The organism is Deinococcus budaensis (genome assembly GCF_014201885.1).
Lineage (GTDB): Bacteria > Deinococcota > Deinococci > Deinococcales > Deinococcaceae > Deinococcus > Deinococcus budaensis.
On record NZ_JACHFN010000008.1, the window covers coordinates 53,648 to 108,358 of the forward strand.

General features: G+C 71.7%; 53 protein-coding genes, 4 tRNA genes and 1 other RNA gene (2 of these 58 only partly in view). 29 read left to right on the top strand and 29 right to left on the bottom strand.

All coding sequences use genetic code 11. The features are described 5' to 3' along the window. Positions 1-949 carry the 3' portion of a serine hydrolase gene (locus tag HNQ09_RS11530; RefSeq protein ID WP_184029380.1) on the top strand. The gene continues 632 nt to the left of window position 1, outside the view, so the window shows 949 of its 1,581 coding nt (coding positions 633-1,581); the start codon falls outside the window, past its left edge; it ends in the stop codon at positions 947-949. A 218-nt stretch (positions 950-1,167) separates the two neighbouring features. Here HNQ09_RS11530 and HNQ09_RS11535 read toward each other — a convergent pair whose 3' ends face one another. The 9 genes from HNQ09_RS11535 to HNQ09_RS11575 all read right to left on the bottom strand — a co-directional run bounded on the left by HNQ09_RS11535 (position 1,168) and on the right by HNQ09_RS11575 (position 8,466). Then, entirely contained in the window at positions 1,168-2,124 is a 957-nt protein-coding gene (locus HNQ09_RS11535; RefSeq protein ID WP_184029382.1) for a branched-chain amino acid ABC transporter permease, read from the bottom strand. Beyond that, positions 2,121-3,011, bottom strand: a complete 891-nt coding sequence (locus HNQ09_RS11540; protein ID WP_184029385.1) for a branched-chain amino acid ABC transporter permease — start codon at positions 3,009-3,011, stop codon at positions 2,121-2,123. Before HNQ09_RS11540 ends, HNQ09_RS11535 begins: the two co-directional genes overlap by 4 nt. Positions 3,012-3,147: 136 nt before the next feature. Then, positions 3,148-4,371, bottom strand: a complete 1,224-nt coding sequence (locus HNQ09_RS11545) for an ABC transporter substrate-binding protein (protein WP_184029387.1) — start codon at positions 4,369-4,371, stop codon at positions 3,148-3,150. Between the two features lie 43 nt (positions 4,372-4,414). Further along, the gene (locus HNQ09_RS11550) at positions 4,415-5,155 is read right to left on the bottom strand and encodes an ABC transporter ATP-binding protein (RefSeq protein ID WP_184029389.1); all 741 of its coding nucleotides are present in this window, start codon (positions 5,153-5,155) and stop codon (positions 4,415-4,417) included. Beyond that, positions 5,152-5,958, bottom strand: coding sequence for an ABC transporter ATP-binding protein (locus HNQ09_RS11555; RefSeq protein WP_184029391.1), 807 nt, complete (start codon positions 5,956-5,958; stop codon positions 5,152-5,154). Before HNQ09_RS11555 ends, HNQ09_RS11550 begins: the two co-directional genes overlap by 4 nt. Positions 5,959-6,073: 115 nt before the next feature. Further along, a complete protein-coding gene (locus HNQ09_RS11560; RefSeq protein ID WP_343057764.1) occupies positions 6,074-6,694 on the bottom strand; it encodes a 1-acyl-sn-glycerol-3-phosphate acyltransferase in 621 nt (206 codons plus the stop codon). Positions 6,695-6,760: 66 nt separating this feature from the next. Next, complete coding sequence (gene thyX / locus HNQ09_RS11565) at positions 6,761-7,465, bottom strand: FAD-dependent thymidylate synthase (protein WP_184029393.1); 705 nt, start codon at positions 7,463-7,465, stop codon at positions 6,761-6,763. A 25-nt stretch (positions 7,466-7,490) separates the two neighbouring features. Next, on the bottom strand, positions 7,491-7,991 hold the full coding sequence (locus tag HNQ09_RS11570) for a GNAT family N-acetyltransferase (protein WP_184029395.1): 501 nt from the start codon (positions 7,989-7,991) through the stop codon (positions 7,491-7,493). Beyond that, a complete protein-coding gene (locus tag HNQ09_RS11575) occupies positions 7,975-8,466 on the bottom strand; it encodes an EVE domain-containing protein (protein WP_184029398.1) in 492 nt (163 codons plus the stop codon). The genes HNQ09_RS11570 and HNQ09_RS11575 overlap by 17 nt, the downstream gene beginning before the upstream one ends. 82 nt (positions 8,467-8,548) lie before the next feature. Between HNQ09_RS11575 and HNQ09_RS11580 the strand changes: the two genes are divergently transcribed. Continuing rightward, positions 8,549-9,637, top strand: a complete 1,089-nt coding sequence (locus HNQ09_RS11580) for a trypsin-like peptidase domain-containing protein (RefSeq protein WP_184029400.1) — start codon at positions 8,549-8,551, stop codon at positions 9,635-9,637. 48 nt (positions 9,638-9,685) lie between these two features. Beyond that, on the top strand, positions 9,686-9,904 hold the full coding sequence (locus tag HNQ09_RS11585; protein ID WP_184029402.1) for a hypothetical protein: 219 nt from the start codon (positions 9,686-9,688) through the stop codon (positions 9,902-9,904). A 115-nt stretch (positions 9,905-10,019) separates the two neighbouring features. Here the strand turns inward: HNQ09_RS11585 and HNQ09_RS11590 are convergent, their stop codons facing one another. The 3 genes from HNQ09_RS11590 to HNQ09_RS11600 all read right to left on the bottom strand — a co-directional run bounded on the left by HNQ09_RS11590 (position 10,020) and on the right by HNQ09_RS11600 (position 12,173). Further along, positions 10,020-10,928: an aldose epimerase family protein gene (locus HNQ09_RS11590; protein WP_184029404.1), complete on the bottom strand. Its 909-nt coding sequence runs from the start codon at positions 10,926-10,928 to the stop codon at positions 10,020-10,022. Continuing rightward, positions 10,925-11,641 (bottom strand): 23S rRNA (guanosine(2251)-2'-O)-methyltransferase RlmB, encoded by a 717-nt coding sequence (rlmB, locus tag HNQ09_RS11595; RefSeq protein WP_184029406.1) that lies wholly within the window; start codon positions 11,639-11,641, stop codon positions 10,925-10,927. The genes HNQ09_RS11590 and rlmB overlap by 4 nt, the downstream gene beginning before the upstream one ends. Before the next feature lie 94 nt (positions 11,642-11,735). Then, complete coding sequence (locus HNQ09_RS11600; RefSeq protein ID WP_184029409.1) at positions 11,736-12,173, bottom strand: DUF3197 domain-containing protein; 438 nt, start codon at positions 12,171-12,173, stop codon at positions 11,736-11,738. Between the two features lie 75 nt (positions 12,174-12,248). Between HNQ09_RS11600 and HNQ09_RS11605 the strand changes: the two genes are divergently transcribed. The 3 genes from HNQ09_RS11605 to zapE are packed head-to-tail and all read left to right on the top strand — an operon-like array spanning position 12,249 to position 14,953. Continuing rightward, entirely contained in the window at positions 12,249-12,950 is a 702-nt protein-coding gene (locus HNQ09_RS11605) for a S4 domain-containing protein (RefSeq protein WP_184029411.1), read from the top strand. Beyond that, on the top strand, positions 12,951-13,949 hold the full coding sequence (gene pip / locus HNQ09_RS11610) for a prolyl aminopeptidase (protein ID WP_184029413.1): 999 nt from the start codon (positions 12,951-12,953) through the stop codon (positions 13,947-13,949). Beyond that, positions 13,946-14,953 carry a cell division protein ZapE gene (zapE, locus tag HNQ09_RS11615; RefSeq protein WP_184029415.1) on the top strand — a complete coding sequence of 336 codons (1,008 nt, stop codon included), beginning with the start codon at positions 13,946-13,948 and terminating at the stop codon, positions 14,951-14,953. The genes pip and zapE overlap by 4 nt, the downstream gene beginning before the upstream one ends. A gap of 15 nt (positions 14,954-14,968) precedes the next feature. On the opposite strand, the gene HNQ09_RS11620 is transcribed toward zapE, so the two are convergent. From HNQ09_RS11620 to plsY, 7 genes are all read right to left on the bottom strand, one after another. After that, entirely contained in the window at positions 14,969-15,298 is a 330-nt protein-coding gene (locus HNQ09_RS11620) for a DNA-binding protein (protein ID WP_184029417.1), read from the bottom strand. A gap of 111 nt (positions 15,299-15,409) precedes the next feature. After that, positions 15,410-15,494: transfer RNA gene (locus tag HNQ09_RS11625), tRNA-Leu, on the bottom strand. A 67-nt stretch (positions 15,495-15,561) separates the two neighbouring features. After that, positions 15,562-15,909, bottom strand: a transfer-messenger RNA (tmRNA) gene (ssrA, locus tag HNQ09_RS11630). A gap of 339 nt (positions 15,910-16,248) precedes the next feature. After that, complete coding sequence (rfbD, locus tag HNQ09_RS11635) at positions 16,249-18,423, bottom strand: dTDP-4-dehydrorhamnose reductase (RefSeq protein ID WP_184029419.1); 2,175 nt, start codon at positions 18,421-18,423, stop codon at positions 16,249-16,251. Positions 18,424-18,787: 364 nt separating this feature from the next. Then, positions 18,788-19,636 (bottom strand): endonuclease/exonuclease/phosphatase family protein, encoded by an 849-nt coding sequence (locus HNQ09_RS11640; protein WP_343057766.1) that lies wholly within the window; start codon positions 19,634-19,636, stop codon positions 18,788-18,790. A 247-nt stretch (positions 19,637-19,883) separates the two neighbouring features. Beyond that, a complete protein-coding gene (locus tag HNQ09_RS11645; RefSeq protein WP_184029421.1) occupies positions 19,884-20,183 on the bottom strand; it encodes a hypothetical protein in 300 nt (99 codons plus the stop codon). 115 nt (positions 20,184-20,298) lie between these two features. Continuing rightward, positions 20,299-20,892 (bottom strand): glycerol-3-phosphate 1-O-acyltransferase PlsY, encoded by a 594-nt coding sequence (plsY, locus tag HNQ09_RS11650; RefSeq protein ID WP_184029423.1) that lies wholly within the window; start codon positions 20,890-20,892, stop codon positions 20,299-20,301. 117 nt (positions 20,893-21,009) lie between these two features. Here plsY and HNQ09_RS11655 point away from each other — a divergent pair, with 117 nt between their 5' ends. From HNQ09_RS11655 to HNQ09_RS11670, 4 genes are all read left to right on the top strand, one after another. Next, a complete protein-coding gene (locus HNQ09_RS11655; RefSeq protein WP_184029426.1) occupies positions 21,010-21,456 on the top strand; it encodes a VOC family protein in 447 nt (148 codons plus the stop codon). 74 nt (positions 21,457-21,530) lie between these two features. Continuing rightward, positions 21,531-21,857: a VanZ family protein gene (locus tag HNQ09_RS11660; RefSeq protein ID WP_184029428.1), complete on the top strand. Its 327-nt coding sequence runs from the start codon at positions 21,531-21,533 to the stop codon at positions 21,855-21,857. 10 nt (positions 21,858-21,867) lie between these two features. Next, complete coding sequence (locus HNQ09_RS11665; RefSeq protein ID WP_184029430.1) at positions 21,868-22,818, top strand: AAA family ATPase; 951 nt, start codon at positions 21,868-21,870, stop codon at positions 22,816-22,818. Positions 22,819-22,822: 4 nt separating this feature from the next. Further along, a complete protein-coding gene (locus HNQ09_RS11670; protein ID WP_343057769.1) occupies positions 22,823-25,738 on the top strand; it encodes a transglutaminaseTgpA domain-containing protein in 2,916 nt (971 codons plus the stop codon). A gap of 71 nt (positions 25,739-25,809) precedes the next feature. Here the strand turns inward: HNQ09_RS11670 and HNQ09_RS11675 are convergent, their stop codons facing one another. Then, positions 25,810-27,291 (bottom strand): ATP cone domain-containing protein, encoded by a 1,482-nt coding sequence (locus HNQ09_RS11675; protein ID WP_184029432.1) that lies wholly within the window; start codon positions 27,289-27,291, stop codon positions 25,810-25,812. Between the two features lie 98 nt (positions 27,292-27,389). Next, positions 27,390-28,022, bottom strand: coding sequence for a TetR/AcrR family transcriptional regulator (locus HNQ09_RS11680; protein ID WP_184029434.1), 633 nt, complete (start codon positions 28,020-28,022; stop codon positions 27,390-27,392). A 140-nt stretch (positions 28,023-28,162) separates the two neighbouring features. On the opposite strand from HNQ09_RS11680, the gene HNQ09_RS11685 reads away from it, so the two are divergent. After that, positions 28,163-28,513, top strand: coding sequence for a hypothetical protein (locus tag HNQ09_RS11685; protein WP_184029436.1), 351 nt, complete (start codon positions 28,163-28,165; stop codon positions 28,511-28,513). Positions 28,514-28,527: 14 nt separating this feature from the next. Here the strand turns inward: HNQ09_RS11685 and HNQ09_RS11690 are convergent, their stop codons facing one another. Both HNQ09_RS11690 and moaA read right to left on the bottom strand, forming a co-directional pair. Next, positions 28,528-29,220 (bottom strand): GntR family transcriptional regulator, encoded by a 693-nt coding sequence (locus tag HNQ09_RS11690; protein WP_184029438.1) that lies wholly within the window; start codon positions 29,218-29,220, stop codon positions 28,528-28,530. A 218-nt stretch (positions 29,221-29,438) separates the two neighbouring features. Further along, positions 29,439-30,458 (bottom strand): GTP 3',8-cyclase MoaA, encoded by a 1,020-nt coding sequence (gene moaA, locus HNQ09_RS11695; RefSeq protein ID WP_184029440.1) that lies wholly within the window; start codon positions 30,456-30,458, stop codon positions 29,439-29,441. A gap of 259 nt (positions 30,459-30,717) precedes the next feature. On the opposite strand from moaA, the gene HNQ09_RS11700 reads away from it, so the two are divergent. From HNQ09_RS11700 to acs, 3 genes are all read left to right on the top strand, one after another. Further along, on the top strand, positions 30,718-31,017 hold the full coding sequence (locus HNQ09_RS11700) for a DUF485 domain-containing protein (RefSeq protein WP_184029442.1): 300 nt from the start codon (positions 30,718-30,720) through the stop codon (positions 31,015-31,017). After that, complete coding sequence (locus HNQ09_RS11705) at positions 31,014-32,606, top strand: sodium:solute symporter family transporter (RefSeq protein WP_184029445.1); 1,593 nt, start codon at positions 31,014-31,016, stop codon at positions 32,604-32,606. The genes HNQ09_RS11700 and HNQ09_RS11705 overlap by 4 nt, the downstream gene beginning before the upstream one ends. A gap of 208 nt (positions 32,607-32,814) precedes the next feature. After that, a complete protein-coding gene (gene acs, locus HNQ09_RS11710) occupies positions 32,815-34,767 on the top strand; it encodes an acetate--CoA ligase (protein WP_184029447.1) in 1,953 nt (650 codons plus the stop codon). A gap of 116 nt (positions 34,768-34,883) precedes the next feature. Here acs and HNQ09_RS11715 read toward each other — a convergent pair. The 4 genes from HNQ09_RS11715 to HNQ09_RS11730 form a co-directional block, all read right to left on the bottom strand. Continuing rightward, a tRNA-Asn gene (locus HNQ09_RS11715) sits at positions 34,884-34,958 on the bottom strand. A gap of 81 nt (positions 34,959-35,039) precedes the next feature. Further along, positions 35,040-35,576, bottom strand: a complete 537-nt coding sequence (locus HNQ09_RS11720; protein ID WP_184029449.1) for a YqgE/AlgH family protein — start codon at positions 35,574-35,576, stop codon at positions 35,040-35,042. 144 nt (positions 35,577-35,720) lie between these two features. Next, on the bottom strand, positions 35,721-38,189 hold the full coding sequence (lon, locus tag HNQ09_RS11725) for an endopeptidase La (protein WP_184029451.1): 2,469 nt from the start codon (positions 38,187-38,189) through the stop codon (positions 35,721-35,723). A gap of 228 nt (positions 38,190-38,417) precedes the next feature. Beyond that, the gene (locus HNQ09_RS11730; protein WP_184029453.1) at positions 38,418-39,560 is read right to left on the bottom strand and encodes an acyl-CoA dehydrogenase family protein; all 1,143 of its coding nucleotides are present in this window, start codon (positions 39,558-39,560) and stop codon (positions 38,418-38,420) included. A 177-nt stretch (positions 39,561-39,737) separates the two neighbouring features. Between HNQ09_RS11730 and HNQ09_RS11735 the strand changes: the two genes are divergently transcribed. The 10 genes from HNQ09_RS11735 to ppk1 all read left to right on the top strand — a co-directional run bounded on the left by HNQ09_RS11735 (position 39,738) and on the right by ppk1 (position 49,435). Further along, a tRNA-His gene (locus tag HNQ09_RS11735) sits at positions 39,738-39,814 on the top strand. A gap of 54 nt (positions 39,815-39,868) precedes the next feature. Next, a tRNA-Leu gene (locus HNQ09_RS11740) sits at positions 39,869-39,954 on the top strand. Between the two features lie 236 nt (positions 39,955-40,190). Next, entirely contained in the window at positions 40,191-41,582 is a 1,392-nt protein-coding gene (tig, locus tag HNQ09_RS11745) for a trigger factor (protein WP_184029455.1), read from the top strand. Between the two features lie 119 nt (positions 41,583-41,701). After that, positions 41,702-42,466, top strand: a complete 765-nt coding sequence (locus HNQ09_RS11750) for a hypothetical protein (RefSeq protein ID WP_184029457.1) — start codon at positions 41,702-41,704, stop codon at positions 42,464-42,466. A gap of 62 nt (positions 42,467-42,528) precedes the next feature. Next, positions 42,529-43,572, top strand: a complete 1,044-nt coding sequence (locus tag HNQ09_RS11755) for a beta-ketoacyl-ACP synthase III (RefSeq protein ID WP_184029459.1) — start codon at positions 42,529-42,531, stop codon at positions 43,570-43,572. After that, on the top strand, positions 43,569-44,516 hold the full coding sequence (gene fabD / locus HNQ09_RS11760; protein WP_184029461.1) for an ACP S-malonyltransferase: 948 nt from the start codon (positions 43,569-43,571) through the stop codon (positions 44,514-44,516). Before HNQ09_RS11755 ends, fabD begins: the two co-directional genes overlap by 4 nt. Before the next feature lie 58 nt (positions 44,517-44,574). Next, a complete protein-coding gene (fabG, locus tag HNQ09_RS11765) occupies positions 44,575-45,333 on the top strand; it encodes a 3-oxoacyl-[acyl-carrier-protein] reductase (protein ID WP_184029464.1) in 759 nt (252 codons plus the stop codon). 115 nt (positions 45,334-45,448) lie between these two features. Further along, the gene (gene acpP, locus HNQ09_RS11770; RefSeq protein ID WP_184029466.1) at positions 45,449-45,679 is read left to right on the top strand and encodes an acyl carrier protein; all 231 of its coding nucleotides are present in this window, start codon (positions 45,449-45,451) and stop codon (positions 45,677-45,679) included. 150 nt (positions 45,680-45,829) lie between these two features. After that, positions 45,830-47,074: a beta-ketoacyl-ACP synthase II gene (gene fabF / locus HNQ09_RS11775; protein WP_184029468.1), complete on the top strand. Its 1,245-nt coding sequence runs from the start codon at positions 45,830-45,832 to the stop codon at positions 47,072-47,074. A gap of 339 nt (positions 47,075-47,413) precedes the next feature. Then, positions 47,414-49,435, top strand: a complete 2,022-nt coding sequence (gene ppk1, locus HNQ09_RS11780) for a polyphosphate kinase 1 (protein ID WP_184029640.1) — start codon at positions 47,414-47,416, stop codon at positions 49,433-49,435. A 76-nt stretch (positions 49,436-49,511) separates the two neighbouring features. On the opposite strand, the gene HNQ09_RS19175 is transcribed toward ppk1, so the two are convergent. Next, positions 49,512-49,646: a hypothetical protein gene (locus HNQ09_RS19175; protein ID WP_281378319.1), complete on the bottom strand. Its 135-nt coding sequence runs from the start codon at positions 49,644-49,646 to the stop codon at positions 49,512-49,514. Between the two features lie 186 nt (positions 49,647-49,832). Here HNQ09_RS19175 and HNQ09_RS11785 point away from each other — a divergent pair, with 186 nt between their 5' ends. After that, positions 49,833-51,557, top strand: coding sequence for an AfsR/SARP family transcriptional regulator (locus tag HNQ09_RS11785; RefSeq protein ID WP_246363317.1), 1,725 nt, complete (start codon positions 49,833-49,835; stop codon positions 51,555-51,557). Between the two features lie 18 nt (positions 51,558-51,575). Continuing rightward, positions 51,576-51,881: a hypothetical protein gene (locus HNQ09_RS11790; RefSeq protein WP_184029472.1), complete on the top strand. Its 306-nt coding sequence runs from the start codon at positions 51,576-51,578 to the stop codon at positions 51,879-51,881. An 18-nt stretch (positions 51,882-51,899) separates the two neighbouring features. Here HNQ09_RS11790 and HNQ09_RS11795 read toward each other — a convergent pair whose 3' ends face one another. After that, on the bottom strand, positions 51,900-52,595 hold the full coding sequence (locus HNQ09_RS11795) for a pyroglutamyl-peptidase I (RefSeq protein WP_184029474.1): 696 nt from the start codon (positions 52,593-52,595) through the stop codon (positions 51,900-51,902). 65 nt (positions 52,596-52,660) lie between these two features. Here HNQ09_RS11795 and HNQ09_RS11800 point away from each other — a divergent pair, with 65 nt between their 5' ends. From HNQ09_RS11800 to HNQ09_RS11810, 3 genes are all read left to right on the top strand, one after another. Next, positions 52,661-53,500 carry a DNA-formamidopyrimidine glycosylase gene (locus HNQ09_RS11800; protein WP_184029476.1) on the top strand — a complete coding sequence of 280 codons (840 nt, stop codon included), beginning with the start codon at positions 52,661-52,663 and terminating at the stop codon, positions 53,498-53,500. After that, positions 53,497-54,147 (top strand): pyridoxamine 5'-phosphate oxidase, encoded by a 651-nt coding sequence (pdxH, locus tag HNQ09_RS11805; protein ID WP_184029480.1) that lies wholly within the window; start codon positions 53,497-53,499, stop codon positions 54,145-54,147. Before HNQ09_RS11800 ends, pdxH begins: the two co-directional genes overlap by 4 nt. 69 nt (positions 54,148-54,216) lie before the next feature. Beyond that, positions 54,217-54,711, top strand: the 5' portion of a protein-coding gene (locus HNQ09_RS11810; protein ID WP_184029483.1) for an NfeD family protein. 15 nt of this gene lie beyond the right edge of the window; only the first 495 of its 510 coding nucleotides appear in the window; its start codon is at positions 54,217-54,219; its stop codon lies beyond the right edge, outside the window.

Below are 54,711 nucleotides of genomic sequence, written 5' to 3' on the forward strand. Positions count from 1 at the left end.
GAACATCACGCAGTTTGCCCTGGACGCGCAGGGGCGGATCGCGGCGCTGGTGTTCGCGCCCGTCACGCCGCAGGTCACCTTCACCTCGCTGGAGGAGGCGCAGGCCGCCTTCGCCGCGCTGCCGGGACAGGTCAGCCTGCTGGTGCGCGAGGTCGGGCCGGTGCAGACGGGGCCAGCCGCCATGCCGCCGCGCACGCTCGCCGCGCTGAATCCGGGGCGGTTGCTGGCCGTCGGCTCGACCTTCAAATTGGCGGTCCTGAGCGAGTTGCAGGCCCAGGTCACCCGGGGCGAGCGAGGCTGGACCGACGAGGTGGCCCTGACGGACGCGGACCGGAGCCTGCCCAGCGGCACCCTGCAAGACGCGCCGCTGGGCAGCCGCTTTGCGCTGCGCGACCTCGCCGCGCGGATGATCGCCCAGAGCGACAACACCGCCACCGACCTGCTGCTGCGGGTGGTCGGGCGCGCGGGGGTGGAAGCGCGGCTGGGCCAGACGGCCATGCCGAGTACCCGCGAGGCTTTCGCGCTGAAAAACCCTGCCAACCTGGCGCTGCTGCGCGCTTACCGCGCGGCGGGCCTGAACCGCGACGCCCGCCGCGCGGTGCTGGCGCAGGCGGCGACGGCGCCGCTGCCGGGCGTGAACGTGTTTCTGGCTGGCCCGGTCGCGCGCGACGTGGAGTGGTTCGCCAGCACCGAGCGGCTCTGCACCCTGATGGCCGATGTGGCGGCCCTGCCCGAGACGACCCTCAACCCCGGCGTGGCCGACCCCGCCGACTTCGCGCGGGTCAGCTACAAGGGCGGCAGCGAGGGCGGCGTGCTGAACCTCACCACCCAGGTCACCACCCAGGCGGGGCGTAACCTCTGTGTCAGCGCCACCTGGAACGATGCCCGCACGCTCAACGACGCGCAGTTCGTCGCCCTGTACAGCGGCCTGCTGAAGCTGCTGCGCTAGGGAGCCTGCCCTGCCCCGTTCCGGAAACCGGGCACTTTGTCGGGTGCCCGGCTCCGGCGGCCCGGGGGCTGACCGGCTGAAGGGGGGCAGAGTCGCCCCTGGGTCGGGCGGCCTGGACGCGGCGGCAGCGGCCCGCCCTGGCTCCCCGGCTCCCCGCGCGGGAGGCCGCGCGCAAAGGGACAGCAAAATCCCCCGCACGCGGCGGGGGAGAGGGGCGCCTACTTCCGCCGCTGCCAGTGCTGCAAGGTGCCCACCACGCCCCGGCGGAAGAACAGCACGACCAGGACGAACACCAGCCCCGTCACGATGCCGACCGGCAGGTTGGCGGTGGTCAGCACGTCGCGCAGCAGCAGCACGATCCCCGCGCCGATCACCGGGCCGAAAAGGGTGGTCGTGCCGCCCAGCAGGGTCATCATCACGACCTCGCCGGAAGTGCGCCAGTTCAGCACGTCGAGGCTGACCACCCCATGCCCGAAGGTGAACATGCTGCCCGCCAGCCCCGCCAGCCCCGCGCTGATCAGAAAGGCCGTGAACTTGAAGCGGGCCGGGTTGTAGCCGATGCTCTGCGCCCGCTGCTCGTTGTCGCGCACTGCCTGCTGCGCCTGCCCGAAGGGGCTGCGAACGGTGCGGTAGGCGACGTAAAACCCGAGGGCGAAAACGACGAGGCAGAAGTAGTAACGGGTCAGCGAGTCGCTGAAGTCCAGCCCCAGGAAGCCGGGCCGCGCGAAGCCCTGGAGGCCGTTTTCGCCTCCCGTCACGTCGGTCCATTGCAGCGCCAGGAAGGAGAGCATCTGCGCGAAGGCCAGCGTGATCATCGAGAAGTAGATGCCGACCGAGCGCACGCTCAGAAAGCCGATGGGCAGGGCGATCAAAAGGGCCGCCCCCGTGCCCCCCAGCATGGCGACCGGGACGCTCTGCCCGTGCGTGAGCAGGAACGCGGTGACGTAGGCGCTCGTTCCCCAGAAGGCCGCGTGCCCGAAACTCAGCAGGCCGGAAAAGCCGAACAGCAGGTCGAAGGCGACCGCGAACAGGCCCCAGGCCAGGATGTCGAGCGCGAGCACCGGGTAGATCAGCCTGGGCAGAACCAGCAGCACCACGCCGAGGCCGATCAGCCACGCCGCGCGGGTCATCCGCTCGCGGTCGGTGCGGGCCGCCGTGCGCGGAATGACCGTCATCTGGCTCCCTCCGGCAGCCCGAACAGCCCGCTGGGGCGCACCAGCAGCACCAGGGCCATCAGGATAAAGACCAGGGTGTTGGCGATGGGCGGGTAGAAAAAGGCCCCGATGGCCGCGAGCACGCCCACCGCGAAGCCGGTGATCACGCTGCCCAGAATGCTGCCCATGCCGCCGATCACCACCACCGCGAAGGTCGTGATGATCAGTTCGGCGCCCATGTACGGCTCGACCGAGTAGATCGGCGCGGCGAGCACCCCGGCCAGCCCCGCCAGCCCCACGCCGACGCCGAACACCCCCGTGACCCACTTGCCCACGTCGATGCCGAAGGCGCGCGTCACCCCCGGGTTCTCGGTACTCGCGCGGATGATCGCGCCCACCCGCGTCTTCTCGATCACGAACCAGGTGATCAGGCAGATCAGGAGGCTCAGCCCGATCACGAACAGGCGGTACTTGGGAAACACCACGAAGCCCAGGTTCACCACGCCCGAGAGCACGGCGGGCGGCGTGTAAGGCGCGCTCGAGACCGCGTACTGCGAGAGCATGACCTGTTTCACCAGGTCCTGGGTCAGCAGGGTCAGCCCGAAGGTCAGCAGCAGGTTGTAGCTCGGCTCCAGCCCGTACAGGCGCGAGAGCAAGCCGCGTTCCAGCACCATGCCGATCCCCGCCACGATCAGCGGCGCCAGCAGCAGCGAGGGCCAGAAGCCCAGCCCGAACGCCTGCCCCAGCGCGAAGGCCGTGAAGGCGCCCAGCATGTACAGCGCCCCGTGCATGAAGTTGACGATCCGGAGCATCCCGAAAATCACCGCGAGGCCCAGGGAGAGCAGCGCGTAAAAGGCGCCGCTCACCAGCCCGTTGAATACCTGAATCAGGAGGAGTTGTGTGTTCATGACCTGCTTTCAGAGAACGGTGTCGCTGCCAGGGCGGCCCCTCCGCCTCCGGGAAAGGGCTGATGGAGCGCCGCCCTTTCCCTCCGGCTCCGTGGCCTTGCTCTTTGCCTATTCGCTCTGCTCACGGGAGGCATTCTCAAAACTTGCACTTGCTTTCCGACAGCGGCTGAAAGGCCCGCGCGGCGGGGATGGTCGAGACCTTGGTGAAGATGTCGCCAGCCTCCTTGGCCTGCGACCTCGGCTTGACCTGCACGGTGTACACGTCGAGGATCACCCGGTGGTCCTGCGGGCGGATGTAGGCGCTGCGGGCGTAGAAGTCGCTGAAGCGGTGGCCTTCGAGCGCCTTCACGACCGCGTCGCCGCCGTCGGACTTGGCGCGGGCGACCGCGTTGAGGTAGGTCATGGTGGCCGAGTACACGCCCGCCTGCGCCCAGGTGGGCTTCTTGCCGAAGGATTTCTCGAACTTGGCGGCCCAGGTGCGGCTGCGCTGGTCGAGGTTCCAGTACCACGGCACGGTGGCGAGCGCGCCCGCGAAGGCGTCCTGGCCCAGCGCGGCCACGTCGGTCTCGAACAGCAGGCCGATCCCCAGGCCGATGCCCTGCTGGCGCAGCCCGAACTCGTTGTACTGCTTGACCACGTTCACCAGATCGGCGCCCGCCTGCATGGTGCCGAACACCTTGGGCCTCAGGCCCTGGGCCTTGAGCAGGTAGCTCGAAAAGTCGGTGTTGGGAAAGGGTGTGGCGTCGCTCTGGGTCACCATCCGGCCCTTGTTCTCGGTGACGGCGGCCATCATCTGCCGGTTGAGGTCCTGCCCGAACGCGTAGTTGGGGTAGATGATGTACCAGGAGTTGCCGCCGCGTTTGGTCACGGCCGTGCCCGTGCCGTTGGCGAGCATGTAGTTGTCGTAGGCGTAGTGGAAGGTGTACTTGTTGCACTTCTCGTTGGTGAGCGCGGTGGTGCCGCCCGTCACGACCATCACGGGAATCTTCTTGCTTTTGGCGACCTCGGAAGCGGCGAGCGCCGCGCTGCTGGTCGGCAGATCGACGAGCATGTCCACGTTCTGGCGGTCGATCATCTCGGCGGCCTTGTTGCTGGCCACGTCGGCCTTGTTCTGGTGGTCCACGCCCACGACCTGCACCTTGCCCCGGTAGCTGGGATTGGCGGCCATGAAGTCCTGGGCGGCGAGCTGCGCGGCCCGCACGCTGCCCTGCCCCGACAGCTCGGAATACACGCCCGAGAGGTCGGTCAGGACGCCCACGCGCACCGTGTTGTCGCTGAGCCGGGCGCTTTGCGCGAGGGCCACCGTGACGGCGGCGCAGAAGGCGGTGGAGACGAGGGCGGTCAGGGTCTTCTTGTGCATGGGGATTCCTCCGGGGAAAGGGGGGAGCGAGAGAACAGGGGCGTCAGACGCTGAGGTACCGCAGCAGGTCCGCGCGGCGGGACTCGACCTCGTGGGCAAGGACCTCGTCCACGACCTGACCGTCCACGAAGACGTAGTGGCGGTCGGCCAGGCGCGTGGCGAACTTGAGGTTCTGCTCGACCAGCAGCACGCTGAGGCCCTCCTGGCGCAGCTCTTGCAGCATGGCGCCGATGCGCTGCACGATCACGGGCGCGAGGCCCTCGCTGGGTTCGTCGAGCAGCAGCAGGCGGGGGCCGCTGCGCAGCACCCGCACGATGGCGAGCATCTGCTGTTCGCCGCCCGAGAGCTTGGAGCCGGGGTGGTGGCCGCGCTCGCGCAGCACCGGAAAGGCCTCGAAGGCGCGCTCGGTGCTCCAGCCACCGGGCCGCGCGGGGGGCAACTCCAGGTTCTCGTGCACGCTGAGGCTGCCCAGGATCGCGCGTTCCTCGGGCACCCAGGCCACGCCGCGCGCCGCGACCCGGTGGCTGGGCAGCCGGGTGAGGTCGTGGCCATCGAAGCGGATCTGTCCGCTGCGGCTTCTGAGCACGCCCATGATCGACTTGAGGGTGGTCGTCTTGCCCGCCCCGTTGCGGCCAATCAGGCTGACGACCTCGCCGGGGTTCACGTGCAGGTTGACCCCGTGCAGGACGTGGCTCTGGCCGTAGTAGGCGTGCAGGTCCCGCACCTCCAGCAGCGGCGCCGTGCCTGACAGGGCGGAGGAGGGGAGGGGAGCGCTGAGCGTCATCCGTGCGCCTCCTCGCCCAGGTAGGCCTCGATCACGCGCGGATCGCGCCGCACGTCGTCGTAGCGCCCGCTGGCGATCACGCCGCCGTATTGCAGCACCGTGATGCGGTCGGCGAGCTGCGCCACCACGCTCATGTTGTGCTCGACCAGCACGACCGTGCGCCCGCGCGCCACCTGCCGCACCAGCGCGATCACCCGGGCGATGCCCTCGGACCCCATGCCGGAAGTCGGCTCGTCCAGCAGCAGCACCCGGGGGTCCTGGGTCAGCGAGATGCCGATTTCCAGCTGCCGCTTCTCGCCGTGGCTGAGGTCGGCGGCGGGCCGATTGGGGGCGTCCCCCAGGCCCACGCTCGCCAGAATCGCGTCGGCACGCGGCCCCAGGGCCTCCAGCCGCGAGAGCGGCGTCCAGAATTGCCCCGGCAGCGGCGTCGGGGATTGCAGCGCGACCAGCACGTTCTCGCGCACGGTCATCGTGGGAAAGACCGAGCTGATCTGAAAGGAACGGCTGAGGCCCCGCCGCACGATTTGATGCGGCGGCAGGGTGTCGATGCGTTCCCCGAAGAGGCGGACCTCGCCGCTCGTGGGGCGCAGGAACCCCGAGAGCAGGTTAAAGAGCGTGGTCTTGCCCGCCCCGTTCGGCCCGATGATCGCGTGAATCTCGCCCCCGTGAATCTGGAGCGTCACGTCGTTGGTGGCCCGGAAGCCCCGGAACTCCTTGACGAGGTGCCGGGCTTCCAGGGCGACGCCCGGACTCGGGTCGGGCAGGTTGCCGGGCACCTGGGCCGCGGCGGACGCCGCCGTCATGGCGTGAGGCCGGATGCGAATGTGGGCATCTTCTTCCCCCTTCCTGAACTGGAGTGCGGTACAGGAAAGAGGGTAGGGAGCCGCCGTTACGCTGCGGTTACACCCGGACCGGGGGTCAGCCCTGGCCCGCCCCGGCCCCGGCACGCGGGCGCGGGATCACGGGCGTCTCGTGGGCGGGGGTGTGGCCGCGCACGCCTCCCAGCAGGGCGCGCATCCGGGCGAAGTCGGCCTCAATGTCCCCGGTGGGGGTCAGGTAGCCGATCACGCCGACCCTTTTGCGGCCCCAGTCGAACACCGTGACGCCGATGGGCACCCCGGCTTCCAGCGCCATGTAGTAAAAGCCGGTCTTCCAGCCCTCGGCGCGGCGGCGGGTGCCCTCGGGCGCGACGGCGAGCACGATTTCCGGTTCGCGGCGGATGATCTCCACGACCCCGCCCACGAAGTTGCCTCCAGCGCGGCGGCGGTCGACCGGCAGGCCCCCCCAGGCGCGCAGGACCACCCCGACTGGAAAGGCGAAGAGTTCGCGCTTGGCGACCCAGTGTGCCGGGGCGCCCGTGGCCCAGCGCCAGCCGATGCCGACCCAGAAGTCCGCGTTGGAGGTATGCGGCGCGACCGCCGCCACGAACTTCGGACCCGGTGGGGGCGCCAGCACCGCCTCCCAGCCGAAGAGGCGCAGGAAAAAGGTGGCGAGGCGCGACCCCGGGGTGGGCGGGCGGTTCATCCAGGTGACAGGCACCCGGGGAGTCTACGGTTCCGCCCCGGCCCGCCCCCGGCTGTGGGACCCGGTGCAGGCGCGCGGCGTTCAGTGGGCCGCGTGCAGCAGGCGCCATTCCCGGAAGGTGACCGGAAAGAGCGGCTCGGCCAGCTCGGCCATCGCCCGCGCGAAGAGGCGCGTCTCGTACTGCGCTCCCTCGTGGTCGCGCAGGCCCAGAAAATGCAGCAGCGACCGGACATTGAAGGTGTAATACGACTCGGTATACAGCGAGAGCGGCAGCACGCCGCGCGCCTGCTCGCGCGTCACGCCCAGGCCCAGCAGGTCCTGATAGGCGCCGAAGGCCCCCCGCCACGCCTCCTGCCACACCTGTGCGGCCCGCGCCTGATCGAGCGTGCCGTCGTCCTCCACACTGGCCTGCCGGTTGCTGGGCGCCTGCTTGCGAAACCGGGGGGGCGTGAAGTTGCGCTCCTGCACTTCCACGTATCGGGCCGACACTTCATTTTTTGAGACCCCGACACGGTGCCGCACCAGCTGGCGGTCCACGAAGATCGGGCAGACAATCTTGAAAGTGATCAGATTGTGTTCAAACGGGCTGCCGTGCTGGTGCCGCAGCAGGTAGCGAATCAGCTTCTCGTCGCGGTCGTTGAGGGGCGCGTCCGAGTCGCCGCCGAAGCTGATTCGGGCGGCGTTCACCACGCTTTTGTCGTCCCCGACGTGCTGCACGAGCGACACCGAGCCGGTGCCGTCGCCCAGCGGGAAGAGGGTGGGGGAGGGGGCAGGGGTGGCAGTCATCGGAGGTCAGCTTAACGCCAGCGGTTCACGGTACGTCCAGCCCCATCAGCAGCACCTCGCCCCAGGGGGTCTCCAGCGCCGTCAGCGGCACGAAGCCCACCCGAGCATAGGCCCGCACCGCCCGGACATTGGCGGGGCTGGGGTCGATCAACACGCGCCGCAGCCGGGGCCGCTCGGCCCGCAGCGCCTCCAGAAAGGCGCGGATCACCGCTGGCCCCAGCCCCTGCCCCGTCAAGTCCGGCTCTCCGATCAGGAGGTCCACCCCCCACGTCTCGCCCTCCGGCGCAGCCCAGGGCCAGAACTCGTTCTCCTCAGTGATCCGCTCGCGCTGGATGAAGCCCGCCGCCCGCTCCTCCACCCGGAAGACGAAGCCGGGTTCTTCCTCCCCGTCTTCGAGGTAGCTGGCCCGCACCGCCGCCTCGTCGCGCTCGCCGTCGTCCCAGAAGGCCCGGACGTGGGGCGCTTGCAGCCAGCGCGTCAGCAGCGGCAGGTGCTCCTCCTGGAGCCGCTCAAAGGAGATCGTCATGGCCCTCCACTCCCGCCGCCCGCAGCGCCGCGCGGAACTGCTCCTTTGTGACCGGCAGCACGCTCAGGCGGCTGCCCCGGCGGGTCAGCGGCGAATCCTGCCACTCGGGCAGGGCGCGCAGGGTGTCCAGCGGCACGAGCGCCGCAAAAGCCAGCACGGGTTCGACCTCCACCATGCTCCAGCGCGGCTGGTCCGGGGTGGAGCGGGGGTCGTGGAAGTCGCTCGCCGGGTCGAATTGCAGGTCGTCAGGCCTCGCCTCGCCGCAGACCCGCGCCACGCCCGCCACGCCCGCCGGTTTCGCGTTCGAGTGGTAGAAGAGGCAGGGGTCGCCCGCCCGCATCTCGCGCAGGAAGTTGCGGGCCTGGTAGTTGCGCACGCCGTTCCAGGGTTCGCGTCCCACCCGTACCAGGTCCGCGTAACTGAACACGTCGGGTTCGGACTTGAGCAGCCAGCACTGTGGGCGGGCGGTGGGCATGAGCAAGAGGGTAACGCCCCGGCCCCGGCTCTCCGTGCCTTCCGGCACCGTGGCGCGCTCCGGGCCGCTCTAGACTGCCCCTGTGCGTCCCCTGCCCTGGCTTCCCGTGCTGCTGCTGCTCGCGCTGGCGGCCTACCTGCTGCCGGAACGGCTGAGTGTGCCGGGGGGCGTCCCGGCCGAGGTGACGGCGCCGCCCGCCGTGACCCGGACGCTGCCGGGCGAGCTGCCGCAGGACACCCGCGAGCTGTTCGAGCAGTCGCGTCCGGCGGTCGTGCGGGTGGAGAGCCTCAACCCGGCCACCCGCGAGGCGGGGATCGGCACCGGGTTTTTCATCTCGGAAGACGGGCAGGTGCTCACCGCCTACCACGTGGTCGCCAGCGGGCAGCTGTTTCAGATTCGCACCCTGTCGGGCCGCACCCTGCGCGCCCGGGTGACCGCCTACGATGCGGGCGCGGACGTGGCGCTTCTCCAGGTGCAGGGGCGGGGACCTTTTCCGGTGCTGAACCTTGCCGCCCGGCCGCCGCGCGTGGGCGAGACGGTGCTCGCCATCGGCAACAGCGGGGGCGACTTCCTGCAACCGCGCCGCGGGCAGCTGCTGCGGCTGGGCGCCGAGGCGGGCGACCCCACCTTCCCCCAGGGCACCCTGGAGATGACGGCGCCGCTCGCGCCCGGCGACAGCGGCGGCCCGATTATCGGCGGCAACGGGGAGGTCATCGGGGTGGTCAGTTTTATCCGGGTGGACACCAGCAACCAGACCCGCGCCTCCTACGCGGTGCCCGTCACCGAGGGAAGCGACCTGGTCGCGGCCCTGCGGCGCGGGGAGCAGCGCGACGTGCCGGTGGTCGGGCTGGTGCTCGACGTGATTCACAGCGGCGCCCAGGGGCTGCCCGGGGCCGTGATCCGGCGGGTGGCCGAGGACAGCCCCGCCGAGCGTGCCGGGCTGCGCGGCGCGACCTTCGACCAAGACGGCAACCTCACGGCCATCGGGGACGTGGTGGTCAGCGTCAACGGCCAGCCCACCCGCGACGCCGCTGCGTTCATCACCGAAGTCCGCCGCGCGCAGGTGGGCGACACCGTCACGGTGGGCTACCTGCGCGGCGGCGAGGGCCAGCCGCTCGAAGCCCGCATCGAGCTGGTGGGCAAGCGCAGCGTGACGGACCTGAACGAATAACCATCCGCTTGCGGGTCCGGCCTCACCTCCGGCCGCCAGACTGGGAGGATGTCACGCGCCTTCGTGAAAGAGGACGGCGGCGAACGCTGGATGCCGCCCAGCGCCCCCACCCGCTACCGCCTGCTGTGGCAGGGTCCCGGCGGCACCGAAACCGTGTACCAGACCGACGACCTGCTGGGCGCCCTGCGCTGGCTCGCGGGGCGCGACCGCCCCGGCTTCGAGCTGCGCGACCAGGACGGCACGCTGCTGGCAACGCTGGCGGCGTAGGCCGCGTGGCCTGCGGCTTGCCCCCTGGAGAACAGGAACGGCGGGGACGGGAGACGGGTCGCTGCGTCTCCCTGCTCTTCTGCACGACCCACGGGCCACACGCTCCAGGCCCGGCCTACAGGCCGCTTTCCCAGTCCCCCTCCAGCGTCAGCCGCACCGTGCCCGCCAGGGTCTGGCCCGGCTCCAGCGTCCGCAGGTCCACGCCGCCCACCCCGCGCGCGGCGAGGTTAAAGGCGTCGGTGGCGTGCGAGACGGGTTCAAGGGCCAGGCTGCCGTCCGGCGCCGCAAACACGACCAGATGCGAATACACGTTGTCGGCGGTCAGCACCAGCGAGCGCCCCCCCCAGTCCAGCCGGGCGAGGCCGTCCCAGGCGGTGTAGACCCGGTCCACCGGCCTTGCTCCGACCGGCTGCGGGGTGCGGTGGTCCTCTTCGGGATGCACCGGCCGCGCGCCCCCGGTGGGCAGGCTGCGTTCGTCGGTGTCGTAGGTCAGGGCGGCGCCGAAGCTCAGGGCAGGGTCCACGCCACCGTGCAGGCGGGCGAAGTAGGGGTGCAGGCCCAGACCGGCGGGCATGGTGGAGGCGTCCGCGTTCGTCAGGCTGACGGTGGTGTCGAGGTGCGGGCCGTGCAGGCGGTACTCCACCCGCGCGGTGAAGGCCCAGGGCCAGTTCATGTCCCCGAACTCCCGGCTGTCGAAGTCGCCGGCGAGGTGGGTGTCCGAGACGCGCGTCACCCGCCAGGGCCGGTTTCTCACGTCGCCGTGCTGGGCGAGGCCGCCCCCGGTGGTGGGCCGAAGCTGCACCTCTCGCCCGCCGAACGGGAAGCGGGCACCGGCGATGCGGTTGGAATACGGCAGCAGCGTGAAGCTCGCGCACTGGCTGCTGGTCTCCACCGCCGCCGGGTCCACCGCCCGCAGCACCGGACGCCCCGACGCCGCGCGCAGGTTCAGCACGCTGGCCCCGAGGGCGGGCAGCACCTCCAGCGTCAGGCGCTCGCTGACGATGGCCTCCACCCGGCGGGTCACCTGGGTCCCCGCGCCCGCGCCGCCTCGTACAGCAGGATGCCCGCCGCGACCGAGGCGTTGAGGCTCTGGACCTGGCCGCGGGTGGGAATGCGGACCAAGCCGTCACACTTCTCGCGCACCAGGCGCCGCAGGCCCTCGCCCTCGGCCCCGATCACCAGCGCGACCTTGCCGCTCAGGTCGGTGCGGCCCACGTCCTGCGCGGCCTCGCCCGCCGCCCCGTAAACCCACACGCCCGCCTCCTTGAGCTGGTCGATGAGGCGCGGCAGGTTCTTGGTCTGGGCGACCGGCAGGTAACTCGTCGCGCCCGCCGCCGTCTTGGCGACGACTGGCGAGAGCGGCGCGCTGCGGCGTTCCTCCACGACCACCCCGTGCGCGCCCAGCACCTCCGCCGAGCGGATGATCGCCCCGAAGTTGCGCGGATCGGTGACGCCGTCGAGCAGCACGACCAGCAGGTCCTCGCCCCGCGCCTCCGCCCGGTCGAGGATGTCGTCCACGCTGGCCCAGGCGAGGTCCTCGACCTCCGCGATCACGCCCTGGTGCCCGGTGGTGCCCGCGATCTGGTCGAGTTCGATGCGGGGCGAGAACTTCAGGCGCACGTCAAACGTTTTCAGCTCCTGCACGAACGCCTCCTCGACCCCGCGCGCGACCAGCAGTTCCGTCACGCGCCCGTCCTTGAGGGCTTCGAGCACCGGGTTCCGTCCGTACAGCAACATGCGGCCAGTCTAAAGGGCGGCCAGTGCAAGGGGCGGGCCGTCTCCGTCTGGGGGGTGTTCCGTCCGGCAGGGCGTGGGGACCCTGGCCCAATGCCTAGTCCTCCCAGGCGTCCTCGCGGGGCTTGACCTTCGGCTGCGCGGTGTAGATGGCGGGGTCGCTGGGGTTGCTCGCGGCGATCAATCGGGCGATCTCGGCGGCGTCCGGTTCGGCCAGCACCCGCACGAAGTCCGACGGGTTGAGGACCGTCTCGCGCAGCGGCCAGCCGCGCGCCTGCGCCAGCCGGGCGAGGTCGGCCAGCGCCTGACGGCCCGCCTCGCCGTAGGCCGGACCGAAGGCCGCCGCCGTGAGCAGCGCCTCGTCGCCGCGCGTGACCAGCGCCGCGTAGCGGGCCGCCGTGCGGACCCCCTGGCCGTCGGTGATCAGGGTCAGGGTGCCGCCCCCGGCGCGGGCCTCGGCGCCGAGGTGGGCGAGCAGGTCGCGCTGCGTTTCCAGCGGGGCGCCGGGCAGCCCGAGCGGGTCCAGGATGTGCATGGGGGGCAGTCTAGAGCAGCCTGCCTGCCCCCGGGCGCGCCCCCACTTTCCCGGCGCGGCGCTATCCTGCCGGGCATGAAGCAAAAGCTCAGTGCCCTGGTGGCGCAGGCGCGCGGCGGGCGCGTGGTGCGCACCCCCTTCGTGGAGGGCGACGACATCGACCGCCGGGTGCTGCAAGACGACGAGGTGCGCTTCGTGATCGCGGGCGGGTTTCCCGACGCCCGCCGGGTGATCCTGACCCTGCACCCCGCCCATATCCCCGAGGTGGACAGCGGCGTGACCGTGCTGCGCGTGACCCCCGAACCCGGCGGCCCCGGCTGGGACGTGCAGGATTTCGCGGTGCAGCTGCGCCGTCTGGAGCTGTCCGAAGACCAGCTCGGGGACCTGCGCGAAGACCGGGGCGGGGCCTTTCTGGTCGCCGCGACGGGCAAGGCCGCGCAGACGCTGGAGACCCTGACCGAGCTGGGAGGCCGCCCGGTGGCGGTCGAGGAGGTCGGGGAGACGGCGGGCCGGGGCAGCAAGACCCGTGAGGTCGTGGTGCCCTCCATGCGGGTGGACGTGGTGGGCGCCAAGGGCTTCGGCGTGAGCCGCGCCTACTTCCAGCAGGGCATCGACGGCGGCAAGGTGCGGCTCAACGGCGCGCCTGCCCGCGCCAGCAGCGAGATCCGCGAGGGCGACAGCCTCAGCGCCGAGGGCCTGGGGCGCATCGACTTCAAGCGGGTCGTGAACGAGACGCGGCGCGGGAACTTCAAGGTGGAGCTGGAGGTGCATCGCTAGGTGTACCCGCCCGCCGAGCCGTCCGCCTCCGGCCTCCTGCCTGTGGGCGAGGGGCAGCACATCTACTGGGAAACGTCGGGCAACCCGCGCGGCAAGCCCGCCGTCTTCCTGCACGGCGGTCCCGGGGGCGGCATGGGCGCGGGCTACCGCCGCCGCTTCGACCCCGAGCGGTACTGGACCGTGGGCTTCGAGCAGCGCGGCTGCGGCCGCAGCGTTCCGCTGGCGACGGACCCGGCGCACCGGCTCGACCTCAACACCACCGGAACGCTGATCGCGGACATGGAGGCGCTGCGCGAGCACCTGGGCATCGGGCGCTGGCTGCTTCAGGGCGTCTCCTGGGGCACCGCGCTGGCGCTGGCCTACGCGCAGGCGCACCCCGGGCGCGTGAGCGAACTCGTGTTGATGGCGGTCGCGCCCACCGACGCCCGCTACGTCACCTGGATCACCGAGACCGTCGGCCTGCTGTTTCCGCGCGAGTGGGAAGCCTTCGTGCAGGCCGGGGGGGTCAGGGCGGGCCAGCGGGTGGTGGACGCTTACCGCGCGCGGCTGGCCTCGCCGGACCCTGCGGTGCGGGAGGCGGCGGCGCTGGCCTGGTGCCGCTGGGAGGACACGCACATCTCGCTCGATCCGGGGTTCGAACCCGGCCACACGCTGGCCGCCGCGTCTCTCGAAGCCCGGCAGGTGTTCGCCACCCTGGTCACCCATTACTGGGCGCACGCGGGGTTCTGGTCAGAGGGCGCGCCCCTGAGCGCCATGTCCAGACTCGCGCACATCCCCGGCGTGCTGATTCAGGGCCGCTACGACGTGAGCGGCCCGGTGGGCTTCGCCTGGGCGCTGCACCGCGCCTGGCCGGGCAGCGACCTGATCCTGATTGACGATGAGGGCCACGGCGGGCCGCGCATGGTGGCCGCCATCCGGGAGGCGACGGACCGCTTTGCCGCCCAGGTGTCCCCGGCCGGGCCGCCCGCTTCCCCCGCCGCCCGCGAGACCCCGCCGTGATCGACCTGCTCTCCCGCAAGCCTGGCCTCTCCCCCGAGGACCTCACGGCGGACCTCGCCCCCAGCGCCCGCTTTCAGGGGGTGCGCTTCGAGACCTACCGCCCCAACCCCGACTTTGCCAGCCAGCAGGAGGCGCGGGCCAGTCTCCAGGCTTTTCTGAAGGGCGCGCAGGTGCGGCCCGGGGGCTTCCGGCTCTTTCGCCGCGCCAAGCCCGAGGGCCGGGGCCTGTACCTCGACGGCGGTTTCGGGGTGGGCAAGACGCACCTGCTCGCCAGCACCTACCACGCGGCGGAGGGCCGGCGCGCCCTGATGAGCTTTCAGGACCTGATGTACGCCATCGGGGCGCTGGGCATGACCCGGGCCGTGGAGGCCTTCCGGGGCCACGACCTGCTCCTGATCGACGAATTTGAACTCGACGACCCCGGCAACACCCACATGGCGAACACCTTCCTGGGGCAGCTGATGCCCGGCGGCACCAGCGTGGTCGCCACCTCCAACACCGAACCCGGCGCGCTGGGGCAGGGGCGGTTCAACGCCTCGGACTTTCAGCGCCAGATTCAGGGCATCGCCGAGCGCTTCGAGACCCGGCGCATCGACGGCCCCGACTACCGCCAGCGCGGCACGGTGCCGGACCAGCCGCTCACGCCCGCCGAGTTTCAGGTGTGGCGGGCGCGGCAGCCCGAGGCCTCGCTGGCCGCCCTGACCCACCGTGACCTGGGCCGCCTGCTGCTGGAGGTGCATCCCAGCCGCTTCGCCCGCCTGCTGAGCGGGGTGCAGGCCCTGGCCGTGACCGACCTCGCCCCGATGCCCGACCAGAACGTCGCCCTGCGCTTCGTGCATTTTGTGGACAAGCTCTACGACCTCGGCGTGCGCGCGGCCTTTACCGGGGCGCCGCTGGGCAGCCTCTTCAGCGAGACCTACCGCCACGGCGCCTACGCCAAGAAGTACAGCCGCTGCCTCAGCCGCCTCTCGGAGCTGCTGCGGGAAGCGCGGGCGGGGCTGTAAGGCCCCCCCCCGGCGCTACTCCTCCCCGTCCAGCGCGGCGACCGCCTTCTCGCTCCAGGCGCGGCCCTCGTCGCCGCCCCACAGCAGCCAGGCGATGTATCCGCGCGACGGCTTGTCGCCGCCTTCGCCCGTCTGACCGAGGTTGTCGTGGGCGTGCCGGGGGAAGTACTGGGCGACGTGGCGCACCTCTTCCTCGCTCAGCGCGCCGCCCGCCGCGAGCTGCTCGGCCATATGTTCCCCGACCTCGGTGCCGCCGAAGCCGTGTTCCTCCCGCAGGCGCAGGCCCTCGCAGGCGTTGTCCTGCACGGCGCGGGGGATGGACAGGTCTGCTTTGCTCTGGCTCATGCTCCCACCTTGCCCGGCGCGGCCCCGGCGGGTCGGTGGGCCAGCCCGCCTTGTTCAGGCCCTATGAAGAAAGCCCCCGCGCGGGGCGGAGGCGTGGGGCAGGGGAAGGGGTGGTGCCGAGAACGGGACTTGAACCCGTACGCTTTGCAGCGGCCGATTTTAAGTCGGATGCGTCTACCGATTCCGCCATCCCGGCACGGGGGGGAGGAGCGCGCCAGCAGAGTATAGAAAAAACCCCGCCTCCAGGGGCAGGGCTTTGTCGGTGGTGGAGGTGGGCGGAGTCGAACCGCCGTCCAAAGGTCCGTTCAGCGTGCGTCTACGTGTGTATCCCGCTGTTTGATTGTCGGGTTCGGGGCCGTCAGAGGGCGGACTGCCCGGAACCGTATCTCCACTTGTTTTCGCCTTTGGCTATGGAACCTCGCCTGGGCTAGCCTTCTTTTGTTACAGTTCGCGCCTCGCCAAAGGCCGGGCTAGGCGGTCACCGTCTCACTTAAGCAGCGAGAGCGTAGTTCTGGTTGCCAATTAAAGGCTTTGCCGTTTTTTTACGAGGCCAACGGCACCTCGACACGCAACAGCGCCTTCAGTTCCCCTGTCGAAACCGGGTCACCCCCAGCGGGTAAAGCTGCCGGAGTCTCCGGCATCAGGAAGTCTAGCAGAGCTGCCCGGTCGGTACCCTGAGCTGCGGCACGTTGTTCTCTCATGCGCCTTTTCTTGTGGGGCAGGCCCTCACCAGGGCCGCCTCCCCCGGCACCGCGTTGCCTGAGACCGGAGGCACCGCTTGCGCCCGGAGGGGTCCAGTGCCCGGCGACTCCTGCCGCACGCGGGGCTGTCAGCAGCTGCACGGGCGTCCCGGTCACCCGGGCCTCCCCGGTGGCGGGCGGGGTGTGGGCGCCGGAGGCGGCGCTTGAAGGGTCGGCCGCGCGGGCGCCCGCCACCGGGGGAGGTGCCAGCTAGTCGGAGGCCAGCAGCTCGCGGTCTTGCACCTCGCTGTGGGCGTGCCAGCGGTGCAGGGCGCCGTCGAGGTCGGGCATGACCAGGCCGCGCTCGCTGGTCAGGGCGCTGTAGGCGGGACGCGGGGCGCCGAGGCCCAGCGCCGAGGTGGGCACGGCCTCCACCCGCTCCGGGTCCAGCCCGGCGGCCCCGGCGACCTGCCGCGCGAAGTCGGCCCAGCTCACGGCGCCCCGGTTCGCCAGGTGCCACAGGCCGCCTTCGCCGTCAATCAAGAGGTCGAGGGCCGCGTGGGTCAGGTCGGGCACGTAGGTGGGGGAGACGACCTGATCGTGCGCCGCGTGCAGCACCCGCCCCGCTTGCAGCTCGCGCCGGACGTGGGCGGCGAAGTTGTGGGGGTCCCAGGGACCGAAAAAGGCGCTGGTCCGCACGACCAGGGCGTCTGGGAGCGTCTCCAGCACCCCCTGCTCGGCGGCGTGTTTGCTGCGGCCATAGGCGTTCAAGGGGTTGGGCGGGTCGGACTCGACGTAGGCGCTGCTCCTTTGCCCGTCGAACACCAGGTCGGAGGAAAAGGTCAGCAGGCGGGCGCCTCTCTGGGCGCAGGCCTGGGCGAGCAGCCGGGGACCGTGCGCGTTCTCGCGGTCGTTGCGGGGGTCGTGCTCGGCGTCGTCCACCCGGACGTACCCGGCGGCGTTCACGACCCCCCAGGGCCGGTGCTCGCGCAGCGCCCGCTCGACCGACCCGGGGTCCGCGATGTCGAGGTCGTGGCGCGTCAGGAGCCGGAAGGGCAGGCCGCGCCCCTCGCAGGCGCGGGCAAAGGCGCGGCCCAGCGTGCCGGTGGCGCCGGTGATCAGCAGCGGACGGCCAGCGGGGCGTTCGGCCCGCACCCGCCCGACGGCGGGAAAGGTCAGGCGCTCGGCGCGGCGCCACCAACCGGGACCCTCCAGCACCGGGTGCGAGGGCGCCCGGCCGTGGGCGAGTTCGCGGGCCAGCCCGGCCAGGGCGGTGGGGCGCGGCTGGGAACCGCCGCGCACGTCCCACAGGCCGCTCTCGTAGTGGCCGTCGCGGCGGGTCAGCAGGCTGTTCCACTCGAAGGCGCCCAGCGCGGCCCAGGCGGTCACGGCCCGCACGTCGGCGCCTTCCCGGCGGACCTGCTCGGCCTGCTGCCACGCTTCTGCCAGCCAGCGCAACTGCTCCTCGCGGGTGCAGCCCAGGTGGACTTCGGTGATCGCCAGGGGCAGGCCGTAGCGCGCGTGGGCCTCGCGCAGCCGCTCGCCGGGGCCGCCGACCCCCTCGCCGCGCACCCGCACGGCCTCGACATCGGCGTAGGCCTGCCGCCCGTTGCCGCCGTGGGTGTGCGGGGGGTAGCGGTGCAGCCGCTCGTCCAGAAAGCGCTCACTGGTCACGTACACGTTCAGGCCCAGCACGCCCGGCGGGCAGGGGTGCTCGGCGAACCACAGGATCTCGCGCTCGGTGGCCCCGATCCAGCGCAGGTAGCTCCACATCGGATGCTGGGGGCCTACCCGTCCCAGCAGCAGGTCGAAGCTCAGCCAGCGCCGCTCGTTTTCGAAGTCGGCCTGCTCGCGCAGCGCCGGGGTGCTCGCCACGTGCCCCAGATCCTCGGTCTGCACCAGCTGGGCCTGTGGGTTGACCCGCCGGATCTCCTGCATCGCCAGCACGGTGGCCCGGAGCTGGTGCTTCAGCGCCTGCCAGAAGCTGCGCTCGTCACGGGCGTGGGGGTACCAGTGGCCGTAGAGCGCCGAGAAGCGGGCGGTCGTCAGCGGCTCGTTGACGGGCGTGTACATCTGCACCTGCGGATAACGCTCGGCCACCGCCCGGGCGTAGGCGGCGGCCCCCCGCGCAAAGGCGGGGTCGAGCAGGTGCGTATGGCGCGGGCCGGAGCCGTGGTGGACCAGGCCCACAATCGGCGCCACGCCCCGCTCTGCCAGCCGGGAGAGCCGCGCGTCGGCCCAGCGCCAGTCGGCCCGCTGGGGTCCCTGCGGGGCGGTTTTCTCCCACAACAGCGGAAAGCGCACCGCCGAGGCGCCCAGCGACGCCAGGCGGTCGAGGTCGTCCAGACGGTGGTCGAAGCCGCTCAAGGACAGCTGATCGAGGGTCTGGTCGCCCACGCGGCTGACCGTCGGCTCGACGCCCACCCACAGTTTCAAATTCTCCATGTCCACCTCTGCCGGGTTCCCGGCTGACTCCGCATGCCCAGAGCCACCGCGCCGCGCCCGGTCTCTCCCCGCCCGGGGGCGGGTCCAGCGAAAACGTCCACCCCTCCCCTCCTGGCCCCCACGCCGCCCGGAGGCGGCGGAAGGCGGCGCGCAGGAGCGCCCCTGTCTGGAAGAGGGCGAGGCCGTCCGAGTGTCCTGCCTCCGGCCGGAGCCGGAAACCTGAGGGGCATTGTGAAGTGCAGGTCAACCCTGGCAGGCGTGGAAGCCGAACGGAAAACTTAATGTGTGGGCCGGTGGGGCGCCTCCCGGGGAGACCGGGGGCCGCTCGGGTGTCCCGGGCGGGCGCGGCCCCAGACAGCCGCCCTCAGCGCGGGCCAGAGGAGGGGGGGCCAGACGAGAGGGGGCCAGACCAGAGTGAGCCAGACGCGGGAGACGCCGCGTCCCGGTCTGCCAGCCGGAACCCGGCGAGCAGGGGGCGGTGGTCGCTGCCCGCGTCCGGCAGCACCTGCGCCCGGGTGGGGGTCAGGCCCCGGGCGAGCAGGTGGTCGATGCGCAGCCGCAGCGGGGAAAAGGTCCAGCCGGGACCGCGCCCGGCCAGATCGTGCGCGCCTGGCCCGAACGCCCGCCGCAGCTGCCGGAAGACCTGCCCACGCGGCGGCGTGTTGAGGTCGCCCCCCAGCAGCAGCGGCCCCGGCGCCCTCCCGGCGAGGTCGGCCAGACGCGCGACCTGGGCCGCGCGCACGTCCCGGGTGCGGCGCAGGGTGGCGAGGTCGCCCCGCAGCGCGCTGGACACCAGCACCGTGCCCAGGTGCGCGTTGACCACCCGCAGCTCCCGGCCCTGCCAGCGCACTCGCGTTTCCAGAAAGGTGCGGCGGCTTCCTGGCGCCGGGTGGTTGACGGCGCCCAGCACCGGCAGGCGCGAGAGGGTCATCACCTCGTGGCCCCGGCGAACCGCGTAGCCGGGCAGGCGCGCGAGCAGCTCGTCCCCGAAGCCGGGGCGCGTAAAGTTGGTCTCCTGAAGCAGCAGCAGGTCCGCGTCGGCCGCCCGCAGGGCCGAGGCGACCTTTTCCGGGGTGCCCAGGTGCCCGCGCGCCACGTTGAAGGTCACGGCCCGCAGCTCCCCGCCTGCCGGCGCTCCTGCCAGCTGGGGCCGCCAGTGCAAGAAGCCCGCGCCCCAGGCCGCCAGCAGCGTGGCGGCCAGTGCGGTCGCCACGCCCCGGCGCCGTCCCAGCGTCCACGCCAGCACCAGCGGCGCGGGCAGCAGCCACAGCGCGGCGGGGGCGTAGGCGAGCAGCAGCGTCGGGACCGTGCGTTCCCCGACCCACTCGCCCAGGCTCCAGCCCAGCGCGACCGTCAGCAGGAAAAGCCAGGCGGGCCGGGAGCGGAAGATGCCCGCGCGTGTGGCGCGCGGGGCCGGGGGGCGGGCGCAGGCGGGACCGGCCCGGCTGCCTGCGGCCGAGCTAACGGCGTTTGCGCAAAAAGGAGAGCCACCCGGCGCGCTCGGGGTGACGGGCGGGGGCGAAGTCTTCCAGGCGGATCTCGGGGGCGGGGAGGGGAGCCGGCTCCCAGCCTCCCGGGGTCAGGATCAGGCCGCCGTAGCGTCCGGCCGCGTAGAGGGCGTGGGCACGTTCCTGCTCGGCCGAGAGGGCGCGCGGATCGACCAGGGCTTCGAGCATGGCCTGGAGGGCGTCGTCCTCACAGGTCCAGCAGCCCCGTGCAAAGGTGGCTTCGTGACCGTAGATGCGAATGCGGACGGGCATGGCTACTCCCGTGCCGGACGGGCTGACCACCGTCCGGGTGGTTGTGTTGACCCGCCCAGCATAGCGCAAGCTCCGGCCCCCGGCGGCCCCCTTTCCCAGACCCTTCGCCCGGCGGCTAGCCCTTGTCGCCCAGCCGCCGCTCGTTGCCCGCCCGCAGCCGCGTGACGTTTTCGCGGTGCTGCCAGACCAGCAGCGCGGCCAGCGCCGCCACCAGGGCGCTGAGCCACAGCGGCTGCCCGCTGACCGCCGAGACCAGCACGGCGGCGGCGGCCCCCAGGATGCTTCCGGCCGACACCAGCCGGGTCAGGGCGACGGTCAGCAGGCCGATCACCGCCATGCCCAGCCCGACAAGCGGCGCCAGGGCCACCAGGGTCCCGAAGGTGGTCGCCACGCCCTTGCCGCCGCGCCAGCCCAGAAAGGGGCTGAAGTTGTGCCCCACCACGGCCGCCACGCCGCACAGTCCGGCTTCCAGCGGCCCCAGGCCCACGGTGCGCGCCAGCCCCACCGCCAGCGCGCCCTTGAGCACGTCGAACGCGGCCACGACCACGGCGGGACCGCGCCCCAGCGAGCGCAGCACGTTGGTCGCCCCGCTGTTGCCGCTGCCCACCTGCCGGATGTCCACCCCGCGCGAGCGGGCGACCCAGGCGGCGGCAGGCACCGATCCCAGCAGGTACGACAGCAGCACGGCGAGCAGGGTCAGCAGGATCACGCGCCCGATTGTAGCGGCACGGCGAGAAGGGGGCCGGCGTGCTCGCTCGGCAGTGCTCCTGACCCGGGGGGGAGAGCAAGATGACGCCGGGCCGCGCGGCCCGTTACCCTACAGGGCATGACGGTCACGCTCGATCACGTCGCCATCGCCACGCCCGATCTGGAGACCGGCAGCGCGCCCTACCTCGCCCTGGGCCTCACGCCGGAGGGTCCCGACGAGGAGGTCGCCTCCCAGGGGGTGCGGGTGCGCGCCTTCGAGGTGGGGGAGACCCTGATCGAGCTGCTCGCGCCCACCCGGCCCGACAGTCCCATCGCCGCCTTTCTGGAGCGCCGGGGACCGGGCCTGCACCACACCGCCTACCAGGTGGCCGACCTGGACGCCGAGATGGCGCGGCTGGGCGCGGCGGGCGCGCGCTTTCTCTCGCAGGCGCCCACGCCGGGGCGGGCGGGCACCCGGGTCGCTTTCCTGCACCCCAAGTGGGGCGCGGGCACCCTGATCGAGCTGGTCGAGCACCCCGCCGGGGAGCCGGGCGCCGGGACGGAGCCGGAAAGCGCGGCGCCTTGAGGCGGGACAGGTCCCGGCAGCCACCCCTGCCGCGCCGGGGCCAGCCCCTCTGGTGGTGGCCCGCGTTGGGGGTCATGGGCACGGTGTGGTGGCTGAGTTCGGGCAGTGACACGCCGGGGCCGCCGCTGGTGCATCCGCTGGACTGGGCGGCGCACTTCACGGCCTACGCGGCGCTGGGCTACAGCCTGGGCCGCGCCACCGGGAACCGGGGCTGGGCGCTGGTCCTCGCCGCGTGGTTCGGCGCCCTCGACGAGGTTCATCAGGCCTTCGTGCCGGGCCGCGAGGCGGGGATCACTGACTGGCTGTTCGATCTGGCGGGCGCCTGGACGGGGGTCTGGCTGGCCGCCCGGAGCAGCGCCGGGGCGCCGGATGTCGCAGTTCTGTCAGACACCCGCCGCTAGGCTGGCTGCCATGACCCGCGCCGTGCCCGCCGCCCCTCCCTCCTCCGGCACCGCGGCGCCGCTGCGGCCGGTTCTGGCCGCGCTGGAGGAGGTCATCCTGGGCAAGCCCGTGCAGTTGCGGCTGGCCCTAGCCTGCCTGCTGGCGCGCGGGCACCTGCTGATCGAGGACCAGCCGGGTGTCGGCAAGACCACCCTGGCGCACGCGCTGGCCCGCACGCTGGGCCTGGGCTTCCGGCGGGTGCAGTTCACCGCCGATCTGCTGCCCGCCGACCTGCTGGGCGTGAGCATCTGGGACGCCGCCGCCGCGACTTTCCGCTACCAGCCCGGCCCGATCTTCTCCGAGGTGCTGCTCGCCGACGAGATCAACCGGGCGACCCCCCGGACCCAGGGCGCGCTGCTCGAAGCGATGGAGGAACGCACCGTCAGCGAGGGCGGCGTGACCCGGCCCCTGCCCGACCCCTTTTTCGTGATCGCCACCCAGAACCCCGCCGCCTTCGTGGGCACGTCGCCGCTGCCCGAAGCCCAGCTCGACCGCTTCCTGCTCACGGTGACGCTGGGTTACCCCGACCCCCGCGCCGAGCGGCGGCTGCTGGAAACGGGCGGCCGCACGGGCACGGTGCGCGACCTGCCCGCCGTGCTGGACGCGCCCGGCCTGCTGGCCGCCCAGCGCGAGGTGGACCGGGTCCACGCGGCCCCCGCGCTGCTGGACTACCTGCAAGCGCTCGCCCGCGCCACCCGCGAGTCGCCTGCGCTGGCCGCCGGGCTGAGTCCGCGCGCCCTGCTCGCGCTGCTGGCTGCCGCGCGCGCCTGGGCGTACCTGGACGGGCGCGGCATGGTGCTGCCGGGGGACGTGCAGGCGGTCTTCCCGGCCCTGAGCGCCCACCGCCTGCCGCTGCGTGATCCCGCCCGGCCGGGAGAAGACGTGTTCGCCCGCCTGCTGGCCGACACGCCGATTCCCTAGCGTGGTGCCTGCGCCCACACGTCCCGCTTCCGCCCGGCCCGTTTCTGCCCGGTTGGCCCCCACCCGCCTGGGCGTGGCCTTTCTGGGCCTGATCGTGGTCACCCTGATCGGCTGCATCAACTACGCGCTGAGCCTGGGCTACGGGATCACCTTCCTGCTGGGCGGGGTGTGGGTGGTCGCGGCGGCGCACGCGACCCGGGCCGGGCGGTCGCTGGAGGCGGCGCTGGACGCCCCCGCCGAGGCGGTCGCCGGAACGGAGGCGGCCTTCACCGCCCGCCTGAGCCACCGTGGGGGCCGCCGGGGTCCGGGCCTGACGGTCCGGGTCCAGGCCCGCGCGGGGCAGGGGCAGCCCCGCGTGACGGTGTGGGTCCCGGCGGGGGGCACGCTGACCGCCCGGCTGCCGGTGCCCGCCGGGGCGCGCGGCCAGCTGACCCTGACCCGCCCGGAAGCGGTGGTCCTCGATCCGCTGGGCCTGTGGGAGGTCAGGCGCGACCTGCCGCCGCCGGAGCCTCTGCCGGTCTTTCCCGCGCCCGAACGGGACGCGCCGTCCCCGCCGGTCCGGTCTGTGCCGGGCGCCGGCGAGCAGGACCGGCGCGTCTCCGGCGACGAGGAGTTCAGCGGCCTGCGTCCCTACCTGCCCGGCGACTCGCCCCGGCAGGTGTCGTGGCGCCACGCGGCCCGTACCGGCGCCCTGCTGACCCGCGAGACCGACGCGCCCGCCGGGGCCGCTGCCCTGGCCCTGAACTGGGCGGACACGGCGGCGCTGGGCGACCCCGAAGCCCGGCTTTCCCGGCTGGCGGCGTGGGTGGGGGCGGCGCGGCGAGCGGGCACGCCGTTCAGCCTGAACCTGCCGGGCCGGGCGCTGCCGGTCGGCGCAGGCGAGGGCCACGCGCGGGCGGCGCTGGCGCAGCTGGCGGCCTTTCCGCCCGTGCCCGCCGCACCCCTGCCCCCGCGCCCGCGCCCGCGCCCGAAAAAGCTTCCGCCCCCGCCTCTGCCGGGAGCGCCGCTGCGCTTCACGCTGTTCGCGCTGGCGGTGGCGCTGGCTCCGGCGGCGCTGCGGCAGCCCTGGTGGCTCACGGCGCTGATCGTGGGCGTGCTGGGCTACAGCGCGGCCCGGACCCGGGTGGCCCGGACCCGGCGGCGTCTGCCTGCTCCCCATCCCGCGCTGCTGGGCCTGGCGGCGGGGGCAGGGCTGGTGCTGCTGAACGCCTCGTTCGGCACGCTGCTGGGCCGTGACGCGGGTACGGCGCTGCTGGGGCTGCTGGTCGCCCTCAAGGCCGCCGAGACGCGCACCCGCCGCGACGCCCGGCTGCTCGCGCTGCTGGGCGTGTTCGTGACCCTGACCCATTTCTTCTTTGGGCAGGGGCCGCTGGCGGCGGCGCACGCGCTGCTGAGCGTGGGCCTGCTGCTCGCCGCGCTGGTGGCCTGGACCGTGCCCCCCCCTGCCGCCCCCACCCCGGCACACTCCCCGCTGCGCCCCGCCGCCGCGCTGACCCTTCAGGCGCTGCCGCTCGCCGCGCTGCTGTTCGTGCTGTTTCCCCGGCCCGACGCGCCCCTGTGGCAGCTTCCGGTTCAGGACGCGGCCCGCACCGGCCTGGCCGATCAGGTCAGCGCGGGCGACTTTGCCAGCCTGGCCCAGAACCGCGCGGTGGCCTTCCGGGCCGACTTCGCCGGAGCGTTGCCGGACCCCGCCCAGCGGTACTGGCGCGGCCCGGTCTACGAGGCCTACGACGGCCTGCGCTGGACCCAGGTCCGGGTGCCGGGGGCGGCGCCCAGCCTCGACCCCTTCGGCCCGACCCTGAGTTACACGCTGGCGCTGGAACCCAGCGGCAAGCCCTGGCTGCTCGCGCTGGACACGCCGACCGCTCTGCCGCCGGGGGCGCTGCTCACGACCGCTTTTCAGGCCGTCACCCCGCGCCCCGCCGCCACCCGCACCCGCCTGAGCTTCCAGAGCCGCGCCGCGCGGCTGGGCGTGCGGGAAGACCCCGGCCGCCTGAACTTCGCCCTGCACCTGCCGGAAGGGGAGAGTCCGCGCGCCCGCGCCCTGGGGCTGTCGTGGCGCACGCTCCCGCCGCCCGAGCGGGTGGAGGCGGCACTGGCCTTCTTGCGCGCCGGGGGCTTTACCTACACCCTGACGCCCCCGACCCTGCCGCAGCGCGACCGGGTGGACGCTTTCCTCTTCGGCACCCGCGCGGGCTTTTGCGAGCATTACGCCTCGGCCTTCGCGGTGCTGCTGCGGGCGGCGGGACTGCCCACCCGGCTGGTGGGCGGTTACCTCGGCGGCGAGCCGGGGCTGGGCGGCGACTACCTGATCGTGCGCCAGCAAGACGCGCATGCCTGGACCGAGGTGTGGCTGCCGGGCCAGGGCTGGGTGCGGGTGGACCCCACCGCCGTGGTCGCCCCCGCGCGGGTCAACGCCGGGCTGGACACCGCCCTGACCCGCCCCGCCGCGACCGCCGCGCCTCCCCCGGACACCCTGCGCCGCGCCGCGCTGCGCCTCGACGCCCTCCAGACCCGCTGGAACACCTGGGTCGCCGGGTACGACGGCGGGCAACAGCGCGCCCTGCTGGCCCGGGTGGGGCTGGGCGGGGTCGGCGGCTCCGGGTACCTCGTCGCCGGGGCTGGGCTGCTCGCGCTGGCGCTGCTGCCCACGCTGCTCACGGCGCTGCGGCGTCCGCGCCCTGCCGACCCCGCCGCCCGGCTGCTCGACGACCTCACCCGCCGCCTGCGCCTGCCGCGCGCCCCCGGCGAGACGCCCGGCGACTATGCCCGCCGCGCCGCCCAGAAACACCCGGCCCAGGCCGCCGCGATTGCCGCAGCCGTCGCCGCCTACCACGCGGCCCGTTACGGCCTGCACCCGGGCGCGGCCGAGTTGCGGGCGCTGCGGACGGCGGTGCGCCGGGTCCGGCGCAGAGGCTGAGGGGCGCGGCGCCCGCCCGCTGGCGGTCGGCGGCTCAGGAGATTGCCGGGCGCGTTCCGTCGCCCTCCGGGTCACTCCTCCGGCGCCGCTCCCTCCAGGTCCTCGCCCAGCAGCGCGGCGCGTTCCTGCGGCGTCAGGGCGGCCATCACCCGGCGCAGCACCACGTCCACGGCCTGATCGGCGCTCTCGTCGAGGGTCAACCCGTCGAGCAGCGGCACGTCCTCGCGCGCGGCGAGTTCTTCGAGGTAGTCCTGCATCACGCGGATTTCCTCGAAATAGCGCATGTAGCGGTGCAGCGGGCGGCTGGCGGCCGTCTCCTGGTCGCGCGCCTCGAAGTGGCGGCGGTGCTCCTGCTCGTCCGGCAGGGTCACCAGCATGGACACGATCAGCGCGCCCGCGTAGTCGCTTGCCCGCAGGTAACCCGGCACCAGATGCACGCCCTCCAGCACTAGGCTGGTGCCCTCCTCGATGGCCCGCCGCACGACCGCGCCCAGCCCCACGCTGACCTGCTGCACCTGATCGCGAAAGCCCGCCAGCAGTTCCTCGCGGGTGGGTTTCTGGGGGTGGGGGGTGCCGGGCGGCAGCAGGGCTTCCCAGGCGTTGAAGGTGCTGGCGTGCAGCCCGGGGACCAGTTCGCGCGAGACGGTCGCGCGCATGACCTGCCGGATCGCGTCGGTGCCCACCACCCGCGTGATCCCCAGGCGGTAGGCGACCTCGGCGGCCAGAAAGCTCTTGCCGGTGCCGCTCACGCCGCCCAGCAGCACGACCAGGGGCCGGGGCGGGCGGCGAATGACCCGCAGCAGGCGGTAGCGTGCGCTCACGTCGGGGCCGACCTCGTCGCGCAGCAGGGCTTCGACCTTCTCGCGGATGGCCTGGCGGGTCACCAGCCGGTCCTCGCTGCCGCGCAGGTCGCGCTGGGTCACCCGGGCGACCTTGCGCGCCACGTCGGGGGCCACGCCCGCCGCCAGCAGCGACTGCACCAGCAGCCCCTTGCTGAAGGGCGCGGGCGTCCCGCCGTCCCCGCTGACCCCCAGCTTGCCCCGGTTGCGCTGCAAGAAGCGGTAGGTCAGGCGCATGTGCTCGCCGTAGCGCTCGGCCAGCAGCGCCTCGGTCAGCGCGTCGAGGTCCGGGACGCTGATCTCGCGCGCGCCCGACTGCCGCAGCCGCACGTCCGCCGCGCTCGCCACGGCGTAGGCGTCGCGCGGGGGCAGGCCGGTGTCCTCCAGCGTGCGCGCCAGCACGCCGCGGCTGAAGGGCAGCGTGCCTTTCTTGGCCGTCACCGGGATGTCGAAAAAAGCGGGGGTCTGCCGGGCGGCGGCGTCCGCGACCTCGTCTCCGGCCAGCCCGCGCGCCTGCTCGACCATCAGGGCCTGCAACTCGGCGGGGCTGACCACGCTCCTGCGCGCGTGCCGCAGCGCCTGCTCGACCCGCCGCGCCGCCGCCGCCGCGACCGCGCCGCTCGCGCCCGCGTTCACCAGCGACTCCACGACCAGCCCCCGGCTGAAGGGCCAGCCGTGCCGGGCGCTGCCGACGGTGAGTTCAGGTTGGGTCATGTCAGCGGGCCTCTCCTGGCCCCCGCGCGGGAACCGGGGGGCATTCTACGGGCGATTCCCAGGGGGCGTGGCCCCTTTTGCCCTTCCAGGGGGCCGCCTCAGGGGGTGCGGGGGGCGGGCGGCGGCCCCTCGCGGCGTAACGCCCCTTCCAGCAACAGGTTGAGCGCGAGGCGGGTTTCTTCTTGCAAGGTGCGGTCGGTGCCGTAGGCGCTCCAGCGCAGGGCGACCATCAGGTAGGTGTCCGCGATCAGGTTGCTGATGCGCTGGAGGCTCAGGTCGGTGCGGATCATGCCGGCCTGGTGCAGCGGGCGCAAGATCAGCTCGATCACCTTGCTCAGCGGCAGCGCCTGGTAGGCGGTGCGGGCGCGCTCGGGGTTGGGGTTCATCACCTCGTAGGCCAGCGGCGGAAAGAGGTCACGCTCGCGGCCGTTTTCCTCGGCCAGCTGGTCCCAGACCTCGTACAGCACGGTCAGCGGCGGCGTTCCGGCGGCCAGGCGCGCTTCCGCCTGGTCGCGCAAGCGGTCCATCACCTCGCTGCCGTAGTCGAGCAGCACCGCTTCCTTGTAGGGGTAGTAGTTGAAAAAGGTGCCGCGCGAGACGTTGCTGGCCCGCGCGATGTCGGTCGCGGTGGTCGCCTGAAAGCCGCCGCGCTTGAACAGGTCGAGGGCCACGCTGTAGATCCGCGCGCGGCGGCGTTCCTTCTGGCGCTCCCGGAGCGACGACGAATCCATGATTCCCCACGTATAGCGCGTGCGGTCCAAAATTGCACCCCGTTCAAGGTGAGGGGGCGCGGGCGTCCTGGGCCGGAGTCTCAAGGCCGGGTTAGAGAAAAGAGAGCCTGTGGGCGCCCAGGCTCAGCGATGCTGGCCGCATGGACAAGCCCGTCACCCCCCGCGTGCATGGCCTGATCGACTACGCCGCCTGCGCCCTGATGGTCGCCGCGCCGCAGCTGCTGAGGCTCAGCCCCAAGGCGCGCACGGCGTCCTACGCGCTGGCCGGGTCCTACCTGGGCGTGAGCACCCTGACCGACTACCCGGTCGCCGTGCGCCGCCTGATTCCCTTTCCGGTGCACGGCAAGATCGAACTGTCGACGGTGCCCGTGCTGCTGCTGCTGGCCGGGTTGGGGCATGGCGCCCGCGACCGGGGCTATTTCCTGGGGCTGGCGGGCACCGTGCTGGGCGCCTACGCCCTGACCGACTGGCAGGCCGACCCCGACGCCTGAGGCGGGGAAAGGGCCTACGGCTCGAAGGTGTCCTGAAAGGTGTAGCGGTCGCCGCGCACCCAGTAGTTCACGTACGATACCCGCCGCGCGCCGCTGTAGGTCGTGCGCCGCAGCAAGAAGGCGGCGGTACCCAGCGGAACCCGCAGCAGGTCGGCTTCCTCCTGGCGCAGGTTGACCGCTTCCAGGTTCTGCTCGACACGGGTGAGGGGCACCCCCAGACCGATCATCACCTCGTGGATGCTCTCGGCGCCGAGATGGTGGTCGAGCAGCGACGGCGCCAGGGCAGCGTTGATGTAGCGCTTCTCGATCACCAGCGCCTCGTCGCCCGCCGTCCGCAGGCGGTGGACGAAGATCACCGGGTCGCCCGCCTCCAGTTGCAAGACGGCGGCGATCTCGGCGGTCGAGCCGATCTGCATGGCGCGCAGCACGGTGGTGCGGTGCTCGGGGTGGCGCGCCCACTCCTTGAAGGGCCGCACCCGGAACATCCCCTGCCGGAAGCGTTTGCCGGTCGGAAAGGTCCCGGCGCCCTGCACCCGGTACACGTAGCCCTCGCGCTCCAGCTCGTCGATGGCGCGGCGGGCGGTCATGCGCGAAACCTCGAACTCGCGGGCGAGCTGCGGCTCGCTGGGCAGGGGCAGGCCCTCCAGGTAATGCCCTCCCAGGAGGCGGTCTTTGAGGGTGGTCTTGATCAGCGGGTACTTCGCCATGCTTGCCTCCGGACCCTTCCAGGACCCCACGTCGCTCGCGGCGGGTGGTCACTACGCACTCATCTTAGAGTTGGTGTCCACAGTACACAAGCGCCTGGACCGGGTCACGCCCGCAGGAACAGCCGGACGCGGGCACCGGAGTCGTTCCCAGGGCGGCGGGCGGGATAAGCCTGTCTCGGCAGCGGGGACGGGGTGCCCGCCGGGCGGGGAGGCGCGCCTCAGCCGCCGATATGCGACATCTCGACCTTGCTGGCCGTGGTGGCGCGCTGCCCCGGGGTCATCTCGCCGCGTTCCTCGCTGTAGCGGTCCTGGCGCTCCTGCCACACGCCGGCGATCCGGCCACGCAGCTCGGCGTCGGAGGCCCCGGCCCGCAGGGGCGCCCGCAGGTCGGTGCCGCTTCCCGCGAAGAGGCAGGTGTACAGCACGCCCACCGCCGAGAGCCGCGCGCGCGAGCAGTCGCCGCAAAAGGGGGCCGTGACCGAGGAGATCAACCCGACCTCGTGCCCTTGCGGGTCCAGGTGGCGCGCGGCGACCTCGCCCCGGTAGCTGGGGGTCACGGGCCGGAACTCCGCGCCCGTGCCGTCCGCGCTGAGCCGCGCCAGCACCTCGCGCGAGGGCACCACCGCGTCCAGATTCCAGCCGTTGTGGTTGCCCACGTCCATGAACTCGATAAAGCGCACGACCGCCCGTTCGCGCAGCGCCAGCCACAGGTCGCGCAGGCCCGCGTCGTTCACGCCGCGCTGCACGACCGTGTTGACCTTCACGCCCAGCCCGGCCTGAAGGGCGGCCTCGATGCCGTCCAGCACCCGCTCGGGCCAGACGCCCAGGCCGTTCATGCGCCCGAAGACCTGCGGGTCGAGGCTGTCGAGGCTGACCGTCACGCGCCCCAGCCCTGCCCCCTTCAGGTCGCGGGCCAGGCGCGGCAGCAGCAGCCCGTTGGTGGTGAGCGCCACGTCCTGCACGCCGGGCAGGCGGCTGAGGGCCGCGATCAGCTCCGGCAGGTCGCGCCTCAGCAGCGGTTCTCCCCCCGTGACGCGCAGCTTGCGCACGCCCAGCTCCACGAAGACCCGGCTCAGGCGCGTGATCTCCTCGAAACTCAGCAGCTCCTCGCGCGGCAAAAAGGCGTGGTCCGGCCCGAACACCTCGGCGGGCATGCAGTAGGTGCAGCGCAGGTTGCAGCGGTCGGTCACGCTGATCCGCAGGTCGCGCAGGGGCCGGTTCAGCCGGTCGGAGGGCACGGTCCCACCATACGCGCGCCCGCAGGCCGGATTGGCGAACTGGGCCACGCTGACCTCGCCCCCGCGCTGGCCCCGGACGCGGGCACAGGGGGCCGCCGACTGTTCCGCCGCCAGGAACGCGGACGTTACACCCGGTTCATTGATTTCACGTTAAGGCAGTCCTACCCTGCGAGGCGATCCAGCAATTCAGCCGCGCGGCCCCTGCGGCCTGCGCCCCCACCTCCTTCTCTCCACGTCGCTGCCTGTTCCGGAGGTCCGTATGACCGTTTCCCGTCTGCCGTCCACCACCGCGCCGACACGCAACCCGGCCTACGCCCGGCTGGTGGCCGAGCGCAACCGCTTCACGGTCATCATGACGGTGACCTTTCTGGTGCTGTACTTCCTGCTGCCGGTGCTGGCCGGGTACAACAAGCCCCTGATGGCGACCAAGGTGTTCGGGAACGTGACCTTCGGGTACGTGTTCGCCTTCGCCGAGTTTGCAATGGGCTGGATCATGGCGGCGATCTACGTGGTCAAGGCCAGGACCTTTGACCGTCTGGCGCGGGAGGCCCTCCAGTGACCTTCCTGCTGGCCGCCGTGATCGTGGCGATCACGCTGGGCATCACCTTCTGGGCCTCGCGGCGCAACACCAGCGCCAGTGACTTTTACGTGGCGGGCGGGCGCATCAGCGCGGGGCAAAACGGGATCGCCATCGCCGGAGATTACATGAGCGCGGCGTCCTTCCTGGGGATCACCGGCCTCATCGCCCTGAACGGCTACGACGGCTTCATGTACTCGGTGGGCTGGTTTATCGCCTACCTCACGGTGCTGTTCATCGTGGCCGAACCGCTGCGGAACCTCGGCAAGTACACCCTGGCCGACATGCTGGTCTACCGCCTGAAAGACCCCCGTGTGCGGACCTACGCGGCCGTGAGCACCATCGTCGTGAGCGCCTTTTACATGATCGCGCAGGTCGTGGGCGCCGGGTCCCTCATCAGCCTGCTGTCGGGCGGGGTGCTGACGCCCAGCCTCGCCATCCCGCTGGTCGGCGTGCTGATGATCATCTACGTGGTGGTGGGCGGGATGCTCGCCACGACCTGGGTGCAGATCATCAAGGCCGTGCTGCTGATGTTCGCCACCATCGTGATGACCGTGCTGATCCTGAACGCCTTCGGCTGGAGCTTTTCCAACCTGCTGGGCAACGTGGAGCGCCTCAACGGCCCCGAGTTCCTGGGCGCGGGCGTGTTGTACAAGAACCCCATCGACCTGATCAGCCTCAGTCTCGCGCTGGTGCTGGGCACCGCCGGGCTGCCGCATATCCTGGTGCGCTTCTACACCGTGCCCACCGCGCAGGACGCCCGCAAGAGCGTGGTGTGGGCGATGGTCCTGATCGGCGCCTTTTACGTGATGACCGCCTTCCTGGGCAACGCCGCGAACGTGCTGGTGGGCCGCGCGGACATCGCGGAAGCGAACGCGGCGGGCAACATGGCCGCGCCGCTGCTGGCGCAGGAGCTGTTCGGCGGCGCCGGGACCGTGGGCGGCGAGTTCGGGCTGGCCTTCGTGACGGCGGTGGCCTTTGCGACCATCCTGGCGGTGGTGGCCGGGCTGACCATCGCGGCGAGCACCTCCTTTACCCACGACATCTACAAGGGCGTGATCCGCAAGGGCCAGGCCACCGAGAAAGAGGAGTTCCGGGTGGCGCGGCTCGCCACGGTCGCGGTCGGCATCATCGCGATTGGGCTGGGGTTGCTGGCGCAGTCGCAGAACGTGGCCTTTCTGGTCGCGCTGGCCTTTGCCATCGCCGCGAGTTCCAACCTGCCGGTGATTCTCTTCACGCTGTTCTGGCGCCGGTTCAACGCGACCGGGGCGATCTGGGGCATCGTGGGCGGCATTCTGACCTGCCTCGCCCTCATCGCGGTCGGCCCCAACATCATGGGCGTGGACCCGCCCGAGAAGCTCACTGCCCGTCACCCCATCCAGGCCGCGCCCCTCTTCCCGCTGGGGAACCCCGGCATCGTGTCCATCCCGGCAGGCTTCGCCTTCGCCGCGTTGGGCACCCTGATCGGCGCCCGCCGCCGCGAGGGGCAAGACGAGCAGGCCTTTGAGGAGATGCAGTTCCGCGCCTACACCGGGGCCGGAGTTGACGGCACGGTCGCGGCGCACGACTGAGACGCGCGGCCCCGGCCCCGACCCCCGGCCTCGTGCCGGGGGTCGCGTGCCAGCGCCGAACCCGCAGGTCCTGAGCTTGAATCCGGTGCAGTACCCCCGGCGGAACAGCAGACCCCCCGTTCCCGACCCCGGCGCTAGAGTGGCCCCACACGCATCCCGGCAGCCCGTTCCAGACGCCAGAGCGGCGTTCTTTTCCCGGAGGCTTCCCATGTCCGAGCACCCCGTCAACGACCACATCGACAACCTGCTGCACGAGCGCCGGGTGATCGCGCCTCCCGGGGACTTCGTGGCCCGCGCCCGCGTCTCGCGTGGGGAGTACGACCAGATGTACCGCCGCAGCCTCGACGACCCCGACGGCTTCTGGAGCGAGGTCGCCGGGGAACTCGCCTGGATGACCCCCTGGGAGCGGGTGCTCGACTGGGAAGAACCGCACGCCCGCTGGTTCGTGGGCGGCCAGACCAACGTGGCCTACAACGCCCTCGACCGCAACGTGCAAGCGGGGCGCGGCGACAAACGCGCGATTGTCTGGGAGGGCGAGGACGGCGAGGTCCGCACCCTCACCTACGCGGAGCTGCTGCGCGAGGTGAGCCGGGCCGCGAACGCGCTGACCGCGCTGGGCGTGCAAAAGGGCGACCGGGTGACCCTCTACCTGCCCCTGATTCCCGAAGCGGCGGTCGCCATGCTCGCCTGCGCCCGCATCGGGGCCGTTCACAGCGTCGTGTTCGGCGGCTTCTCGGTCTCGGCGCTGGCCGACCGCATCACCAATGCGCAGAGTAAGGTGCTGATCACCGCCGACGCGGGGCAGCGCCGGGGCAGCCTCGTGAACCTCAAGGCCAACGCCGACGAGGCCGCGCGAAGTGCCCCCAGCCTCGAAAAGATGCTGGTGGTGTGCCGCGCGGACTGCGGCGTGCCCATGCAGCCGGGCCGCGACGTGTGGTGGCACGAGGCGCTGGCTGCCGCCGGGGACGAGCACGAGGCGGCGGCGCTGGACAGCGAGCATCCCCTCTTTCTGCTGTACACCTCGGGCAGCACCGGGCAGCCCAAGGGCGTGCAGCACACGACCGGCGGGTACATGGTGGGCACCTACCTGACCACCCGCACGGTCTTCGACCTGCGCGAGGAGGACGTGTACTGGTGCACTGCCGACGTGGGCTGGGTGACCGGGCACTCGTACAGCGTGTACGGCCCCCTCCTGAATGGCGCGACGGTGCTGATGTACGAGGGCGCGCCCAACCACCCCGACTGGGGCCGCTTCTGGCAGCTCGTGGAAAAGCACCGCGTGAGCATCCTCTACACCGCCCCGACCGCGATCCGCTCCTTTATGCGCCAGGGGGACGCGGTGCCCGGCAGGTACGACCTGAGCAGCCTGCGTCTGCTGGGGTCGGTGGGCGAGCCGATCAACCCTGAAGCGTGGATGTGGTACTGGCGCGTGATCGGCGGGGGGCGCTGCCCGGTGGTGGACACCTGGTGGCAGACCGAGACGGGCGCGATCATGCTGACCACCCTGCCCGGCGCGCACCCCAGCAAGCCCGGCAGCGCGGGATTGCCGATGTTCGGCGTCGAACCCGCCATCATGACCCATGCGGGCGAGGAACTCGGCCCCGACGACGGCGGCCTGCTGGTGATCAAGCGGCCCTGGCCCTCGATGCTCCGCACGATCTACGGCGACGACGAGCGCTACCGCAAAAGCTACTGGAGCGAGATTCCGCACGTGTACTTCGCCGGGGACGGCGCCCGCCGCGACGCCGACGGCTACGTCACCGTGATCGGCCGGGTAGACGACGTGCTCAACGTCTCCGGGCACCGCCTGGGCACCATGGAGATCGAGTCGGCGCTGGTCGCGCACCCCAGCGTCTCGGAGGCCGCCGTGGTCGGCCGCCCCGACGAGGTCAAGGGCGAGTGCGTGGTCGCCTTCGTGCTGCCCCAGAGCGGCCAGCAGGTGGATCCCGCCGCCCTGCGCGCCCACGTCAGCCGCGAGATCGGCGCCCTGGCCCGCCCCGACGCGATCATCGTCGCGGACGCCCTGCCCAAGACCCGCAGCGGCAAGATCATGCGCCGCTTCCTGCGCCAGATCGCTGCCGGGCAGCCGGTCCAGGGCGACACCAGCACCCTGGAAGACCCCAGCGTCCTCGACCGCCTGGCCGCCACCCCGACGACCTGAGGTCGGGCGGGGGAGGAGACGTTCCCTTCCCCCGGCTAGCGCCGTCAACCCGGGGAACGGCGCGCGGCAGGCGCGCAGGCCAAAGGAAAAACCCCCATCGCTGGGGGCTTCCTTGCTGGCTCGGCAGGTTGGGGTCGAACCAACGACCGTCCGATTAACAGTCGGATGCTCTGCCACTGAGCTACTGCCGAATACTGCCGGGTGGCGTCTGCGCCGTTTCAGGCGCGAGAGGGAGAGTAGCACGCGCCCTCGCCGCTTTGCAAGCCTGGGCTTCAGGCCTGGGCGCCACCCGGCATGATCGTGCGGGGGTTCACGCCCAGGCGGTCGAGCGCCGCCTGCCAGCGCTGCCCGGCGGGCACGTCCCACAGCAGCTCCGGGGTGTCCTGCTCTACCCACAGCCAGGTGCCCTCGCGCGCCTCCTCGGTAAGCTGGGCGGGTCCCCAGCCGGTGTAACCCAGCAGCAACATGTAGGGCTGCCCCGAGGCCATCACCGCGTGCAGCACGTCCAGGCTGCTGGTCACCAGCAACTCGGGCGCCAGCCGCACCTCGCCCGGCAGGTCCAGCGCCCGGCGGTAGAGGCACCAGCCCACGCCGGGATCGACCGGGCCGCCCGCCCAGGCGCTGCCAGCCGTCCCGCTTTCTGCGGGAGCGTCGGGCAGCAGGTCCTGCACGCGCTGTTCCAGCGGCGCGTTGATCAGCAGGCCCATCGCGCCGGTCTCGTCATGCTCCAGCAGCAGAATCACGGCGCCCTCGAAGGCGCTGCCCCGCAGGTGGGGGCTGGCGACCAGAAACGTCAGCGGCACGGTCATCTCCCACAGGATAAGGGGGCCGGGGGCGCGGGGCTACCGGCCATGAACGAAGCCTGGGCCTGCGCGGAGACCCCCCGCTGCCCCGGCGCCCACGACAACCTCCCGCCACACGGGGGTGACGGGAGGCCGGGTGAGAAGCGGGGCTTACGCGCTCGCGCCAGGGCTGCGGCGGGCCGTCTTGCGCCCCCTGGCGGGGGGCGGGGGGGTGACGCCGCTGCCGTCGCGCGGAGTCTCCAGCGCCTTCAGGCCGCCGACCAGGGCCACGTCGAGCACCTCGTCCAGCGTCTCGCAGGGGTGGAAGCGCATCGAGGAGCGCAGGTGCAGCGGGATGTCGCGCAGGTCGGGTTCGTTGGCCTTGGGCATGATGATGTGCTTGATCCCTGCGCGCCGGGCACCCAGCACCTTTTCCTTCAGGCCGCCGATGGGCAGGTAACGCCCGGTCAGGGTCATCTCGCCGGTCATCGCCACGTCGTGCCGGGCAGGAATCCCGCTCAGCGCAGAGATGAGAGAAGTCGCCATCGCGCCGCCCGCGCTGGGGCCTTCCTTGGGAATCGCCCCGGCGGGCACGTGGATATGAATCTCGGAGTTGTCGATCCGCTCGCGGTCGAGGTGAAACCGCTCGGCGTTGCTCTTGGCGTAGGTCAGCGCCGCACGGGCCGACTCCTTCATCACGTCCCCGAGCTGGCCGGTCAGCACCAGCCCCTTGCCAGGCATCACCGAGGTCTCGACAAAGAGGATGTCGCCGCCGACCGGCGTGTAGAACATGCCGGTGGACACGCCCACCTTGTCCTCGTTGCCTTCCGTCTCGGGGGTATAGCGGCTCTGGCCCAGGTAGCGGTCGAGTTCCTTGTCGGTGACCTTGACGCGCTTGACCTCCCCGGTGGCGATGCGGCGGGCGACCTTGCGGGCCACCGTGCCGATCTCGCGCTCCAGGTTGCGCACGCCCGCCTCGCGGGTGTAGTGGCTGATCAATCTCTCCAGCGCCGCGTCGGTGAAGGAGATCTGGTTGGCCTTGAGGCCGTTCTGCGTGAGCTGGCGGGGCAGCAGGTAGCGTTTGGCGATCTCCAGCTTCTCCTGCTCGATGTACGAGGAGAAGTCGATGACCTCCATGCGGTCCATCAGTGCCGCCGGAATCTGCTCGGGGTAGTTCGCAGTGGCGATGAACATGACCTCGCTGAGGTCAAAGGCCACGCCCAGGTAGTGGTCGGTGAAGTGCTGGTTTTGCGCGGGGTCCAGAACTTCCAGCAGCGCCGCCGAGGGGTCGCCCTGGTAGGAGCTGCCCAGCTTGTCTACCTCGTCGAGCAGAATCACCGGGTTCTTGGTGCCCGCCGTCCGCATGCCCTGAATCAGGCGGCCGGGCATCGCGCCGATGTAGGTGCGGCGGTGGCCGCGGATGTCCGACTCGTCGCGGGCGCCGCCCAGCGCGATCCGCACGTACTTGCGCCCCAGCGCCTTGGCGATGGACTGCGCGATGCTGGTCTTGCCCACCCCGGGAGGCCCGGTGAACACCAGAATCGGCCCCTTGTTGACCTCGGCGGCGTCGAGTTCGCCGCGCCCGGCGCGTTCCTGGCGCAATCGGCGCACCGCCAGGAACTCCAGCACCCGGTCCTTGACCTTCTCCAGGCCGTAGTGGTCCTCGTCCAGGATCTTGGCCGCCTCCTGCACGTCGAGGCGGTCGTCGCTGCGCACGTTCCAGGGCAGCTCGGTCACCCAGGTCAGGTAGGTGCGGATCACGGACGCCTCGGCCGCGTCGGGGTGCATCCGCGCCAGGCGGTTGATCTCGCGGTCGATCTCCTTTTTGATCTCGGGCTTCAGCTCCAGCGCGTCGATCTTGGTGCGGAAGGCTTCGGCCTCGTCGGCGTCCTCGCCGTCCTCGCCGCTGCCCTGCAACTCCTTCTGGATGACCTTCATCTGCTCGCGCAGGTAGTACTCGCGCTGGTTCTTGTCGATCTCTTCTTTGACCTGCGCGCGAATCCGGGCCTGCACGGCCTGCACTTCCTGCTCGGTGTCCAGCAGGGTCAGCACCCGGCGCACCCGGTCGGTCAGGCGCGCGGCTTCCAGAATCGCCTGCTTGTCTTCCAGCTTGAAGTCGAGGTTAAAGGCGATGTGGTCGGCCATCTCGCCGGGATCGTCCTTGCCCTGGATCGCCTGGACGCTCTCGGCGCTCACCTTGCCGCCCCCGGCGACGAGGTCGAACTTCTCGCGCAGCTCGCGGGCCAGGGCCTGGAGTTCCACCGGGTCGCCCGTCTCGGTCGGCAGCGCCTCCACGTCGGCGCGCAGGAAGTCACCCCGGGTGTAGCGGGTGACCTTGGCGCGCGAGACGGCGGCGACCAGCATCTGCACGGTGCCGTCGGGGTTCTTGCGGACGCGCAGGACGTTGCAGGCGGTGCCCACGTCGTAGAGGTCGGCGCCCTGCGGGTCGTCCACGTCCTTGTCCCGCTGCGACACGATCAGGATGACCTTGTCGCTCTGCATCGCCGCCTCGATCGCTTGAATGGACAGCGCGCGGCTGGCGTCGATGTGCTGCACCATCGTGGGGTAGATGACGCTGCCGCGCACCGGGCACACGGGCACGTTGGCGGGCAGCGGGGTGGGGGTCTGTTCGGTGGGCATGGAGGCTCCTTTCGCCCGAGATCGTTCTGGGGAGGGGTCTACCGGCGACGAAAATGCCAGGAAACTTGAGTGCAACTATATCAAGTTTTCGTTGAGCACACAAGGCACGCACGGGGGCGTGCCGGGTGGCCTGGAGCGCGTCTGCCACGCCAAAACGGTACGCCCTGGCGCCTGACGCCGCGTACGGGTCAGCCTGACTCAACGTTTAGTGTTGGGTGTGGCCCCCGCCTAGGCCAGCAGGCTGCGGGCGATAATCAACTTCTGGATCTCGCTGGTGCCCTCGTAGATGCGCAGCAATCTCTGGTCGCGGTAGTAGCGCTCGACGGGCGAGTCCTTCATGTAGCCCATGCCGCCCGCGACCTGCACGGCCCGGTCGGCGACCTGCGAGAGCATCTCGGTCGCGTGGTACTTGGCGACGCTCGCCATGCGGCGCACGTCCTGGCCCTGATCGACCATCCAGGCGACTTTCTGCCACAGCAGGCGGCTGGTCTGAATCGCGATCTCCATCTCGGCCAGCATGAACTGCACCGCCTGAAACTCGCCGATGGGTTGCCCGAACTGCTCGCGGGTCTGGGCGTGCGCCACCGAGAGGTCGAGCAGGCGCTGCATCGCGCCCGTCGAGCGCGCGGCGATCCCCACCCGCCCGTTTGTCAGGATGCCCAGCGCCTCGCGGTAGCCCAGGTGCTCGGGGCCGAGCAGATTGGCGGCCGGGATCTCGGCGTCCTGAAAGATCACCTCGGCGGACAGCGCCCCCTTTTGCCCCATCTTCTCGTCGATCTTGCCGATGCTGACGCCGGGCGTGCGCTGCGGCTCGACCAGAAAGGCGCTCATGCCGCGTGTGCCCTGGGCGGGGTCGGTGACCGCGATGACCGTGAGCAGGCCCGCGATGGGCGCGTTGGAGATGTAGTGCTTGGTGCCGTTGAGCACGTACACGTCGCCGCGCTTCTCGGCCCGGGTGCGGATGTTGGCCGCGTCGGACCCGCTGCTGGGTTCGGTGATGGCAAACCCCGCGACGCACTCGCCAGTCGCCATGCGCGGCAGGAACCGGCGCTTTTGCTCCTCGGTGCCCAGCCGCACCAGTCCGCTGGTGCCGATGGAGGCGTGCGCGCTGATGACGCCGCCGAAGCCCATGTGCCCCTGCCCCAGCGCCTCGTAGGCGGCGCAGCGGCCCAGCGCGCTCAGGCCCACGCCGCCGTACTCCTCGGGAATGCTCAGCCCGAACAGGCCGAGGTCGGCGGCCCCACGCAGCAGCTCGGGCGGCACGCTGTTGGTGGCCTCGATCTCGTGGGCGCGCGGTTCGACCACGTCCAGCATGAAGGCGCGGACGGTCCCCTGCACTTCCCGCAGGTCCTCGGGCAGATTGAAATCCATAGGTGGGGACAGGCTACGCCTGCGGGGGGGCCGTGGGTAGTGGCCGTGGGTCGTGGGAGGTGGGCCGGGGCAAAAGCCAAGGATGCCGTCCGCCCTGCTTTTCGCGCCCGTCTCTTTCGCGCATTGACACCCCGCCTCCCCCCAACTAAGATGTGTAAGCCCGCGAGGGCGCGTGCGGTGGGTTTAGCTCAGTTGGTTAGAGCGCCGCTCTGTGGAAGCGGAGGCCGGGGGTTCAAGTCCCCTAATCCACCCCAACACCCCCCGGGAGCTGCCAGGCGCGGCCCCCGGGGCTTTTTTGTTTCTGACGTGCGGGGATGGCGGAACTGGTAGACGCACCAGACTTAGGATCTGGTTCCCGTAGGGAGTGAGGGTTCAAGTCCCTTTCCTCGCACCACACTTGTCTGAAAGCGGATTTGGCGGCCCCCGGAGTCCCGGCGGGCCGCCTGCTGCGTGCCTGTCCGGCATCGGTGGGGCGCAGTCGCGCGCCGGGTGCCCGAGGCACTATGATGCGCGGCGGCATGTCGCGCGCCCGCGCCCCTTTCCGGCGGGGGACCGCCGACACAGGCACACGAGGAAAACGCCACACCGCGCCCAGCGCGCTATGAGGGTGGCGGCAAGATGGGAGACGTCATGGCAGAGCTGATCAGTAGAGATGGCAACAAGGTAAGTTTCCGGGTCGCGGTGCCTGCCGCAGAGGTGAGCCGCGCCTATGAGCAGGTCTGGGCCGGACTCTCGCGCGACGTGCGCGTGCCCGGCTTCCGGCCCGGCAAGGCGCCGCGCAAGGTCCTCGAAGGCCGGGTGGGCAAGGGCTACGTGGAAAACGAGGTCCGTGACCGCCTGCTTCAGGTCCACTACCCGCAGGCCGCCCGCGAGCTGAAGCTCAACCTGGTGGACGCGCAGATCGACCCCGAGACCCTCGCCAGCGGTCAGACCTTCACCTTCACGGTGCGCGGCGAGACCTACCCGGAAGTCACGCTGGGCGACTGGCGCTCGGCACAGCTCACGGCCGCCGCGCCCGACATCACCGACGAGGTGCTGGAGCGCACCCTCTCGGACCTCCAGGAGCGCAACGCGACCTTCAGCGCCGCCGAGCGTCCCATCGAGGCCGGAGACCAGGTCACCATCGAGGAACTGGGCGAGGAGGGCGGGTCCTACCCCGTCTACCTCGACGTGGCCGAGGCCCATGTCCGCGACGCGTTGCTCGGCAAGAACGTCGGTGACGAGGTCGAGATCACCGTGCCCGCGCACAGTCACGGCGACCACGAGCATCCTGAGCACACGGTCCGCGTGCGGGTGCAGGGCGTGCAGACCAAGCAGCTTCAGGCCCTGGACGACGAGTTCGCGAGGAGCCTGAACTTCGACTCGCTGGAGAAGTTGCGCGCCGACCTGAAGACCGAGCTGGAGCGCCGCGCGACCCAGGAGGGCGACGCCGCCCGCCGCGAGGAGTTCGTGGGCCAGCTTGTGGAGGGGATGCAGGCCGAGATTCCCCAGGCGCTGCTCGACCGCCGCAAGGAAGCGATGCTGGAAGAGATCCGCGACGACCTGGGCCGCCAGGGCGTGAAGTGGAGCGAGTACGAGACCTTCATGCAGGAGCAGGACAAGCTGGGCGAATTCATGGCCGACCTCGCCAAGAACGCCGAGAGCCGCGTGAAGCGCGACCTGGCGCTGGAGCAGCTGGCCGAGGACCTGAACGTGCAGGTCAGCGACGCCGAGTTCAACGCCACCATGAGCGGGCTGGCCCAGGCCAACAACCTGACCCCCCAGCAGCTCAGCACCCAGCTCGGCCCCAACGGCATCAACGCCTACTACGTCAGCCTGGTGCGCGAAAAGGCCCTCCAGCAGGCCCTGGGGCAGCTGAGCGGCGCGGCGCAGGCCCAGACGCAGCAGGCGCAGGCTGAGGGGACCGAGGCGACCGAAACGCCCGCCGAGGCTCCGGCCGCCGAAGGGCAGGGCAGCGCGGCCGAGGGCGCTCCGGAGCAGGGCGAGCAGCAGACCGAGCAGACCGAACAGAAGAGCGAGTAAGCTGCTCGGCCCCCGGCGGGGGCAGGGGAGAGGGGGGGCGTGTCCGAAGAGGGGCGCGCCCCCCGCTCGCTTGCTGGACCTGCGGCCCCGTTTCCCCACTGGGCTGAGTAAGGTGGAGCATGGCGCTCTCCTCGGCCAGCCCCCCACTCGTCCTGGCCCGCCTGCTGACCGGGCTGATCGGGGGCCTGGTGCTGGCGCAGCTTTTGGAGGTGGTGCTGACCTGGCCCCAGACGGGGCTGGAGGACATCCCACCGCTGTTTTGGGGGGTGTTCGGGCTGGCCTTTTCCCCTCTGGTGTTCTTGCCGTACTGGCGGTACGTGGGCTGGCTGCGGGCCGCAGCGGCGCAGCGGGCGACCGACACCGACCGGGTGCGGGTGAGGCGCTGGGCGGCGGTTTGGCTGGTGTTCACCCTGGCTGGGGCGATCGGGTTGCTGGGCAGTGAGGTCGCCGCCCGGCTGCGGCTGGGGCTGTGGGCCGACGAGGCGCTGGCCGCCAGCTGGAAGGGCCAACCGTGGTGGACCCTGGGCTTCAGCGCGGTGGGCGCCGTGGTCAGCGTCGGCCTGCTGGCGGAGCTGCGCGGCTGGGTGGAGGCCCACAGCCGCACGCAGGGCGACCCGGCGGCGCAGGCCCGTCGGCTCTCGCCCCGGTTGCCTGTCCTGACGGCCTGGGTCCGCGCCGGACAGCTGTGCTTGCTGGTCGGCCTCCTGCTGACGCTGACGCAGTTGGCTGCTGCCGGGGACCTCGGCGGATGGCCGGGCCTCCTGGCGGCGGTGCTGACCACGGGCCTGGAACTGCTGGTCCTCGAGTACAGCCTACGGTTCGCTCGGGCGAGCGCTGCCCCGCCGCCGGGTGCGCTGCCGCCAGGCGAATCGGCAGCCGGTTGAACCCCGTCCAGACCCGCCCCAAATTGATTGAACAGCTGTTCAAAGAATGTTAGCGTCTGGGCATGACCCCTTCCCCACGCTCCTCTCTGGGCATCACCGCTCTGGGCAGTTACGTTCCGGGCCGGATCGTGACGAACGCGGAGTTCGAGGCCCGCATCGAGACCAACGCCGAATGGATCGAGAGCCGCACCGGCATCCGCGAGCGCCGCTTTGCCGCCCCTGACGAGTACACCTCCGACGTGGGGGTGGCCGCCGTGCGCGACCTGCTGGCGCGCGACCCGGACGCGCTGCGGGACGTGGACGCCGTGATCTGCGCCACCGTCAGCCCCGACGCGCTGATGCCGTCCACGGCGGCGCTGATCGCCATGCAGGTGGGCCTGACGGGGGCCGCCGCCTTTGACCTCTCGACCGCGTGCAGCGGCTTCGTGTACGGCCTGAGCGTGGCGCAGGGTTTGATCCTGGCAGGCACCGCGCGCCGGGTGCTGGTGGTCGGCGCCGAGGCGCTGTCCAAGATCGTCGACCAGGACGACCGCAACACCGCGATTCTCTTCGGCGACGGCGCGGGCGCGGCGGTGGTGGGCGAGGTGCCCCTGGGGTACGGGTTCCAGGAGTTCGTGCTGGGGGCGGACGGAGCAGGCGGTTCCAGCCTGTACCTGCGCTGCGCCGCGCCCCGGCTGCCGGGCGGCTTCGAGATGGGCGAGTCGGTGGGCATGAATGGCCGCGAGGTCTTCAAGTTCGCCGTGCGGGTGCTGGGCGACAGCGGCACCGAGGTTCTCGCCAAGAGTGGCCTGAGCAGCGCCGACGTGGACTGGGTCGTGCCCCACCAGGCCAACGTCCGCATCATCGAGGCGGCCAACGAGCGCTTCGGGGTGCCCATGAGCAAGACAGTGGTGAACCTTGACCGCTACGGCAACACGTCGAGCGCCACGGTGCCGCTCGCCCTGCGCGAGGCCCTCGACGACGGGCGGGTGCACGGCGGGCACCAGTTGCTGCTCGTCGCATTCGGCGGAGGCCTGAGCTGGGCCGCCTGCACGATGAAGTGGTGGGACGGGGCGCCCAGTCTGGTCGCCGGGCAGGCCCAGGCGGCGGCCGGGGTAACCGCGTGAGCGCTCCCCTGAGCGTCCGCATCGCGGCGCTGTTTCCCGGGCAAGGCTCGCACGCGGTCGGCATGGGGGCGGACCTCGCCGCCACCTTCCCCGGGGCCGAGGCCGTGTACGCCGGGGCCGAAGCGGCCCTGCCCGGCCTGCGGACACTGATCGAGACGGGACCACTGGAGGCGTTGACCCTCACCGCCAACCAGCAACCCGCGCTCGTCGCCGCGTCGGTCGCGGCCTACCGGGCGTGGCAGGCGCAGACCGGCCTGACCCCTGCCTTCGCCGCCGGGCACTCGCTGGGCGAGTATTCGGCCCTGGTGGCCGCCGGAGCGCTGGACCTCGGAGACGCGCTGCGGCTCACGCGCAGGCGCGGCGAACTGATGCAGCAGGCCGTGCCAGCGGGCCTCGGCGCCATGAGCGCGGTCATGGGCGACCCGGAAACCGTGCGCGAGGTGTGCGCCTCAGCCTCCGGCATCGTCCAGCCTGCCAACTTTAATGCGCCCACCCAGACCGTGATCTCGGGGGAGAGGGGGGCTGTGGACGCCGCCGCCGCCGAACTCAAGGCGCGCGGCCTCAAGGTGATCCCCCTCAAGGTCAGTGCCCCCTTTCACTGCCCGCTGATGCAGCCTGCCCAGGACGCCCTGACGCCGGGGCTGCACGCGGCGGCCTTTGCCCCCCTGGCCTTTCCGGTGTACGCCAACGTCACGGCCGCGCCGAACCTCGACCCTGCGGCGCTGCCCGGCCTGCTCGCTGCCCAGATCACCGGGAGCGTGCGCTGGGTGGAGACGATTCTGGCGCTGGCGGCCGCCGGGGCCGACCTGTTCGTCGAGTTCGGCCCCGGCACGGTGCTGACCGGCCTGGTGAAGCGGATTTTGCCCGACGCCCGCACGCTGAACGTCGGGACGGTGGAGCAGGTCCGGGACTTCGCGCTGCCGGCGGCGAGCGCCCAGCCCTGAGCTTTTTTCCGGGGGTGGCTGGCGGCTCCCCGCTGGCTGCCTTTTTCCAAGGAGTGTCATGACCCAAGCTGAATCCCAACCCCACAAGATCGCCCTCGTGACCGGCTCCAGCCGGGGCCTGGGCCGCGCGATGGCCCTCTCGCTCGCCGGGGCAGGTTTCGGCGTGGCCGTTCACTACGGCCGCAACCAGGCGGAAGCCGAAAAGGTCGCGGAAGAGATTCGCGCCCTCGGCGTGCCGGTGGCCGTCTTCGGCGCCGACCTCTCGGTGCCCGCGAATGCCGGAACGCTGGTCGAGACCGTGATCAAGGACATGGGCCGCCTCGACGTGCTGGTCAACAACGCCGGGATCACCCGCGACACCCTCGCCGTCCGCATGAAGGATGAGGACTGGGACGCCGTGCTGGACACCAACCTGGGCAGCGCCTTCGCGGCCAGCCGCGCGGCCCTCAAGCACATGATGCGTGCCCGCTCGGGACGCATCGTCAACATCGCCTCGGTGGTCGCGCTGATGGGGAATCCCGGTCAGGCCAATTACGTCGCGAGCAAGGCCGGACTGATCGGGCTGACCAAGGCGCTGGCCAAGGAGTACGGCGGGCGCGGCATCACCGTGAACGCGGTCGCGCCGGGCTTCATCGAGTCCGACATGACCGCGCAGCTTCCCGGGGACGTGCAGAAGGCGTATCTGGGCGGCATCCCCCTGGCCCGCTTCGGCAGGGCCGAGGAAGTCGCCGCCCTCGTCGCCTTCCTGGCCTCCGACGCGGCCGGGTACATCACCGGGCAGACCATCGGGGTGGACGGGGGGCTGTCGCCCCACTGAACGGCCCACACCGGGCACGCCACATTGGGCGCTTGAACCCCGTCCAGGCTTTTTCGCAGCGGCGGGCCGCGCGTGTAGACTGGCGCGAGAATTCAGTTTCGAGGAGGTATTCAACATGGCAACTTTTGAGGACGTGAAAGACGTGATCGTCGACAAGCTCGGCGTGGACGCGGACAAGGTGACCCCCGAAGCCCGGTTCGTCGAGGACCTGGGCGCCGACAGCCTGGAGACGGTGGAGCTGATCATGGGTCTGGAAGACCGGTTCGGCGTGTCCATCAGCGACGAGGACGCCGAGAAGATCCGCACCGTGCAGGCCGCCGTCGACTACATCGGCGCCCAGCAGTAAGTCCGGGCGCGCAGCAGGCAAACGCGAGCTGGGACCGGGCGGCGCGGGGGGGCAAGACTCCCTGCACCGCCCGGCTCCTTTTCGCCGCAGGCACAGGAGTTCGCGCGGGTGGGGTCAGCGGCGCCGCCCCCGCAGGAAGGCAGGGAGAGCATGACCATCACGGGACTCAAGCGGGTCGTCATCACGGGGCTGGGGCCGGTGACGCCTCTCGGGACGGGCGCGCAGGCGTTTGCACAGGCGCAGCGCGCGGGCAAGAGCGGCATCGGGCCGATCACGCATTTCGACCCCGCCGACGTGGCGAGCAAGATCGCGGGCGAGGTGCGCGAGGACCTCTCCGAGTTCGTGGACCCCCGTGAGGCCCGCAAACTCGACCGCTACGTGCAGCTCGCCCTGGCGGCGGCGGAACTCGCCGTGCGCGACAGCGGCCTGACCGAAGAAGACCTGCGCGGCGAGCGCACCGGCGCCGTGATCGGCTCGGGCATCGGCGGGGTCAAGACCTTCGAGGAACAGGCGGCGGTGCTGCACACGCGCGGTCCCGGGCGCATCAGCCCGATGTTCATCCCGATGATGATCGCCAACATGGCGACCGGGCACGTCGCGATGCGCTACGGGGCGACCGGCCCCAGCAGCACGGTGGTCACCGCCTGCGCGACCGGCACCGGGTCGGTCGGGGACGCGGCGCGCTACATCCAGCTCGGCCTGGCCGACACCATGCTGGCGGGCGGCACCGAGGCGTCGGTCACGCCCATCGCCATCGGGGGCTTTGCCAACATGAAGGCCCTCTCGACCCGCAACGACGCGCCCCAGGAGGCCAGCCGTCCCTTTTCCGCCTCGCGCGACGGCTTCGTGCTGGGCGAGGGTGCGGGCGTGGTCGTGCTGGAGGAATACGAGAAGGCGAAGGCCAGGGGCGCCACCATCTACGCCGAGATCGTGGGCTACGGCACCAGCGCCGACGCGCACCACATCACCCTCCCGGCCCCCGAGGGACGCGGCGCGCAGGTCGCCATGCGGATGGCGCTGGCGACGGCGGGCGTGAACCCCGAGCAGGTGGGGTACATCAATGCGCACGGCACCAGCACCCATTTCAACGACCTGCACGAGACCCAGGGCATCAAGCATGTCTTCGGCGCCCACGCGCACGAACTGGCGGTCAGCTCCACCAAGTCCATGACCGGGCATCTGCTGGGCGCCGCCGGGGCGGTCGAGGCCATCGCGGTCGCGCAGGCGCTGCACGGCGGCGTCCTGCCCCCCACCATCAACCTGACCGACCCCGATCCGCTGCTCGACCTCGACTACATCCCCGAGGGCGCGCGCGAGGTGCAGGTCGAGTACGCCCTGAGCAACTCCTTCGCGTTCGGCGGGCAAAACGCGGCGCTGCTGTTCCGGCGGGTCTGACCGGGGAGAAATTCCCTCTGCGGGAAAGCCGCCCTTCGGCGCTGCCGGGTCAGGTTCGTCGCCTTACCCGGCGGCGCCGAACTCCTGCCGAGCGGTAAAGGGCGTATGGGCGCGGGTCTGCTACGCTCAAACCGGGGCCTTGCCCCCGCGCGCCGCTTTTCTCCCTCCTCGGCGCCCGTTCCAGCGCTGCTTCCCTTTCTTCTGCGAGTTCTGTGAGGTCTCCCCGTGTCTGCCCCCAAATCCGCCCCGCCCGCCGCTCCTGACCCGCGCCAGGCCCGGCGCCGCCGGGTCGCCCGGACCGCCGCCGACGCCGAACGGGGCGGGGACACCGCGCGGACCATGAGCACGGTGGCGAATCCGGACAGCCCCTTTCTCAACCGCGAGCTGTCGTGGCTGGCCTTTAACGAGCGGGTACTGGCCGAGGCGCGCGACGGGCGCAATCCGCCGCTGGAACGGTTGAAGTACGCGGCGATCTGCGGCAGCAACCTCGACGAGTTCTTCATGGTCCGGGTGGCGGGCATTCACCGCCAGATCGCGGCGGGCGTGCAGGCGACGAGTCCCGATGGCCTGCGCCCCGGCGAGGCGCTGGGGCTGGTGCGCGAGCGGACCCACCGGATGCTGCGCCAGATCGAGCAGGCGGCCCGCCGGACCCTCAAGGACCTGGCGGCCCAGGGGGTGCGGCTGGTGCGGGTGGCCGACCTGGGCAAGCGCGCCCGCGCGGCGCTGCGCGAGCACTACCTCACCGAGATCCAGCCGGTGCTGACGCCGCTGGTGGTGGACCCCAGCCATCCCTTTCCGTACCTCAGCAACCTCAGCCTCAACCTGGCCGTGTTGCTGGACGCGGGCGAGGACGAGGCCCCCGACTTCGCGCGGGTCAAGGTGCCGGTGGGCGTGTTGCCGCGCGTGGTGCCGGTGGGCGGGGCGCTGCTGCTGCTCGAAGACGTGATCGCCGCGCATCTGGACGACCTGTTCAAGGGCCGCCACGTGATCGCGGCGCACACCTTCCGGGTGACCCGCAACACCGACTACGAGTTCGAGGAGGACGAGGCCGAGGACCTGCTCGCCACCATCGAGGACGGGTTGCGGCGGAGGCGCTTCGGGTCGGCGGTGCGGCTGGAGGTGACCGAGGAGATGCCGGGGAAGCTCGTCACCTTCCTGCAAGAGCGGCTGCGGCTGGCGCCCGAGGACATCTTCCGGCTGGGGGGACCGCTGGGCACCGCCAACCTGATGTCGCTGCCGGTGGACCGCCCCGACCTCGCCTTTCCGGCCTTTGTGCCTGCCGTGGCCGACCTCGACGACGAGGGAGAAGGCGCCATGTTCGGCACCCTGCGCCGGGGCGACGTGCTGCTGCACCACCCCTACGACGGGTTTCACGGCGTGCTGAACTTTCTGGAGGAGGCGGCCGCCGACCCGCAGGTGCTGGCGATCAAGCAGACGCTCTACCGCACCGGCGACGATCCCCGCCTGCTGGGCGCCCTGCGCACCGCCGCCGAGAACGGCAAGCAGGTCGTGGCTTTGATCGAACTCAAGGCCCGCTTCGACGAGCAGCGCAATATCTCCTGGGCGCGCGAGCTGGAGCGCGCCGGAGCGCACGTCGTGTATGGCGTGGCGGGCCTCAAGACCCACGGCAAGGTCACGCTGGTCGTGCGGCGCGAGCCGGGGGGCCTGCGGCGCTACGTGCATATCGGCACCGGGAACTACAACCCCAAGACCGCCCGGCTCTACACCGACCTGAGCCTGCTCACCGCCGATGCGGAACTGGGCGCCGACGTGTCCGAGCTGTTCAACCACCTCACCGGGTACGCCGAGGCCCGTTATGCCCGGCTGCTGGTGGCCCCCGACACCGCCCGCCCCGGTTTCGTGGAGCTGATCGACCGCGAGATCGCGCACGCGCAGGCCGGGCAGGACGCCTGGGTGCGGGTCAAGGTCAATTCGCTCACCGATCCCGGCATGATCGAGGCCCTCTACCGCGCCTCACGCGGGGGCGTACGCGTCGAGCTGATTATCCGGGGCGTGTGCTGCCTGCGCCCCGGTGTGCCCGGCCTCTCCGAGACGGTCCGGGTCCGCAGCCTGCTGGGGCGTTATCTGGAACATGCCCGCATCTACGCCTTCGGGGGCGGGGGGCAGCCCCAGGTCTACTTCGGAAGCGCCGACTGGATGAGCCGCAACCTCGACCGCCGCGTCGAGGTGGTCGCCCCGGTGCTTGGCGGGCACCACCGCGACCATTTCCTGCGCATCCTCGACACCGAGTGGGCCGACGAGCGCGGCGCCTGGGACCTGGACGTGGACGGCGTCTACGAGAAGCGGGTGGGCGACTTCAGCGCCCAGCAGGCCTTCGCCGACGCGCGCCACCCGGGCTAGCGGGGGAGGAGCAAGACCAAAATAAGGGGATGCGGCGCTTGGCCTGCATCCCCAGGTTGTTGAGGTGGTGGAAAGCTTACTTGCCCTGCTGGGTGGGCTGAACGGGCTGCTTGGCAATACCGTAGTCGTTCGCGCCCCCGCCAGCCTGCGCCACCGAGATGCCGAAAACCGCCACGATCGCCAAAAGCTTCACGATTTTTTTCAGGGGCATGGCGGTATTGTAACCATAAAGATGACTCTAGATGCGGAGCGGCTCTCAGACCTTCAGGCGCACTTCAATGCCGGGCGCTACGACGCAGTGATTGCCTACCTCACCGACTTCCCTCCCGTGACCCCTGAGGGGTGGCGGCTGTTGGGGATGTCACTTCTGTGGGGAGGCCGATTTTCTGAGGCTGAGATGCCCTTGATGCGTGCCAGTGAGCAGGGAGACGCTGAAGCCCGGGTCGAATACGGCAACCTCCTGCGTCTTCAGGGCCGTTTCCCCGAGGCCATCCGGCATTTCGAGGCCGTCACTCCGGGCCTGACGGGAGAACTCGCCCTCCGGGCGTTGCGCTGGTGGGGAACCGCCGAGTTTCAGGCAGGTCAGATGGCCGAGGGGCTGGAGCGCTGTGAGCGGGCCTGGCGCGGCTATATGGCGCTGGGCGACGACGAGCGCATCGGCCGCGTGACCCAGACGGTCGCGCAGATGCTGGTCCAGACCGGGGAATTGACCCGCGCTCAGCACCTCTATCAGGAAGCCTTGCGCCTGCTGCCCAGTGACCGCACCCCCATCGCCCGCCTCTCGGCGCTGACCGGGCTGGCAAACGTGCAGGTGCTGACGGGCGATTTCCGGGGCGCTCAGGCCACCATCGCGCAGGCGCGGGAAGCCCTGGACCAGACCGACGCGCTGACGCCGCGCGCCTACCTGCTGACCGTCGAGGCGGCATTGCACCACCTGACCGGAGACCACGCGGCCCACCTGCGGACCCTGGAGGAACTGCGCGCCATCGTGGAAACCACGCGCGATTTCGAGCTGCTGATCTGGACGGCAACCCGCTTTGCCGACCTCCACAGCCGTCAGGGCCAGCATGGGCGGGCACTGGAGGTGCTGCTGGACCTGGCCCCCGACGCCACGCACCCGGCTGTGACCCAGGCGCGCGGGATTCTGCTGGGGCGGCGCCAGCATCACGCTCAGGCGGCTGAACACCTGAGCCGGGCGCTGGAGGCCCCGGGGTTGGGCGAGGGCCAGCGGGTGCGGGCGCTGCTGTACCTGGCCGAGGCGCAGTCGCGGCTGGGGGAGGACGCGGCGAGCCTGCACACCTTCCGCGCGGCGCTGACGGCGCTGGTGAGCGCCCGCGACCGGATTCTGTACCGCCCCGACCTTCAGGAACTCACCCCCCTGGTGCAGCGCGCCCTGCTTGACCCGGACCTCGCGCCCGATATGCAGCTGGTGCTGGACAAGCTCAGCGTGCCCGGCAGCGAGGCGCCGCAGGGGGCGTCTTCCCTGCACCTGCGCGTCCACACGCTGGGCCGCGCCGAGCTGGAACGGGACGGCGAGCCGGTCGCGCTCAGCCTGGAGGGCGCGGTGCTGACGCTGGTGTACCTCGCGCTGCATCCGGGCCGCACCCGCCGCGAACTGGAAGCGACCCTCTACCCCGACCGCGATCCCAAGACCGCCGGGGACTACTTCCGGGCCGTGTTCCGTGAGCTGCGGGTGCGGCTGGGGGCCGAGGTGCTGGAGATGCAGGGCAGCCCCAAGCAGCCGCGTTACCGCCTGGGACCGGACGTGCATGTCCATCTGGACGTGACCGAGCTGCGCGCCGCGCTGGCGGCAGGGGACCTGGCCCGCGCCCTCTCGCTGTACCGGGGACCCTTCCTGCCGGGGCTGCGGATGGAGAGCGAGTGGGCCGACGAGCTGCGTGAGGAACTGCGCCTGCTGCTCACCATGGAGGTCCGCGAGCGCCTGACCCGCGCCCGCGAGGAAGGCGACCTGCGCCGCGCCCTGCTCCTCGCCAACGAGTTCCTGCGCATCGATCCCTACGACCTCGGGGTGCTGGAGGCGCGGGTCGAGATCGCCCGTCAGGTCGCGCCGCCGCAGGAACTCGCCCGCTACGTGGTCGAACTCCACCGGATGCAGCCGTGACGCCGCGCGCTTCCGCCCATGCCGCCCCCTGACCGTCCCTTTCTGAACAGTCCGGACCCCAGCGGCGCGGCCCCGTCGGGCGAGGTGCCTGCCGCCCTCTTCGACCTCGCGGTCAACCGGGCGCACGCGGCGCTGCGGGGGTTGCGCCCCGGAGACCCGGCCCCCGCGCTGGCCGCCTGGCACGCCCGCACCCGCTTTGCCCGCCGGGTGCCTCTGGCCGCCGTGGCCGACGCCCTGGGCCGCCGACCGGATCACCCCGGCGAGTGGCACTGGGCTGGGGGACCGGGGGGAGGCTGGGTGGCGGGCAAGGCGCCCTTTCCGTAGGCGTCTGGCGCTGGTGGGTCAGCTGAGGCTGGGGCGGCTGCGCCCGCCTGCATATGCCACCCGCTCCAGGCGGCGCGCCAGCGTCTCTGCCGCCACCCGCACCGCCCGCGTGATCTCGCCCTGGGGCAGATAGGGGAGGGCCGGGCGGTCTCCAGGGACCGCGAGGGCGACTTCCGGGTTGGCGGGGACGTGCAGGAAGCCGCAGGGGACGTGGGCGCGGCCCGCGCGGGCGAGCGTGTGGAGCGCGTGGTACAGCACGTAGTTACACACGTACAGCCCCGCCGTGTTGCTGATGTCCCCCGGAATCCCGGCCTCCCGCCACGCGGCCAGCACCTCCCGCAGCGGCAGGGTGCTGAGGTAGGCGGCGGGCGCGGGCGCGTCCGGGCAGGCGGGCGCGTCCCGGTACGTCTGCCCGGCGTTGTCGGGGATGACAAAGTCCATCACGTTCAGGGCCACCCGTTCCAGCGTGACCTGGGGACGGCCCGCCGCGAGGCCGGTGAGCAGCACGGCGTCCGGGCGGTGGGTGCCCAGCAGCGCGCGCAGGGCTTCTCCCGCTGCGTACGGTTCCACCGGCAGCAGGGCCGACTGCACGCGCACGCCGCCGCCCTCCAGCCCGCCCAGCGCCAGACCGTCCAGACTCTGGGCCGCCTCGGCGCTGGGGTTGACGGGGTGGGTGTGAAACGGCTCGAAGCCGGTGAGCAGCAGCGTGGGCATGGCAGACAGGATAGGCGGCCCCGCGCTCTTTCTCGGCCGGGCGCGGCCGGTATGCTCGGACCCGTATGCCCGAACTGCCCGAGGTCGAGACCACGCGCCGCAAGATCGAGCCGCTGCTCGCGGGGCGCACCATCCTGGAGGTCACGCACGACGCGCCGCACCGCTACCGCGACACCCAGCTCGCGCACGGGCGGCGGGTCAACGGCCTATCCCGCCGGGGCAAGTACCTGATGCTGCACCTCGCGGCGGCGGACGCGGCCGGGGAAGACGGGCACGACCTCGAACTGATCGTGCATCTGGGCATGACCGGGGGCTTCCGGCTGGAGGAGGGGCCGCACACCCGCGTCACGCTGACCACCGATGCGGGCACCCTCTATTTCCATGACCCCCGGCGCTTTGGCAAGATGGCGGTGGTGCCGCGCGGCGTCTATACCGGGATGCCCACCCTGGTCGGGATGGGGCCGGAGCCGCTCTCGGACGAGTTCCGGGAAGAAGAGTTTGTCCGGTTGGCCGCGACGGCCGGAGCCGTCAAGCCCTGGCTGCTCTCGCAGAAGCCCGTGAGCGGCGTAGGCAACATCTATGCCGACGAGAGCCTGTGGCGGGCGCAGATTCATCCTGCCCAGAGTGCCCTGACTCCGGGGGAAGCGGGCCGCCTCTACCACGCGGTGCGCGACGTCATGCACGAGGCGGTGGAGGCGGGCGGCAGCTCGCTGGGTGACGGCCTGGGCAATTACCGCCAGCACGACGGCGAACCGGGGGCCTTCCAGGGCCGCCACGCCGTCTACGGGCAGACGGGGGAGCCTTGCCCCCGCTGCGGCACGGACATCCGCAAGATCGTGCTCGCGCAGCGCGGCACCCACTTCTGCCCGCAGTGTCAGCCCCTGCGAACGGAGGACCGCCCATGACCGACCTCACCGGCCTGCGCCTGTCGTACACCCGCGCCGAGCTGCGCCGCGCCGACCTGAACCCCGACCCCCTCGCCCAGTTTCAGGGCTGGCTCGACGAGGCCATCGGGGCGGGCCTGCGCGAACCCTACGCCCTGAGCCTCGCCACGGCGGACGCGGAGGGGCGGCCCTCGGTGCGGACCGTGCTGCTGCGCGGCGCCGAGGAGCGCGGCCTGACCTTCTACACCAACTACGACTCGCACAAGGGCCGCGACCTGGGCGTCAACCCCCGCGCCGAGGTGCTGTTCCACTGGCCCGAGCACGAGCGGCAGGTGCGCGCCTATGGCCCGGTCGAGCGCGTCCCCGAGGAGGAGAGCGCCGCCTACTTTCGCGCCCGGCCCCGCCAGAGCCAGCTCGCCGCGCACGCCAGCGACCCGCAGAGCGCGCCGATTCAGGACCGGGGGGTGCTGGAGGCGAAGTTCGCGGAGTTGCAGGCCCGCTACCCCGAGGGCACGCCGGTTCCCAAACCCGATTTCTGGGGCGGCTACCGGGTGCGGGTGCAGGAGTGGGAGTTCTGGCAGGGCCGCCGCAACCGCATGCACGACCGCTTCCGGTACGTCCGGGAAGGGGAGGGGGAGGGCTGGCGGATCGAGCGGCTGATGCCGTAGGGGGCGGCAGGTGCGGCAACTTCCTCCCGCCGGGCCGCGTACCTTGAAAGCAGGAGGACACGCTTGTCTATGGACGTTTATCTGCTGTGCCTGCTGGTGGGCGGCGGCCTGCTCGCCGCGTCGCTGCTGGGCGGGCACGACCACTCGCTGGCGGGTGACCACCCGGAGCCTGGCGACCTCGCCTCGTGGTTCTCGCTGCGGGCGCTGGTGAGCTTCGCGGCCTTTTTCGGGCTGGCAGGCGTGCTCGCCGGGCTGTTCGGGATCGGCGGCGTGGGGCGGCTGGTGGTCGCGCTGGTGACCGGAGGAGCGGTGGGCGCCTTCACGGCCTTCGCCTTCCGGCTGGCGCGGTCGCGGGGCGAGGTGGGCAGCGCGGCGGGGCGGCTGGCCGGGCGCACGGGCCGGGTGCTGGTGCCCCCCGCGCCGGGGCGGCCCGGCAAGGTCGCCGTGACGGTCGCCGGGCAGATCGAGCATGTGCTGGCCCGCAGCGACGACCCCCTGCGTGCCGGAGACGCCGTGATCGTGCTGGGCACCCGGGGCGGCGTGCTCGACGTGGGCGCCTGGGAC

Excerpts from the sequence above, each read along its gene's own strand:
- HNQ09_RS11785 (WP_246363317.1), top strand. The coding sequence starts at position 49,833 with ATGCCCTTGATGCGTGCCAGTGAGCAGGGAGACGCTGAAGCCCGGGTC.
- HNQ09_RS11690 (WP_184029438.1), bottom strand. The coding sequence starts at position 29,220 with ATGGCGAAGTACCCGCTGATCAAGACCACCCTCAAAGACCGCCTCCTG.
- acs (WP_184029447.1), top strand. The coding sequence starts at position 32,815 with ATGTCCGAGCACCCCGTCAACGACCACATCGACAACCTGCTGCACGAG.
- HNQ09_RS11575 (WP_184029398.1), bottom strand. The coding sequence starts at position 8,466 with ATGCCCACCGCCCGCCCACAGTGCTGGCTGCTCAAGTCCGAACCCGAC.
- HNQ09_RS11665 (WP_184029430.1), top strand. The coding sequence starts at position 21,868 with ATGACCCGCGCCGTGCCCGCCGCCCCTCCCTCCTCCGGCACCGCGGCG.
- HNQ09_RS11645 (WP_184029421.1), bottom strand. The coding sequence starts at position 20,183 with ATGCCCGTCCGCATTCGCATCTACGGTCACGAAGCCACCTTTGCACGG.
- HNQ09_RS11795 (WP_184029474.1), bottom strand. The coding sequence starts at position 52,595 with ATGCCCACGCTGCTGCTCACCGGCTTCGAGCCGTTTCACACCCACCCC.
- HNQ09_RS11680 (WP_184029434.1), bottom strand. The coding sequence starts at position 28,022 with ATGGATTCGTCGTCGCTCCGGGAGCGCCAGAAGGAACGCCGCCGCGCG.
- HNQ09_RS11800 (WP_184029476.1), top strand. The coding sequence starts at position 52,661 with ATGCCCGAACTGCCCGAGGTCGAGACCACGCGCCGCAAGATCGAGCCG.
- HNQ09_RS11755 (WP_184029459.1), top strand. The coding sequence starts at position 42,529 with ATGACCCCTTCCCCACGCTCCTCTCTGGGCATCACCGCTCTGGGCAGT.
- HNQ09_RS11535 (WP_184029382.1), bottom strand. The coding sequence starts at position 2,124 with ATGACGGTCATTCCGCGCACGGCGGCCCGCACCGACCGCGAGCGGATG.
- acpP (WP_184029466.1), top strand. The coding sequence starts at position 45,449 with ATGGCAACTTTTGAGGACGTGAAAGACGTGATCGTCGACAAGCTCGGC.
- HNQ09_RS11555 (WP_184029391.1), bottom strand. The coding sequence starts at position 5,958 with ATGACGGCGGCGTCCGCCGCGGCCCAGGTGCCCGGCAACCTGCCCGAC.
- HNQ09_RS11585 (WP_184029402.1), top strand. The coding sequence starts at position 9,686 with ATGTCACGCGCCTTCGTGAAAGAGGACGGCGGCGAACGCTGGATGCCG.
- tig (WP_184029455.1), top strand. The coding sequence starts at position 40,191 with ATGGCAGAGCTGATCAGTAGAGATGGCAACAAGGTAAGTTTCCGGGTC.
- HNQ09_RS11675 (WP_184029432.1), bottom strand. The coding sequence starts at position 27,291 with ATGACCCAACCTGAACTCACCGTCGGCAGCGCCCGGCACGGCTGGCCC.
- HNQ09_RS11570 (WP_184029395.1), bottom strand. The coding sequence starts at position 7,991 with ATGACGATCTCCTTTGAGCGGCTCCAGGAGGAGCACCTGCCGCTGCTG.
- HNQ09_RS11545 (WP_184029387.1), bottom strand. The coding sequence starts at position 4,371 with ATGCACAAGAAGACCCTGACCGCCCTCGTCTCCACCGCCTTCTGCGCC.
- pdxH (WP_184029480.1), top strand. The coding sequence starts at position 53,497 with ATGACCGACCTCACCGGCCTGCGCCTGTCGTACACCCGCGCCGAGCTG.
- HNQ09_RS11685 (WP_184029436.1), top strand. The coding sequence starts at position 28,163 with ATGGACAAGCCCGTCACCCCCCGCGTGCATGGCCTGATCGACTACGCC.
- HNQ09_RS11700 (WP_184029442.1), top strand. The coding sequence starts at position 30,718 with ATGACCGTTTCCCGTCTGCCGTCCACCACCGCGCCGACACGCAACCCG.
- thyX (WP_184029393.1), bottom strand. The coding sequence starts at position 7,465 with ATGACTGCCACCCCTGCCCCCTCCCCCACCCTCTTCCCGCTGGGCGAC.
- HNQ09_RS19175 (WP_281378319.1), bottom strand. The coding sequence starts at position 49,646 with ATGCCCCTGAAAAAAATCGTGAAGCTTTTGGCGATCGTGGCGGTTTTC.
- rfbD (WP_184029419.1), bottom strand. The coding sequence starts at position 18,423 with ATGGAGAATTTGAAACTGTGGGTGGGCGTCGAGCCGACGGTCAGCCGC.
- ppk1 (WP_184029640.1), top strand. The coding sequence starts at position 47,414 with ATGAGCACGGTGGCGAATCCGGACAGCCCCTTTCTCAACCGCGAGCTG.
- lon (WP_184029451.1), bottom strand. The coding sequence starts at position 38,189 with ATGCCCACCGAACAGACCCCCACCCCGCTGCCCGCCAACGTGCCCGTG.
- fabG (WP_184029464.1), top strand. The coding sequence starts at position 44,575 with ATGACCCAAGCTGAATCCCAACCCCACAAGATCGCCCTCGTGACCGGC.
- rlmB (WP_184029406.1), bottom strand. The coding sequence starts at position 11,641 with ATGTTGCTGTACGGACGGAACCCGGTGCTCGAAGCCCTCAAGGACGGG.
- HNQ09_RS11790 (WP_184029472.1), top strand. The coding sequence starts at position 51,576 with ATGCCGCCCCCTGACCGTCCCTTTCTGAACAGTCCGGACCCCAGCGGC.
- HNQ09_RS11550 (WP_184029389.1), bottom strand. The coding sequence starts at position 5,155 with ATGACGCTCAGCGCTCCCCTCCCCTCCTCCGCCCTGTCAGGCACGGCG.
- HNQ09_RS11600 (WP_184029409.1), bottom strand. The coding sequence starts at position 12,173 with ATGCACATCCTGGACCCGCTCGGGCTGCCCGGCGCCCCGCTGGAAACG.
- HNQ09_RS11605 (WP_184029411.1), top strand. The coding sequence starts at position 12,249 with ATGAAGCAAAAGCTCAGTGCCCTGGTGGCGCAGGCGCGCGGCGGGCGC.
- HNQ09_RS11730 (WP_184029453.1), bottom strand. The coding sequence starts at position 39,560 with ATGGATTTCAATCTGCCCGAGGACCTGCGGGAAGTGCAGGGGACCGTC.
- HNQ09_RS11750 (WP_184029457.1), top strand. The coding sequence starts at position 41,702 with ATGGCGCTCTCCTCGGCCAGCCCCCCACTCGTCCTGGCCCGCCTGCTG.
- HNQ09_RS11655 (WP_184029426.1), top strand. The coding sequence starts at position 21,010 with ATGACGGTCACGCTCGATCACGTCGCCATCGCCACGCCCGATCTGGAG.
- HNQ09_RS11620 (WP_184029417.1), bottom strand. The coding sequence starts at position 15,298 with ATGAGCCAGAGCAAAGCAGACCTGTCCATCCCCCGCGCCGTGCAGGAC.
- fabF (WP_184029468.1), top strand. The coding sequence starts at position 45,830 with ATGACCATCACGGGACTCAAGCGGGTCGTCATCACGGGGCTGGGGCCG.
- HNQ09_RS11540 (WP_184029385.1), bottom strand. The coding sequence starts at position 3,011 with ATGAACACACAACTCCTCCTGATTCAGGTATTCAACGGGCTGGTGAGC.
- HNQ09_RS11720 (WP_184029449.1), bottom strand. The coding sequence starts at position 35,576 with ATGACCGTGCCGCTGACGTTTCTGGTCGCCAGCCCCCACCTGCGGGGC.
- HNQ09_RS11660 (WP_184029428.1), top strand. The coding sequence starts at position 21,531 with ATGGGCACGGTGTGGTGGCTGAGTTCGGGCAGTGACACGCCGGGGCCG.